Source organism: Burkholderia sp. Leaf177, assembly GCF_001424345.1.
Classification (GTDB): Bacteria; Pseudomonadota; Gammaproteobacteria; order Burkholderiales; family Burkholderiaceae; genus Caballeronia.
Genome location: NZ_LMPF01000003.1, coordinates 1 through 56,798, shown reverse-complemented (window position 1 = coordinate 56,798; position 56,798 = coordinate 1). Strand labels below are relative to the sequence as shown.

Sequence of the window (56,798 nt, the reverse complement as noted above, 5' to 3'; positions counted from 1 at the left end):
GGTATGAAAGGCTTCCTGGCGCACGTGGATATCGCCGAATGCGAGGTCGCAGAACTGACGCGCGGCTTCGTCGTGATTGCCGGGAATGTAGACCACTTGCGTGCCTTTACGGGCTTTGCGCAAAATCTTCTGGATCACGTCGTTGTGCGCCTGCGGCCAGAACCAGCCTTTACGAAGCTGCCATCCGTCGATAATGTCGCCGACCAAATACAAGTATTCCGAATCATTGTGGCGAAGAAAATCGAGCAGGTAATTCGCCTGGCAGCCGCCGGAACCGAGATGGATATCGGAGAGCCAGATGGTGCGGTATTTATGATCGGCGGGACCGTCGTCTGGACGTGAAGTGTTTTGTGGCGCGAGGTTTGGAGTGATCGTTTCGGGCGATAACGGTGGTGAGTGTGTCGCTGCGTCGGTGCGAAACGCGATGGCTTCTGCATCGCGGAGGGTGACAGCTAACAGTTCACTCAGGTTGCTCGCAGACGATTTGGTGGCCATGGGCACGCGCAACGGGTTGCAGTGAGGCCATTGCGCCATGCCCGCGTGACCGTGCCATGACAGTCACAAAAACTTCTTATCGATCTGGTGTCCGATGCATCGCTGTCACGGCGCTTTTTGCAGCTAAAGCGAAGCCCGGCATTCGTGGCGATCCGGCGTAACCCGAAGGCCTTGCGGATCGAAAATTTGCCGTTGCTGCGCATTTTGTCGCGTTCGTGGCAGATCTGTCAAAACTGTGCATAAGGCGCCCTGTTTGAACCGCGCTTTCCCTATACTCACCGGGTCAAAGCGGATTCCTAAATAAATGGACAACGTAACAGTACGTCCCGTCGAGCGCGTATCGACGTGCAAGATCTGCAACGCACAGGCGTTCCTTTACGGCGTCACCGACTTTCATAAGAGCTGCGAAGAAGCGCGAGGGCGCTATCTGCCGCTCATAGGCGTGCCAATCTATTATCACCAGTGCAGCGAATGCAACCTTGTTTTCACGCGGGCATTCGACGACTGGAGCAAGGCCGAGTTCGTACAGCACATCTATAACGACGACTACGTGCTGATCGACCCTGATTATGTCGATGCACGGCCGGCCAACAACGCAGACTTCATTCTTGATTTCGTCAGGAAGGGCAAAGACCTGAAATGCCTGGATTACGGCGGCGGGAATGGAAAACTCGCGGAGCTATTACGGGAAGGCGGGCTGGATGCGTATAGCTGGGATCCGATGGACACAACCGGAACGCAGCAGCCCTCCGATTCCTTCGACTTCATCAGTGCATTCGAAGTGCTCGAACACACGCCGGATCCGGTTGCGACCACTCGGGAAGCTTTAGGATTGCTAGGCCCGCGTGGCGTTTTGTTGTTCTCGACGTTGACCATCGATCATGTGCCGCCGCGCGCTATGGACCACTGGTACATAGCGCCGCGCAATGGCCACATCACGATCTATACGCGACGCGCACTCGACACATTATTCGCGCAGGAAGGTTTCCGTTTGCATCACTTCAACGACAACCTGCACATGGCGTTGAACGATGATCCGGACTGGCTGAGTTGAGTGAACGTAAACGGGGCTGAGCCGCTGCTCAATTAGGAACTACAGGCGACGCAGCGACCACACGCGTCCCGGCCATCCGGTCATGCAGGAATTGTCGCGATGGATCGAGCCATACAGCCGCGGCCCACAGCACGATCCAACCGGCGCAAAGTCCAAGCGTTACAGGCACGGTCAATCCAAGGAACGGATGCAACGCCAGCGGCGGCAAGAACCAGAGCCACGCGAGCACATATCGCGCAATGGCACGCGCAATTGAGACAGGCGCGCCGCGTGCATCGACCACTTTCAGGCGCCAGGTTTTCATCGGCAACGTTTGGCCGCCGTGCGTCCAGAAGTAGACGAAATAAACCGCGAGCACGATCCCGATCCACGTCATCAACACGTTGTGATGCGTAAGTCCGTTACGTTGCTGAGTGAGCGTGCTGAAAATATATCCAGCAATAAACACGATCCCGAACAGGATCACGCCTTCATAGACCATTGCAGCCAGGCGACGCCGCAATTTTGGCGCGACTAGCGGAGCAGGGGAGAGCGACTCTATGGAAGCACTCGCCATATTTCAGGATCCGTTGAAAATCGACGGCGCTTGCTGAGGCGAAACAGGAATCGGCGTGGCAGGGACGAAGCTCGCTGCATTCGGAATAGCCGGCGACGCAGGCGCGGGCACCCCGATTTGCGCTTCGGTCGCCTCGGACGCATGCGTGTGGTCCCGATTGGTGATCAGCCGATTGATGTCCTTGACTTCGGTTTTTCCGGAAGGCGGCGCGCTGACAACGGTCGGCCGGCGCGGTTTCTCGGTAGCCGCGAGCTTTTTCTTTTGTTCTTCGGGGAGCTTTTGATATGCGTCCCAGGCACGTTCGCGCTTTTCGACCGGCACCGACTTGGAAACCTGATAATTTTCCCGCGCAACCTTGCGTTGGTCCGGCGTCATGCGCACCCATTCGGCCATGCGTTCGTGCAGGCGGTTTTGGCCCTCGGGCGATAGCTTGTTATACCGCGATGCGATTTTCATCCACTTGAGCTTTCGTTCCTCGCTGAACTGATCCCATTGCTTGGCAAAAGGTGCGAGCGCGGTTCGCTGGGCTTCGGTAAGGCGGGCCCAGGCAAGTGGACTATCGGGGGAAAGCGAAGAAAGCGGGGACAGCACCTCGCCCGCGCTTGCCCCGGAGGGGGCAGCAGCGAGTGGGATGGCGGAAGCGGCCGAATAGAACCGCGGATAGGTGGCGGCAAACGCGACGAGTCCCGCAATTGCGCATCCAAAGACAATCGCGAGGCCGCGCTTGTAACTCACCCGATAACTCCTGCAGACTTAATGATTGCGCGTCAGGTACGCGTTGAAACCGTGGTCGAGATACGCGTCGAGCGGCAGGTTGTCGCTCAGCATAGCGGCGTCGATATCGGCGAGTTCAGCGGTGCGTTGCTGATCTTCCCAATAAGCGATGCCCGCCAGCCCGATCACGAGCGCGAGCAACGGCCACGCAAGCGTCAGGCGCGAAAAGCGGCCGCGTTTGCCGGACGAGCCAGATGCAGGACTGCCGAGGCTCGGCGCCATGCCCGCGCCGGCGAGCGCAGGCGCGAAAACCGGCGCTGCGACTTTCTCCGGTTTTTTGCGTGCGAGCGCCGTCCGGCGCGCTGCCGCGAGCTTGTCCAGCGACGCGGCAGGTAGCGTTGTAATACTTTCGTCGAGCGCGCGGCGTACCTTCAGCGCGAATTCGGCTTCTTTCTGATCGAGAGCGTTGCTCATAGCGTGATTCCTTTCGCCTTCAGCGCGTGTGCCAGCGCATGCGTGGCCCGCGAGCAATGCGTTTTTACGCTGCCCTCAGAGCAGCCCATTGCAGCGGCGGTTTCGGCGACATCCATATCCTCCCAGTAACGCATGAGAAACGCTTCCCGTTGACGTGCTGGTAGTTTCTGGATTTCCGCGTCGATCAGATTGAGCACCTGTTCGCGCTCGAGCCGGCTTTCGCTGCTCTCCGCACCGACCGTGCCATCCTGCGATTCGAAGGTTTCGAGGGGGTCGAATTCATCGTCGTCGGCATTTCCAAACGATGAAAACAGGCTTACCCACGTATTTCTGACCTTCTGGCGCCTGAAATAGTCGTGCGTTGCATTTTGCAGGATACGCTGAAACAAAAGCGGCAATTCGGCCGGAGGGCGGTCGCCGTATTTTTCGGCGAGCTTGATCATCGCATCCTGAACGATGTCGAGCGCCGCGTCGTCGTCACGTACGGTGTACACCGTCTGCTTGAACGCGCGTCTTTCGACGCCCGCCAGAAAATCGGCGAGTTCCTTGTCTGATGCCATCCGTGAGGCCCGGCGCAACGAGCGTGCGTCGATAAGGGTTGGTGAGAGGTTAAAAACCTGCGGATGCTAACAAACTTTTGAGTGAACAGCGAGGAAATGCGGCCGGGGCGAACCCCGAAACGCCGGTTTTTTAACGGTATTTCGGCGCTTTCCGAGCCGTCTGTCGTGCAATTCAGCGCGTTCCCGTTGCGATTGCAGAAATTTTTGCTTGACTGTCTTTATTGCCTCGGGCTATCGTTTCCGACTCGCATCATCAGTGAACTGTCTCTTTGAGGCGAGCCCAAGAAGCCCGCTTCCCATTAAGACGCGCCGCTTGAACCCGAGCCACAAGCACGGCAGAGAGCACCCAATCAATTTTTTGCCGAAAATTCGAAAGGTGAATGTATGAATATGCCCAGCGCGGAATTCTCCACGTCGGATACGACTCCCCCACTCGAAGCTGAATCCATTGGCGGCACCGTGCTCATGCGCGCGCTGGCCGATGAGAACGTCGAATTCATTTGGGGCTATCCCGGCGGCTCGGTACTTTATATCTACGACGAGTTGTACAAGCAGGACCAGATCCAGCACATTCTCGTGCGCCACGAACAGGCCGCGGTGCATGCCGCCGACGCGTATGCACGCTCGACGGGAAATGTCGGCGTGTGCCTCGTGACCTCCGGCCCCGGCGTCACCAATGCGGTAACGGGCATAGCCACGGCTTACATGGATTCCATTCCGCTGGTCGTCATCAGCGGTCAGGTTCCGACTGCGGCAATCGGCCAGGATGCGTTCCAGGAATGCGATACGGTCGGCATCACCCGTCCATGCGTGAAGCACAACTTCCTCGTGAAGGACGTGCGCGAACTCGCTGCGACCATCAAGAAGGCGTTCTACATCGCGCGCACAGGCCGTCCCGGCCCGGTGCTGATCGATATTCCGAAAGACGTTTCGAAGACCCCGTGCAAATACGAGCCGGTGAAATCCGTCTCGCTGCGTTCATACAATCCGGTTACCAAAGGTCATTCGGGCCAAATCCGCAAGGCCGTGCAGCTTCTGCTGTCGGCAAAGCGTCCGTATATCTATACCGGCGGCGGCATCATCCTGGCGAATGCGGCGCGTGAACTTAACCAGTTCGCCGATCTGCTCGGTTATCCGGTTACGAACACGCTGATGGGCCTGGGCGGGTATCGCGCGGACAAGAAGCAGTTCCTCGGCATGCTCGGCATGCACGGCACGTACGAAGCCAACATGGCCATGCAGCATTGCGACGTGCTGATTGCCATCGGTGCGCGTTTCGATGACCGTGTGATCGGCGATCCGGAACATTTTGCGTCGCATGCGAAGAAGATCATTCACATCGATATTGATCCGTCGTCCATCTCCAAGCGCGTGAAAGTCGATATCCCCATTGTCGGCGACGTGAGGGAAGTGCTGAAGGACCTGATCGAGCAATTGCAAACGGCCGATCATGGCCCGGATACCCCGGCGCTTGCCGACTGGTGGAAGGATATCGAGGCATGGCGTTCGAAGGACTGTCTCAAGTTCGACCGCAAGAGCGAAATCATCAAGCCGCAGTACGTGGTCGAAAAGGCCTGGGAACTCACCGGCGGCGAGGCATTCGTTTGCTCGGACGTGGGCCAGCATCAGATGTGGGCCGCGCAGTTCTACAAGTTCAACGAGCCGCGCCGCTGGATCAACTCGGGCGGACTCGGCACCATGGGCTTTGGTTTGCCGGCGGCCATGGGCGTGAAGATGGCGCATCCGGACGACGAAGTGCTGTGCATCACGGGCGAAGGCTCGATCCAGATGTGCATCCAGGAATTGTCGACGTGCAAGCAGTACAACACGCCGGTCAAGATCATCTCGTTGAACAACCGCTATCTCGGCATGGTTCGGCAGTGGCAGCAGATCGAATACAAGAAGCGTTATTCCAGTTCGTATATGGATGCGCTGCCTGATTTCGTGAAGCTCGCCGAAGCGTACGGCCATGTGGGCATGCGCATCGAACATACGCGCGATGTCGAACCGGCGCTGAAGGAAGCGCTGCGGCTGAAGGATCGCACGGTATTCCTCGACTTCCAGACAGATCCCACCGAAAACGTCTTTCCGATGGTCCAGGCAGGCAAGGGCATCACGGAAATGCTGCTCGGATCGGAAGATCTATAACGGCTGTTTCTCGTGCGGATTCGCGCGCGCCCGTCTTCACAAAAGACGTCTGGCCGTGCACGAGTTTCGCGAAAACACGCTTTCCAACTGGATTAATCGGGAACGCAAACATCATGAGACACATCATTTCCGTGTTGCTGGAAAACGAACCGGGCGCGTTATCGCGTGTCGTCGGCCTCTTTTCCGCACGCGGCTACAACATTGAAACCTTGACGGTGGCGCCGACCGAAGACAGCTCGCTGTCACGGCTCACCATTGTCTCCATTGGCTCGGACGACGTGATCGAACAGATCACGAAGCACCTGAACCGCCTGATCGAGGTGGTGAAAGTGGTCGACCTGACAGAGGGCGCCCACATCGAGCGCGAGCTGATGCTGATCAAGGTAAGGGCGGTCGGTAAGGAGCGGGAAGAGATGAAGCGGATGGCGGATATTTTCCGCGGCCGGATCATCGACGTCACCGAAAAAAGCTACACGATGGAACTGACGGGCGCGAGCGACAAACTCGACGCCTTTATTCAGGGGCTTGATGCGACGGCGATTCTCGAAACCGTGCGCACCGGAAGTTCCGGCATTGGCCGGGGCGAGCGCATTCTGAAGGTTTGAGACTCGCCGCAACGAACTCGCAGTTACCAGTACCCCTTAAACGAATCAACGAATCTATTCAAGGCAAAGGAACCGACATGAAAGTTTTCTACGACAAAGACGCCGATCTCTCCCTCATCAAGGGCAAGCAGGTCACGATCATCGGCTACGGCTCGCAAGGACATGCACACGCGCTGAACCTGAAGGACAGCGGCGTCAACGTGACGGTCGGCCTGCGCAAGAACGGCGCATCGTGGAGCAAGGCCGAGAAGGCCGGACTGAAGGTCAAGGAAGTGGCCGAAGCCGTGAAGGGCGCGGACGTGGTCATGATGCTGCTGCCGGACGAGCAGATTGCCGAAGTCTACAAGAACGAAGTGCACGATAACGCCAAGGACGGCGCGGCATTGGCTTTCGCTCACGGCTTCAACGTGCATTACGGCCAGGTCATCCCGCGTGCCGACCTCGACGTGATCATGATCGCCCCGAAGGCGCCGGGTCACACGGTGCGCGGCACGTACGCCCAAGGCGGCGGCGTTCCCCACCTGATCGCAGTGGCGCAAGACAAGTCGGGCTCGGCGCGTGACGTGGCATTGTCGTATGCAGCGGCGAACGGCGGCGGCCGTGCCGGCATTATCGAAACGAATTTCCGCGAAGAAACCGAAACCGACCTGTTCGGCGAACAAGCTGTCCTGTGCGGCGGTACGGTCGACCTGATCAAGGCCGGCTTCGAAACGCTGGTGGAAGCGGGCTACGCGCCGGAAATGGCTTACTTCGAATGCCTGCACGAACTGAAACTGATCGTGGACCTGATCTATGAAGGCGGTATCGCCAACATGAATTATTCGATCTCGAACAACGCCGAATACGGCGAATACGTGACGGGTCCGAAGATCGTGACGGCCGAAACGAAGAAGGCGATGAAGCAGGTTCTCACGGATATCCAGACGGGTGAATACGCAAAGAGCTTCATTATCGAAAACCGTGCTGGCGCACCGACGCTGCAATCGCGCCGCCGTCTGACGGCTGAACACCAGATCGAAACGGTTGGCGCCAAGCTGCGCGCAATGATGCCGTGGATTGCCGCAAACAAGCTGGTCGATCAGTCGAAGAACTAAATAAAGCTTGAACGACCGGCGTTGTTTGCCGGTCTTAGTAATGACCGAAAGCCGTCCGGAGTCGCTTGGCGCCGGACGGCTTTTGCTATCCTACGGTTTTACTAAAATATAGAACTCGTTCATGAACTATCCACATCCGATCATCGCGCGTGAAGGCTGGCCGTTTATTGCGATTGCGGCTGTCGTTGCCGTGTTGATCCAGGCCATTGGCGGTTTCGGTTTCGCCTGGCCGTTCTGGTTGCTGACGATCTTCGTCGTGCAATTTTTCCGCGATCCCGCGCGTCCAATTCCGGTTCAGGCCAACGCTGTGCTGTGTCCTGCCGACGGCCGTGTTGTCGCAGTGGAAACGGCGCACGACCCGTATGCAAACCGCGAGGCGCTCAAGATCAGCGTGTTCATGAACGTGTTCAACGTCCACTCGCAGCGCTCGCCTGTCGATGGCGCCATCAGCAAAGTCGAGTATTTTCCCGGTTCATATTTGAATGCTGCCGTCGACAAAGCATCGACCGAGAATGAACGCAATGCCATCGTGATCCAGACCGCGGCAGGACATACGGTGACGTCGGTGCAGATTGCCGGCCTGATCGCGCGGCGCATTTTGTGCTATGTCCACGTGGGCGAACCGCTCAATCGTGGCCAGCGTTATGGTTTTATTCGCTTTGGATCGCGTGTCGACGTGTATTTGCCGGTCGGAAGCCGTCCGCGCGTGGCGATCGGCGAGAAAGTGTCGGCTTCGTCCACCATTCTTGCCGAGTTCGCAGAGTAAGCATAAATAAGCGGTAAAACCAGGCTGCACAACGGAGGACTCGATGGCGGCACTCAAACCGCGCCGGACACGTAGCACGACAACACCCCCGCGGGCATTTCGCCGCAACAAGGCGGCGCAGGATCTCGGCGTGCTGGAAACGAGGCGGGCGAAGCGGCAACAATTTCTGAGAAAGCGCGGCATCTATCTGCTGCCTAATGCGTTCACCACCGCCGCGCTGTTCTGCGGCTTTTTCGCTGTCGTTCAGGCCATGAACGTGCGCTTCGAGATTGCGGCCATCGCTATTTTCGTGGCGATGGTGCTCGACGGCATGGACGGTCGCGTTGCACGCATGACGCATACGCAGAGCGCGTTTGGCGAGCAGTTCGACAGTCTTTCGGACATGGTTTCGTTCGGCGTCGCGCCTGCGTTGGTGATGTACGAATGGATCCTGAAGGATCTCGGCCGATGGGGCTGGCTCGCGGCGTTCGTCTATTGTTCGGGCGCGGCGTTGCGGTTGGCGCGTTTTAATACAAACGTAGGCGTAGTCGATAAACGCTATTTCCAGGGTCTGCCGAGCCCGGCGGCGGCGGCGTTGATCGCAGGTTTTGTGTGGCTCGCGACAGATAACCGCGTGCCGCTCAAGCTGGTCTGGCTTCCCTGGGTCGCATTCGCGCTCACCATCTACGCTGGCGTGACGATGGTTTCTAACGCGCCGTTCTACAGCGGCAAGGCGCTCGACGTACGATTCCGCGTGCCGTTCGCCGGCGTGCTGCTGGTTGTGGTGGCGTTTGTGCTTGTATCGTCGGATCCGCCGTTGATGCTGTTCGGACTTTTCGTTCTCTACGGTTTTTCAGGCTACGCCTGGTGGGGATACATGAGTCTGAGAGGACGGCCGAATCCGGCCCGGTCATCGGAAAAAGCGCATTGAAGAGCGCATGAATGTGAAGCGCGCATCGGTTTTTCAGCCAATGCGCGTTTTTTTTCGTCCGCGCCCGGTCAAAGAGCGTCAATCGCCTCGATCGGAAAGCCTAATTGCACGCTCTCAAAAATGTAGTTATAGTTTGCGAATGAATTTTTTCGCCCATCCCCTCTCGTTGTCCCTAGCTGGTGCGCCGCTACGCGCGCTACCGCTACTATCGCGCCTGCCGCGCTAAGCTTCCCGCCTCCCGTCTGCTCGTTCGTGGTTTTCGACGCCAGCGGTGGCGCGAACACCCGAATTCCGTATCGCCTTTCTCCACCGTTTTATTCAATCCAAAATTCCCCACTGGAGCCCGAACATGGCAGACAAACTCATCATTTTCGACACGACGCTTCGCGATGGCGAGCAATCCCCCGGCGCGTCGATGACGAAAGACGAGAAGATCCGGATCGCAAAAGCGCTCGAACGGATGAAAGTCGATGTGATCGAAGCCGGTTTCGCCGCCAGTTCGAACGGCGACTTCGACGCAATCCACACCATTGCCGGCCTGATCAAGGACAGCACGATCTGCTCGCTGGCCCGTGCGAACGACAAGGACATTCAGCGCGCCGCCGATGCCCTCAAGCCCGCCGATCACTTCCGCATCCATACGTTTATTGCGACGTCCGCGCTGCATATGGAAAAGAAGCTGCGCATGAGCGCCGACCAGGTCTACGAGCAGGCGCGTCTTGCAACGCGTTTCGCGCGCAAGTTCACGGACGACGTGGAATTCTCGCCCGAAGACGGCAGCCGCTCGGATCTCGATTTCCTGTGCCGCGTGCTCGAAGCGGTGATCGATGAAGGCGCGACCATCATCAATATTCCCGATACCGTCGGCTATGCCGTGCCGGAAGGCTACGGCAATCTCATCAAGACCATTCGCGAACGTGTGCCGAATTCGGACAAAGCGGTCTGGTCCGTGCATTGCCACGACGACCTCGGCATGGCCGTCGCCAATTCGCTGGCTGGCGTGCATATTGGCGGGGCGCGTCAGATCGAGTGCACCATCAACGGCCTCGGCGAGCGCGCGGGGAACACGGCGCTCGAAGAAGTCGTGATGGCAATGAAGACACGCAAGGATTATTACGGGCTGGAACTGGGTATCGATACAACGCATATCGTCCCGACGTCCAAGCTCGTGTCGCAGATCACGGGTTTTGTCGTGCAGCCGAACAAGGCCGTGGTCGGCGCGAACGCGTTTGCGCATGCATCGGGCATTCACCAGGACGGCGTTCTGAAAGCGCGCGATACCTACGAAATCATGCGTGCCGAAGACGTGGGCTGGGCGACCAACAAGATCGTGCTCGGCAAGTTGTCGGGCCGTAACGCGTTCAAGCAGCGCCTCGAAGATCTGGGCGTGACGCTGGAATCGGAGACCGATGTAAACGCGGCGTTTGTGCGCTTCAAGGAACTCGCCGACCGCAAGTCGGAGATCTTCGATGAAGACATTATGGCGATCGTCTCCGAAGAATCGGCGGAAGCCCAGGCTAAGGAAACGTTCCGCTTCGTGTCGCTGGCGCAGCACTCCGAGACGGGCGAGCAGCCGAACGCACGCGTGGTGTTTGCAGTCGATGGAATCGAAGTGCGCGGCGAAGCACGCGGCAACGGGCCAGTCGATGCCACCTTGCACGCGATCGAATCGAAGGTCACGAGCGGCGCTGAACTCGTGCTGTATTCGGTGAATGCAATCACCACCGGCACGCAAGCGCAGGGCGAAGTGACCGTGCGTTTGTCGAAGAGCGGCCGGATTGTGAACGGCGTGGGCACGGACCCGGACATCGTGGCGGCATCGGCGAAAGCGTATCTTGCCGCGCTCAACAAGCTCCATTCGAAAGTCGAGAAGCTCAATCCGCAGCTTTCGTGATTTTATCGATCGACAGCAAGGCGTTTGATCCAGTCGCCTTGCTGATTAAACGGCTCTCGTCACAAGCGAGGGCCGTTTTTGTTGCGCGGTGATCAGCGCAACGCTCGCTTGAAGAACGCCATCCGTGACGGATACGCAGGCCGTACCCGCGCGACGTTATCCAACTGCCGGCACTCGACGTGAATCCCGCGATCGGGTGCGTCCGCGATGAACTTATCGATGAGTTCACGCACGTCGGGATCGATAAAATCCGCCCGGGCTGCGTCGATAATCAAAGTCGCGTTGTCGGGAATCTGCTTCAGGTGATGCTTGAGCGCGACCTTGCCCACGAACGACACGTCCTTGCGAAACGAGAGCAGAAAGTGATCGTCGTGTTGCGCGATGGTGATCGGCCGCTGCAAGTTTGCGTGGATCGCAAGCGCGATGCTGCACGCGATCCCGAGCACGATCCCGATCAGCAAATCGGTCGTCAACACGCCGACGATCGTCACGATAAACGGCGCAAACCGCGCGAATCCCTGCTTCGCGACAGACTTGAAAAGCGACGGTTTTGCGAGCTTCAGTCCCGTAAAAATCAGAATCGCCGCGAGACACGCGAGCGGAATGAGATTGATCACCGCCGTCAGCGCAAACACGCTCGCAAGCAACAGCACGCCGTGAATGACGGCTGACCATCGGCTTTGCGCGCCCGCGTGGACGTTGGCCGAGCTGCGCACGATTACGGACGTTATCGGCAAAGCGCCAATCGCGCCCGCCATCATGTTGCCGATTCCCTGCGCCTTCAATTCGCGATCCGGATGCGCCGCGCGTTTTTTCGGATCGATTTGCTCGACGGCTTCCAGGCTCAGTAAGGTCTCCAGGCTCGCCACGATGGCAAGCGTCATTGCGAGGCGCCAGACATCGGGATTGATGAGTTGTTCGAAGTTTGGCCAGTCGAGGGCAGCGTTCAATGCAGCGAAGGAAGCCAGCGATGGCAGCGAAACACGGTGCTCCGCTGGCGGTGCAAAACCTGGCGCGGCGTAATCGAGCGCCAGCGTGATTGCAATGCCGAGCAACACCACGGCAAGCGGCGCGGGCATTGCGCGGACCAGCGCAAAGCGGCGCATGGCCTTGCTTTCCCAACTTGCCAGGATCGCGATCGACACAATCGCAACCGCGCACGCGGCAAGGGACATCGCGCCAAAAGGCGTGGCGATCGTGCCGGGCGCAGCGGGCGTGATATGGGTGCCATCGTTGGCAAAACCGGCGGCGAGCGGTACTTGCTTGATGATGAGCAACAAGCCGATCGCGGCGAGCATTCCCTTGATCACCGACGATGGCACGTACGCAGCAAAACGCCCGGCTTTCAGCATGCCGAACCCGAACTGGATCGCGCCCGCGAGCATCACGGCCATGAGAAAGGTGGAAAAGCTGCCGAGCTTGGCGATGCCATCGACCACGATCACGACAAGTCCCGCCGCCGGTCCGCTCACGCTCAAATGCGAGCCGCTCAAAAGCGCCACCACGAGCCCGCCGATAATGCCCGACAGCAAACCTGCAAACGGCTCGACGCCAGATGCATTGGCAATACCGAGGCACAACGGCATCGCGACGAGGAAGACAACGGTGCCCGCGAACATGTCGCGAGGGAAATTGGCAAACGTTTGGCGTAGGTTCATAGGCTTTTGTGGGCGCGAGTTGGACCATGCGATGTCCCGCGGGACGTCGCACAGAAGTTGATGTTTAAAGCGGAGAGTTTCGGCCGCCGGCCGGCGGGTATTTAAGTGCCGGCGGTTTCGGTCACGAAGTGCACGGCGCTAGGGGCAGGTTCTGCGTCTGTATCAGATGAATCGCCGGACGAAAGCACCTTGATACGGCCATCGCGCAGGCCGAAGATCCAGCCGTGGACGCGCGGCGGGCGCTCGGCGTCGCGAACGGTCGACACGCGCCGGATCGCGCGGACTTGCTCCATCACGCTCAGCTCGGCGAGCCGGTCGATGCGTCCGTCGCCGGGTTCAATGGCATCGAGTTCATCGCCATGTTTCCGGGCCAGCGCGCATAACGGCGCAATGCGTCGGTTGACGTGCGGCAGCGCTGGCGACATGGGCAGCAAGGACGCGCGCACGCCGCCACATCCGTAATGCCCGCACACGATGACATCGTCCACTTTCAGCACGTTCACCGCGTATTCGAGGACGCTCATGGTGTTGTCGTCGTCCGGCGAAAAAAGATTCGCGATATTGCGATGGACGAACAAATCGCCGGGCTTGGAATGCGTGATGGTCTCGGCCGGCACGCGGCTGTCCGAACAGCCGAGCCACAGCACGGTCGGGCTTTGTCCCTGCGCGAGGGTTTCGAAAAAGGCGGGATCGCTGGCGGCGGTTTCTGCCGCCCATCCAACGTTTTCGACGAGCATGCGTTTGGGTCTAGTCATGGCGAATGTTCCAGTCAGCTCCAAAAGCGTAATGGTAGGCGATGTACAGCAAAGCAACTTCCGGTCTGCTGACACGTTGTAGTCGTAAGCTTACGAATTACTTTCTACGAAAAGGTTCCGGACGTCCAGGCATAAAAAAATGCCGCGTTTGACGGCGGCATTTTTTTCGGACGAGAAATAAATCGCCCGTTGGGCGCGAGAGGCGCCTACTGGCTGCTTCAGAAGAAGTTGCGGCGATCCGGATCGTGCAGCGGGTCCGGCGTTTTTTGCGTCAGGCGCACGATGCCCTGGTCATCGAAATAGAAACTGAACATCATGTACCAGTAACCGGCTTCCATATATCGATAAGTCCAGACCTCACGCTTCATCAACGGGAAGTAGGACGTTTCGACCGGCCGCCCGAAGTTCAGTAACACGTCCTTGCGCGTCCACGTACCGATTTGCGCTTTATAGAACTCGTTTTCATCGAGAACCTGACGCACGCTCACGATTTTCCCGGATGCATCGATGTCAGCCGCCGTGGTGACTTCACCCAGCGGCTGGGTCGGCCACATCAGGCGCTTGCCGCCGTTCGGCAAGTCGTAGACCTCTTTCGGCGGCCCGAGCCGCGCGGTCACCGTCGATGAATCCGCGCCCGCCTGATAGTTCTGCCACGGCTGCGCACACGCCGTCAGCAACAAGGCCAGAGCCATTGCGGCCGGTTTTCGTATCGATTTGATCAACATTGAAGCCTCCTTCGTGTGCGTGTCCACAAGTCATCGTGGGTTTTTGCTGTGGTGCTTATTTTGACATGGGGCAGGGCGGGGAATCGCAAGCGTCGCCCGCGAGTCGCTTGTTCAGAAAACGCGCAGCCACGCGCGCGTATTCCATTTCAGCGCGCATTTCGTGGATGTTGCACGCGGCGTGCCCCGCAGCCTATGATCCGCGGTTCGGTTTTCATCTTGGATGGACGGTATGGGATTGCGTAATTTCATGGCGAAATGCGGCAGAGCGGCGGTTGTCGGCATTGTTTGCGGCATGTCCGCTGCGCCGGCTTTGGCGGCGGATCTCGCGCCAATCCGCATTGCGATGATCGAAGGGATGTCGGGACCGTTCGCCAACGCGGGTGCGTCGGTCGAGCGCAATCTGCGCTTCGGGGTAGAACGCGTGAATGCCAACGGCGGTGTGGTTTTGCCCGACGGACGGCATCCGCTTCAGCTGGTCGTGCTCGACGGAAAGGGCAGCAGCGAGGCGAGCCTCGTGCAATTGCGCGCGGCTATCGACCAGGGAATTGGTTTTGTCACGCAGGGCAATAGTTCGGCGGTAGCGGCGGCGCTCGTCGATGCCATCAACAAGCAGAACGCCCGTGATCCTGAACATCGTGTGGTCTTCCTGAATTATTCCGCCGACGATCCGGCGCTCACCAATGAAAACTGCAGCTTCTGGCATTTTCGTTTCGATGCTCACGCCGGCATGCGCATGAATGCACTAGCCGATGTAATCCAGCGCGAGAAATCGGTGAAAAAGGTTTATTTGTTCAACCAGGACTACAGCTTCGGCCACGATGTCAGCCGCGAGGCGCAACGTGCGCTGAAGGAGCGCCGGCCGGACATCGCGATCGTCGCCGACGAGTTCATTCCGGCCGGACGCGTGAAGGTTTTCGCGCCGTACATCGCGAAGATCCGCTCGAGCGGCGCGGATGCCGTCATCACCGGCAACTGGGGCAACGACCTGACGCTGCTGGTGAAGGCGGCGCGGGAGCAGGGGCTCGATACGCACTTTTATACGTTCTACGGCAACAGCCTGGGAGCGCCTGCCGCGCTTGGCGACGCTGGCGTGAAGCACGTGGTTGCGGTCGCGGACTGGCATCCGAACGCGGGCGGCGCCACATCCGACGCGTATTACTCGGCGTTTCGGGCCCGTTTCCCCGCTCCCGCCGACGACTACCTTTTTCTGCGTATGCCGCTGATGATCGAAATGCTCGGCAACGCGATGCAAAAGGCGAAGAGCGCCGACCCGACGGCCGTCGCGCGCGCGCTGGAAGGCCTGAAGCTCGACACGGGCTTCCAGACGACGGAAATGCGCGCTACGGATCATCAGTTGATCCAGCCCCTATACGTAATCGAAATGGACAAATCGGGCATGCCGGGTGTGCGTTTCGACAACGAAGGCTCGGGCTTCGGTTTTCGCACCTTGCTCAAGATCCCGGCGCAAGACACTGCGATGCCGACAACGTGCCAGATGAAACGTCCCGCGTCGTGAAACGCAGCCCGTGAAGCTTGGGCCCAGGCCTATTGCGCGATGGCGTCCGCCGGCTGCAAGCGTGTCGACGGACAAGATCGGTATGCTATAATCCGCGACTTGCCGTACGTAAGGCTGGGCTTTAAACCCTGCTCTCACACGTCCGGCAAGGTAATCCAAGGCTGGATTCTCGGCCGAGGAAAGATGCAGAAAACCCACGGCACGGCCCTTCTTCCGTGACCGCCTGTCCGTATCAAAGGAAAATCAAATGTCGACCGTAGTTGCTCACGCAAAAAAGTCCGACGTCGTCGCAGAATATGCGCGCGCCGCAAATGACACTGGATCGCCTGAAGTGCAAGTTGCACTGCTCACGACCCGTATCAACGAACTGACCGTTCACTTCAAGGCCCACACGAAGGATCACCACAGCCGCCGCGGTCTGCTGCGCATGGTGAGCCGTCGCCGCAAGCTGCTCGATTACCTCAAGGGCAAAGACGCTGACCGTTATCGCTCGCTGATCGAAAAGCTGGGTCTGCGCAAGTAAGCGGCTAGCGTTCTCAACGAAATGCCTGTGTCAGTCTGCTGATACAGGCATTTTGTTTTTGAACGGCGCGCGGTGTATGGGCGCAATGCAGGAAATCAGCAGGAAAACAGCGGGAAATATCGAAGGCTTGCATTAAAGCCAACCCGGATCGGAAACCGATTCGACTACACGGCCGGGCCTCGCGGCAGAGCTTTGTGTCATTCCAGCGCGTCATGCGCATCGCGTGTCGTGTTGCGTTGGAATGACATACACCCCTCTTTTGCGTGGTTCCGGTCATCGCTTGGCTTCGCGGTTTTCATCGGCGTGTGCGCGGGTTCCGGTTGGTCCGGGATGCACGACAACACGCTGAAAGGCCGCGGGGCATAACGAAGAAGGAGTGAGAATGTTTAAGAAAATCGTCAAGGAATTCAAGTGGGGACAACACAACGTTCGCCTGGAAACAGGTGAAATCGCGCGCCAGGCAAGCGGCGCCGTGATCGTCGATGTGGAAGATACCGTGGTGCTCGCGACGGTTGTCGGCGCGAAAACGGCAAAGCCGGGCCAGGACTTCTTCCCGCTGACCGTCGATTATCTGGAAAAGACCTATGCAGCCGGCAAGATTCCGGGTGGTTTTTTCCGTCGCGAAGGCCGTCCGTCGGAAGGCGAAACGCTGATCTCGCGTTTGATCGACCGTCCGTTGCGTCCGCTTTTCCCGGAAGGCTTCTATAACGAAGTCCAGGTCGTGATTCACGTGCTGTCGCTGAACCCGGACGTACCCGCCGACATTCCCGCGCTGATCGGCGCGTCGGCGGCTCTGGCCATCTCCGGCCTGCCGTTCAACGGCCCGGTGGGCGCTGCCCGCGTCGCGTACATCAACAACGAATTCGTGCTGAACCCGACGCGTCCGCAAATGAAGGAATCGGCGCTCGACCTGATCGTCGCCGGTACGGAACGCGCAGTTTTGATGGTGGAATCGGAAGCGCAGCAGTTGACCGAAGAAGTCATGCTGGCCGCCGTGGTGTTCGGTCACGACCAGATGCAAGTGGCTATCGATGCAATCCATGAGCTGGTTGCCGAAGGCGGCAAGCCGGAATGGGATTGGGCGCCGGCTGCAAAGAACGAACCGCTGATCGCGCGCGTGGCCGAGTTGGCACAGGCCGATCTGCTGTCGGTTTATCAGATTCGCGACAAATCGGCACGCAGCGCAAAGCTGAAGGAAGTCTATGCATCGACGACCGCAAAGCTGACCGAAGAAGCCGCTGCTCGTGGCGAAACGCCGGCGGACAAGGCGACCATTGGCAACGTGCTGTTCGATATCGAAGCGAAGATCGTCCGTACGCAGATTTTGAACGGCGAACCGCGTATCGATGGCCGTGACACGCGCACCGTGCGTCCTATTGAAATTCGTACGGGCGTGCTGCCGCGTACGCACGGCTCGGCATTGTTCACGCGCGGCGAGACGCAGGCGCTGGTCGTGGCCACGCTCGGCACGAAGGGCGACGAGCAGAACATCGACGCGCTCGAAGGCGAGTATCGCGAACGCTTCATGCTCCACTACAACATGCCTCCGTTCGCGACCGGTGAAACGGGTCGCGTCGGTTCGCCGAAGCGCCGCGAAATCGGTCACGGCCGTCTCGCCAAGCGCGCGCTGGCCGCGTGCCTGCCGAGCGCCGACGAATTCGGCTACTCCATCCGGGTTGTATCGGAAATCACGGAATCGAACGGTTCTTCTTCAATGGCATCGGTCTGCGGCGGCTGTCTCGCGCTGATGGACGCGGGCGTACCCATGAAGGCGCACGTTGCGGGTATCGCGATGGGCCTGATCCTGGAAGGCAACAAGTTCGCGGTGCTGACGGACATTCTGGGCGACGAAGATCACCTCGGCGACATGGACTTCAAGGTGGCGGGCACGGCGCAAGGCGTGACGGCACTGCAGATGGACATCAAGATCCAGGGCATCACCAAGGAAATCATGCAGGTCGCGCTCGCGCAGGCGAAGGAAGGCCGCATGCACATCCTCGGCAAGATGACCACCGCGGTTCCGGGCACGAACACGAACCTGTCGGACTACGCGCCGCGCATGATCACCATGAAGATCAATCCGGAGAAGATCCGCGACGTGATCGGCAAGGGCGGCTCGGTGATCCGTGCGTTGACCGAAGAAACCAACACGACCATTGATATCTCCGATGACGGCGTGGTGACCATCGCGAGCACGAGCAGCGAAGGCATGGCGGAAGCGAAGAAGCGCATCGAGAACATCACGGCCGAAGTGGAAGTCGGCCAGATCTACGAAGGTCCGGTACTGAAATTGCTCGACTTCGGCGCGATCATCAACATCCTGCCGGGTAAGGATGGTCTGCTGCATATCTCGGAGATCGTCAACGAGCGCATCAAGGACATCAACGACTATCTGAAGGAAGGCCAGATCGTAAAGGTCAAGGTCATCCAGACAGACGAAAAGGGTCGTGTGCGTTTGTCGGCGAAGGCTTTGCTGGCTGAAGGCGGCGAGCCGATTCAACCAATCCAGCCGACGCAACCGCAGTAATGCGGTAAGTTGGAATGGCCGGCGCAACAAACTTGCGTGCCGGCCGTTTTTGAATGCGACGGTTCGATTGTGATTCCGTGTTATTGCGGGTTCTTGACGGAGCCTGCAATGCCATGAGGTTACATCGCTGTTTCACGAAGTCCGACACGAAGGAATACGCAGATGAAAGCGATCGAAATCACCGAATTTGGCGCGCCCGACGTGTTGAAGCTTGGCGAGCGCCCAATGCCGGAACCGAAGGCTGGCGAGGTGCTGATCAAGGTTGCGGCCTCGGGCGTGAATCGTCCGGACGTGTTTCAGCGCAAGGGCGGTTATGCGCCGCCGCCGGGTGCGTCGGATCTGCCGGGGCTGGAAGTGGCGGGTGAGATCGTGCGCGGTGACTTCGACCCGAAACACAATCCGTTTGGCCTGAAGGCGGGCGACCGCGTCTGCGCGCTGCTTGCGGGCGGCGGTTACGCCGAGTACGCGTGCGCACCGCTCGAACAGTGCCTGCCGGTGCCGGCGGGTTTGACGGATATCGAAGCGGCGTCATTGCCGGAAACGTTTTTTACCGTGTGGAGCAACGTATTCGAGCGCGCCCATTTGGGTAAGGGCGAAAACGGCGCAGAAGAGACGTTGCTGATTCAGGGGGGGTCGAGCGGTATCGGCGTGACTGCAATCCAGATTGCGAAGGCGCTGGGCCATCGCGTGTTCGTGACGGCCGGCTCCGACGAAAAATGTCAGGCTTGCGAAAAGCTCGGCGCCGAACGAGCGGTCAACTACAAGACTGAAGATTTCGTCGATGTCGTGAAGTCGCTGACAAATGATCGGGGCGTCGACGTGATCCTCGACATGGTCGCGGGCGATTATCTTCCCCGCGAACTGAAAGCGCTGGCCGACGGCGGCCGCGTGGTGGTCATCGCGACGTTGGGCGGTTCGAAAGCCGAGATCAATCTGAACGAAGTGCTGCGCCGTCGTCTCCACATTACCGGCTCGACCTTGCGGCCGCGCGCGGTTGCGTTCAAGGGGAAGGTCGCGGTCCAGTTGAAAGAACGGGTGTGGCCGGAGATCGAGGCAGGGCGCATCAAGCCGGTAATCCATCAGGTTTTCCCAGCCGATCAGGCCGCGGCAGCCCATGAATTAATGGAAGGCAGTACGCACATCGGAAAAATCATGCTCGATTGGAGTCAGGTTGCCTGAGACGTGAAAGCGTGCCGAATGCGGAAAATAGGCTGTCGGCGAGATTTCGGTGTTTGACCGTTTTCTGCGACCCACAGTAAAATCGCATGTTGTACTGGAACGGCGTGCTGAAAGTTCCGCTTCGGTTCATGTTTCTGTTCCTTTTCCATTTCATAATCGGCAGCCTCGCTGCTAAGACGAGACAATGCCGAACGAACAAGCCAAACGCGCAAAGCTGGTAGTGGGAAACTGGAAGATGCACGGTCGGCTGGTCGAGAACGCGGCGTTGCTGCAGGCTGTCGCCGCGGGTGCGGCTGCCTTACAGAACGGCGTCCGAACGGGCTTGTGCGTGCCGACGCCGTACTTGGCGCAAGCGCAGGCGTTACTGGCCGGATCGGTGGTTGCGTGGGGTGTGCAGGACGTTTCCGCCCACACGCAAGGCGCTTACACTGGTGAAGTCGCGGCGGGCATGGCGGCTGATTTGGATGCAACATACGCGATCGTCGGGCATTCGGAGCGGCGTGCTTACCATCATGAGCATTCGGATCTCGTGGCTGTGAAGGCTCAGCGCGCACTCGAAGCTGGGCTGGTGCCCATCGTTTGTGTGGGTGAAACGCTGGAACAGCGCGAAAACGGTTCGACGGAGCAGGTCGTTGGAACGCAGCTCGAGGCTGTACTGCTGGTCCTGAGCGAGAGCCAGGCGGCAAAAATTGTCGTGGCTTACGAACCGGTCTGGGCGATCGGGTCGGGTAAAAGCGCAACAACGGAACAGGCGCAACAGGTTCACGCATTCTTGCGAGGGCAACTTGCTGCAAAGGGCGCGAGCGTGGCGACCGTGCCGGTGCTTTATGGCGGCAGCGTGAAGCCTGAGAATGCAGAAGAATTATTCGCTCAGAAGGATATTGACGGCGGATTGATTGGCGGCGCGTCGCTAAAGGCGAAGGACTTCCTTGCGATTTGCCAGGCAGCACAAAACGTTTCGGTTTAATTGCCGAGTTTAAGCTTTCGAAAATGTAAGCATTAATAGCGTGACGCAACAGTGTTACGTGAACATTAAAGAGTCGGGTGAACGGAATGCTGTATTTAAAGACTTTGATTATCGTCGTCCAGTTGTTGTCGGCGTTTGGCGTTATCGGGCTGGTATTGCTGCAGCACGGCAAGGGCGCTGATATGGGTGCGGCTTTTGGTAGTGGCGCGTCCGGAAGTCTGTTCGGCGCGACGGGTTCCGCGAACTTTTTATCTCGTACGACCGCTGTCCTCGCGGCGGTGTTTTTCATCTCCACGCTGACGCTGACTTACTTGGGAAGCTACAAGCCTGCAGCCTCGGCAGGCGTGCTGGGCGGGGCTGCAGTCTCTGCACCCGCTGCAAATGCGACCACTGGCGCATCGGTTCCTGCTGCGGGTTCGGCACCGGTTGCTTCGTCGGCTCCGGGCTCTGATGTTCCGAAATAAATTTTCGCTTTCCGCACCTTTTGTGCGTTGAACAAACTGCTTAACCCAGTTATAATTTTGTTCTCGAAGCGATTACCGGCAATTAGAAGTTGATTTACCGGATTGCAAGACAGTGCCGACGTGGTGAAATTGGTAGACACGCTATCTTGAGGGGGTAGTGGCGAAAGCTGTGCGAGTTCGAGTCTCGCCGTCGGCACCAAAAAGTTATCCAATGCCAGCCGCATGCATTGCTTCGGCTGGCATTGTCACTTCTGGCGGGTGTATATGTAAGGGTTCTTACGTATCGGCCGTCTTTAGTTGAAAATCGGTTGGGTAGTCGTTCCAGCCGGTACACCAGATCAAACCGATTTGAGGATAGTCGTGAATCTCTCAGCCTATTATCCCGTCTTGCTGTTCCTCGTCGTGGGCACCGGTTTGGGTATCGCTCTCGTCAGCATCGGTAAGATCCTCGGTCCCAACAAGCCTGACACAGAAAAAAACGCGCCCTACGAGTGCGGCTTCGAGGCTTTCGAAGACGCGCGGATGAAGTTCGATGTGCGCTATTATCTCGTCGCTATTCTGTTCATTATTTTCGATCTCGAAACCGCGTTCCTGTTTCCGTGGGGCGTCGCCCTCCGCGACATCGGCTGGCCGGGTTTCTTGTCCATGATGGTTTTTCTGCTCGAATTTCTGCTGGGTTTCGCCTACATCTGGAGAAAGGGTGGGCTGGACTGGGAGTAAAGGGCAGGCGGCGAGTTGAGAATTTCGGATCACCGGATTGCTGGGTAGCTATGGCTGGCTGCTCATCTGGAGTGAAAGCAAATGAGTATCGAAGGGGTCTTGAAGGAAGGGTTTGTCACCACCACGGCTGACAAGCTGATCAACTGGACGCGCACCGGGTCGCTGTGGCCCATGACGTTCGGTCTCGCGTGTTGCGCGGTCGAGATGATGCATGCGGGTGCTGCCCGCTACGACCTGGATCGTTTCGGCGTGGTGTTTCGTCCGAGTCCGCGACAGTCGGACGTGATGATCGTCGCCGGCACGCTGTGCAACAAGATGGCGCCTGCGCTTCGCAAGGTGTACGACCAGATGGCCGAGCCGCGCTGGGTCATTTCCATGGGTTCGTGCGCCAATGGCGGCGGCTATTACCACTATTCATATTCCGTCGTGCGCGGCTGTGACCGGATTGTTCCGGTCGACGTCTACGTGCCCGGATGCCCGCCGACGGCCGAGGCGCTCGTGTATGGCGTGATCCAGCTGCAGGCGAAGATTCGCCGCACCAGCACGATCGCCCGCCAGTAACTAACATAAGCGCGGTCTGTACAAGGTCGTGACGCCATCATCAGCATTGCCGGTCAGCGTCACAGTAGTCCAATTAAGCGTCACCAAGGCCTGAGCCTCCCCAATATGGCAAGCAAACTCGAGACCCTGAAAGCGAACCTCGAGGCGGCGTTCGGCGACCGCCTGCATAGCATCACTGAGTCGCTTGGGCAATTGACTGTCGTCGTCAAGGCGGCGAATTACCTCGATGTCGCGCTGAAGCTGCGTGACGATCGCGCGCTCGGTTTCGAGCAGCTCGTCGACCTGTGCGGTGTCGACTACTCAACGTACGGCGACGGCGCCTACGAAGGTCCGCGTTTCGCGGCTGTCCTCCATCTTCTTTCGGTCGCCAATAACTGGCGTCTGCGCGTGCGCGTGTTCGCACCGGACGACGAAGTGCCTATCGTCGCGTCGGTGGTGGACGTGTGGTCGTCGGCGAACTGGTACGAGCGCGAAGCCTTCGACCTTTTCGGTATCGTTTTCGAAGGTCATCCGGACCTTCGCCGCATTCTCACCGACTATGGTTTTATCGGCCATCCGTTCCGCAAGGACTTCCCGGTGTCGGGCTATGTCGAAATGCGTTACGACCCGGAAGAAAAGCGCGTCGTGTACCAGCCCGTGACGATCGAGCCGCGCGAAATCACGCCGCGAGTGATCCGCGAGGACCGCTATGGCGGTCTGAAACACTAAGAGAACGCCATGGCAGAGATCAAGAACTACACGCTCAATTTCGGCCCGCAACATCCGGCTGCGCACGGTGTGCTGCGCCTGGTGCTGGAGCTTGACGGCGAAGTGATTCAACGCGCCGATCCGCATATCGGCCTCTTGCATCGCGCGACTGAAAAGCTTGCCGAATCGAAGACCTTCATTCAATCCGTGCCGTACATGGACCGTCTCGACTATGTGTCGATGATGGTGAACGAGCACGGCTACGTGATGGCTATCGAAAAGCTGCTCGGCATCGACGTGCCGGTGCGCGCGAAATACATTCGCGTGCTGTTCGACGAAATCACGCGCGTGTTGAACCACCTGATGTGGATCGGTTCGCACGCGCTCGACGTCGGCGCAATGGCGGTATTTCTGTATGCGTTCCGCGAACGCGAAGACCTGATGGACGTGTACGAAGCGGTATCCGGCGCACGGATGCACGCGGCGTATTACCGTCCGGGCGGCGTGTATCGCGATTTGCCTGACGCAATGCCGCAATACAAGGCATCGAAAATTCGCAATGCGAAGGCGTTGTCGCGCATGAACGAGACGCGCCAGGGTTCGCTGCTCGATTTCATCGACGACTTCTTCACGCGTTTTCCGAAGTGCGTGGACGAGTACGAAACGCTGCTGACCGATAACCGGATCTGGAAGCAGCGGCTTGTGGGTATCGGCGTGGTCAGTCCTGAGCGCGCGCTGCAGCTCGGCATGACCGGCGCAATGCTCCGTGGTTCCGGCATTGAATGGGATCTGCGCAAGAAGCAGCCGTACGAAGTGTACGACCAGCTGGATTTCGATATCCCTGTTGGCGTGAACGGCGACTGCTACGACCGCTATCTCGTGCGTGTTGAAGAAATGCGTCAGTCCACGCGCATCGCGAAACAATGTATTGAGTGGCTTCGTAAGAATCCGGGGCCTGTGATGATCGACAATCACAAGATTGCGCCCCCTTCGCGCGTGGGCATGAAAACCAACATGGAAGAGCTGATTCACCACTTCAAGCTCTTCACGGAAGGGTTCCATGTTCCCGAAGGCGAGACGTATGCGGCGGTCGAGCATCCGAAGGGCGAGTTTGGGATTTATCTGATTTCAGATGGCGCGAACAAGCCGTATCGATTGAAGATTCGTGCGCCGGGTTATGCGCATCTTGCTTCGCTCGACGAAATGGCGCGCGGGCACATGATTGCGGATGCGGTGACGATCATCGGAACGCAGGATATTGTGTTTGGCGAGATCGACCGCTGACATGCCGTCGCGGACATCGAGCGCATCACGTTGCATCATGCCGGCTCGCTCGCGCTCTAGCGCTGAACGGGCTAGCGAACCAACAACAGCAGGACGCCAGGTCTGCCGCAAAAGAAGGGCGCGGCGGGTTTTCGTTCGGTAGGAACTGAAAGAGTCGTGTCTGAAATGATCTCAGCTGAAGGCCTGAAAGAAATCGATCGTGCGATCGCGAAATATCCCGTGGAGCAGAAACAGTCCGCGGTGATGGCGGCGTTGACTATCGCTCAGGAAGAGCATGGCTGGCTGTCGCCGGAAATCATGCAGTTCGTGGCCGACTACCTGAGCATGCCCTCCGTGGCCGTGCAGGAAGTGGCGACGTTCTACACCATGTACGAGACCGCGCCGGTCGGCAAACACAAGATCACGCTCTGCACGAACCTGCCGTGCCAGCTGGGTCCGGATGGCGGATCGGAAAGCGCCGCGGAATATCTGAAGCAAAAGCTCGGCATCGACTTTGGCGAAACCACCGCTGACGGCAAGTTCACCTTGAAAGAAGGTGAATGTTTTGGCGCGTGCGGCGATGCACCCGTGTTGCTCGTGAACAATCATCGTATGTGCAGTTTCATGAGTCGCGAGCGGATCGACACGCTCCTCGAGGAACTATCGAAATGACGTCTCTTCACGACCGCCACATCCAGCCCCTGATTCTCGCCGGCCTGAACGGCGAAAACTGGCATCTCGAAGACTATGTGGCGCGCGGCGGTTATGCCCAGCTGCGCCGTATTCTCGAAGAAAAAATTCCGCAAGAACAGGTCATTGCCGACGTCAAGGCGTCGGGTCTGCGTGGCCGCGGCGGTGCAGGTTTTCCGACCGGTCTGAAGTGGAGCTTCATGCCGCGTCAGTTTCCGGGGCAAAAATATCTCGTCTGTAATTCGGACGAAGGCGAACCGGGCACGTTCAAGGATCGCGACATCCTTCGGTGGAATCCGCATTCGCTGATCGAAGGTATGGCCATTGGCGCGTACGCCATGGGCATCACGGTCGGCTACAACTATATTCACGGCGAGATTTTCGAGGTCTACAAGATCTTCGAACAGGCGCTTGAAGAAGCGCGTGCGGCCGGATATCTCGGTGCGAACATTCTGGGTTCGGGCTTCTCGTTCGAACTGCATGCGCACCATGGTTATGGCGCGTACATCTGCGGCGAAGAAACGGCGTTGCTCGAGTCGCTGGAAGGCAAGAAAGGCCAGCCGCGCTTCAAGCCGCCGTTCCCGGCGAGCTTTGGCGTGTACGGCAAGCCGACCACCATCAACAACACCGAGACGTTCGCGGCTGTGCCGTTCCTGCTGGCTATCGGCCCGCAGAAATATCTTGAGATTGGCAAGCCGAACAACGGCGGCACGAAGATTTTCTCGGTCGCGGGCGACGTGAACCGGCCGGGCAATTTTGAAGTCCCGCTAGGTACATCGTTTCAGACTTTGCTCGAACTGGCCGGCGGCGTGCGCGGCAAGTCCGTGAAAGCGGTGATCCCGGGTGGATCGTCCGCGCCAGTCGTGCCGGGCGAGCTTATGCTGGCCACCGACATGGACTACGACTCGATCGCCAAGGCAGGTTCCATGCTGGGTTCGGGCGCGGTCATCGTGATGAACGAGACGCGGTGTATGGTGCGCTCGCTCTTGCGCCTGTCGTATTTCTACTACGAAGAATCGTGCGGACAGTGCACGCCTTGCCGTGAGGGCACGGGTTGGCTGTATCGCGTGGTGCATCGGATCGAGCATGGACTCGGGCGCAAGGAAGACCTGGATCTGCTGAACTCGGTCGCCGAAAACATCATGGGTCGCACCATTTGTGCACTCGGCGACGCGGCGGCCATGCCGGTGCGCGGCATGCTGAAGCATTTCTGGGACGAATTCGAATATCACGTCGAGCATAAACATTGTCTCGTCGACGGACATGCGCATCACGCGCATACGTCCGAAGCGCTTACCGCGTGATCAGTGATCAGGCCAAGGACCATTCCCCATCATGGTTGAATTAGAAATCGACGGCAAAAGTGTAGAAGTGCCTGAAGGCAGCATGGTGATCCAGGCTGCGCATAAGGTCGATACATACATTCCTCACTTTTGCTATCACAAGAAGCTGTCGATCGCGGCGAACTGCCGGATGTGCCTGGTCGAAGTCGAGAAGATGCCGAAGGCGGTTCCCGCCTGTGCCACGCCGGTGTCGGCGGGCATGATCGTGCGTACGAAATCGGACAAGGCCATCAAGGCGCAGCAGTCCGTGATGGAATTCCTGCTGATCAATCATCCACTTGATTGCCCCATCTGCGATCAGGGCGGTGAGTGCCAGCTGCAAGATCTGGCAGTGGGTTACGGCAAGTCGCAATCGCGATACAACGAAGAAAAGCGCGTCGTGTTCCATAAGAACGTCGGACCGCTGATCTCCATGGAAGAGATGACACGTTGCATCCACTGCACGCGTTGCGTCCGCTTTGGCCAGGAAGTCGCCGGCGTGATGGAACTCGGCATGCTGGGTCGTGGCGAGCACTCGGAAATCACGTCGTTCGTTGGCAAGACTGTCGACTCCGAACTGTCGGGCAACATGATCGATCTGTGCCCGGTCGGCGCGTTGACGAGCAAGCCGTTCCGCTACAGCGCCCGTACGTGGGAACTGTCGCGGCGCAAGTCGATCAGCCCGCACGATTCCGTCGGCGCGAATCTGGTTGTGCAAGTGAAGAACAACCGCGTGATGCGCGTTCTGCCGATGGAAAACGAAGCCATCAATGAATGCTGGATCTCGGATAAAGATCGTTTCTCGTACGAATCGCTCAATAGCGACGACCGTCTCACGCAGCCCATGTTGAAGCAGGGCGGCAAGTGGATCGAGACCGACTGGCAAACGGCGCTGGAATACGTGGCGAAGGGCATCAAGGGCATTACGGCGGATCATGGCGCGAATCAGATCGCTGCTTTGGCTACGCCGCACAGCACCGTCGAAGAACTGTATTTGCTCAAGCAGTTTGCTGAAGGCGTGGGTACGCCGAACGTGGATTTCCGTCTGCGTCAAAGCGATTTTTCCGCGCCGGTTTCGGACAGCGCGCCGTGGCTCGGTGTGAAGATCGCGGATCTTTCGAATATCGATACAGCGTTTATCGTCGGCTCGTTCCTGCGTCGCGATCATCCGTTGTTCGCGGCACGTCTGCGGCAGGCGGCGAAGAGTGGCGCGATGCTCACTTTCCTGAACGCAACCGACGACGACTCGCTGATTCCCGCCGCACATCGTGTGGTGGCGGCGCCGTCCGAATGGCTCGCGCACCTCGGCAGCATTGCTGCAGCCGTATCCGAAGCGCGTGGTGTCGCTGCGCCGGAAGCGTTCGCTGGAATCGAGGCATCGGCGGCGGCCAAGGATATTGCCGCATCGCTTTCGGCAGGCGAAAAACGTGTGCTGTTGATCGGCAACAGCGCGGTCCAGCATCCGCAGTTCGCGCAGATCCTGGCTGTTTGCCAATGGATCGCGAACGAAACGGGCGCGACGCTGGGTTATCTGACGGAAGCCGCGAACACGGTCGGCGCGCATCTCGTGGACGCGTTGCCGGGCGAAGGCGGCCTGAACGCACGCGAAGCTTTCGAGCAACCGCGCAAGGGCTACGTGCTGTTCAACGTCGAACCTGCATTCGATACCGCCAATCCCGCTCAGGCGCTCGCTGCTTTGAAGCAGGCGGAAATGGTCGTCGCGTTGTCGGCGTTCAAGCACGGCATGGATTACGCCGACGTATTGTTGCCGATCGCTCCGTTCACGGAGACATCGGGTACGTTCGTCAACGCTGAAGGCACGGCGCAGACGTTCAACGGCGTGGTGCGTCCGCTGGGCGAAACGCGTCCGGGCTGGAAAGTTCTGCGCGTGCTCGGCAGCATCCTGGGCCTGAAGGGTTTCGAATTCGATACCGCCGAAGAAGTCCGCGACGCGGCTTTGGGCAAGGGCGATCTGACATCGCGCCTGTCGAACAAGACCCATGTGGCGATCAAGGCGGTGACGAAGGCTGCATCGAATGAAGGCAGTTTCGAGCGCCTTGCCGACACCCCGATCTATCATGCCGACGCACTTTCGCGCCGCGCCGAATCGCTGCATCTGACGGCTGCCGCGCGCGATGCAAACGTGGTCGGGCTGCCAACTTCGTTGTTCGAAAAGCTCGGTCTGAAAGACGGCGATGCCGTGCGCGTCGCCCAAGGCAGTCTCTCGGTAACCCTGCCGGCAGTTCGCGACGCGAATCTGGCGGAAAGCGTGGTCCGGGTGTCGACGGGAACGTCGGCCGGTGCAGCGCTCGGGGCTCTGTTCGGTGAACTGGTAGTGGAGAAGGCGTAAATGGGCTTGTTCGATACGATCAACGCAGGCGGGACTCAGATCCTCGGTGTCGCCTGGCCCACGGTGTGGGCAGTCATCCGCATTCTCGTGGTTTCGGTGGTGATCCTGCTGTGCGTCGCGTACCTGATTTTGTGGGAACGCAAGCTCATCGGCTGGATGCACGTGCGTCTCGGCCCGAATCGCGTCGGCCCGCTCGGCTTGTTGCAGCCGATCGCCGACGTGCTGAAGCTGTTGCTGAAGGAAGTGATTCAGCCGACGCAAGCCAGCCGCTGGATCTACCTGATCGCGCCAATCATGACCGTGGTGCCGGCTTTCGCGGTATGGGCTGTGATTCCGTTCCAGGCAAAAGCGGTTCTCGGTGATATCAACGCGGGTCTGCTTTACGTGATGGCGATTTCGTCCATCGGCGTGTATGGCGTGATCCTGGCCGGCTGGGCATCGAACTCGAAGTACGCATTCCTCGGCGCGATGCGCGCTGCGGCGCAGATGGTGTCGTACGAAATCTCGATGGGCTTCGCGCTCGTCGTCGTACTGATGGTGACCGGCAGCCTGAACATGTCGGCTATTGTGGTCTCGCAGGAACACGGCATCTTCGCGAACTGGGGTATCAACTTCCTTTCGTGGAACTGGTTGCCGCTTTTGCCCATGTTCGTCGTGTACTTCATCTCGGGCATCGCCGAAACGAACCGTCACCCGTTCGACGTGGTGGAAGGCGAATCGGAAATCGTCGCGGGTCACATGATCGATTACTCGGGTATGGCGTTCGCGCTGTTCTTCCTCGCCGAGTACATCAACATGATCGTGATCTCGGCCATTGCATCGACGTTGTTCCTCGGCGGCTGGAGCGCACCGTTTGGTTTCCTGTCCTTCATCCCGGGCATTTTCTGGTTCGTGCTGAAGATCTTCTTCCTGCTGTCCGTATTCATCTGGGCTCGCGCAACGTTCCCGCGTTATCGCTACGACCAGATCATGCGTCTTGGCTGGAAAATCTTTCTGCCGGTGTCGGTGGTGTGGGTGGTCGTGGTCGGGTTCTGGATCATGTCGCCGCTGAACATCTGGAAATAATGGGCGGATGAAAAAACCATGAACGCATTACAGAATTTCTTCAAAACGTTTTTCCTGACCGAGTTGCTGAAGGGTCTTGCGCTGACAGGCGGTTATCTGTTCCAGCGCAAGGTCACCGTTCAGTTCCCGGAAGAGAAGACGCCGATTTCCCCGCGTTTTCGTGGCTTGCACGCATTGCGCCGATACGAAAACGGCGAAGAGCGCTGCATCGCATGCAAGCTGTGCGAAGCCGTGTGCCCGGCGCTCGCGATCACCATTGAATCGGAAACGCGCGCCGACAATACGCGCCGCACGACGCGTTATGACATCGACTTGACCAAGTGCATCTTCTGTGGCTTTTGCGAAGAAAGCTGTCCGGTGGATTCGATCGTCGAGACACACATTCTCGAGTACCACGGCGAGAAGCGCGGCGACCTGTATTTCACGAAAGACATGCTGCTGGCAGTGGGCGACCGTTATGAAACGGAGATTGCTGCTGCAAAGGCGGCTGACGCGCCTTATCGGTAAAGCGGAGCGGGGCGCTTCTCTTCACCGCGCCTTTTGCTGTTCCTGCATTTGAATTGACCTGCTGTTCCGGCCCGCGCGCCAAGGTTGTAGGTTGCGTCCTTCAAACGATGCGACACGGCGCGCTTGTGTCAAAACACAAAGCCTAACGATGAACCGGTAATCATGGAATTCACGACCGTACTGTTTTACATCTTCGCGCTGCTGCTGGTTGTTTCGGCGCTGAAGGTGATCACTTCGCGCAATCCAGTGTCATCCGCGCTGTTCCTCGTGCTCGCGTTCTTCAACGCGGCCGCGATCTGGATGCTGCTCGAAGCCGAATTCCTCGCCATCTTGCTGGTTCTCGTCTATGTCGGCGCGGTCATGGTGCTGTTCCTGTTCGTGGTGATGATGCTGGACATCAACCTCGACGTGCTGCATCGCGACTTCAAACGATTCGTGCCGATTGCGAGCATCGTGGGCGCGATCATCATCATCGAAACGGCGCTGATCCTGTGGCACGGCTACGGCGCGACGGTCACGCCGGTACGCGACGCCATGCTCGTCAACGGCGTGGGTTCCGGGGTTGGTCCGAACGAGGTGATGTCGAATTCGCACCTGATCGGCAAGGTCATCTACACCGACTACATCTTCGCGTTTGAAATCGCCGGCCTGATCCTGCTGGTCGCGATCATCGCGGCAATCTCGCTGACCATTCGCGAGAAGAAGGACAACAAGCGCCAGACCGTCGGCGATCAGGTCAAGGTGCGCGCGAAAGATCGCGTGCGGATTGTGAAGATGAAGTCCGAGCAGGAAGCGCCGGATGCTACGACCAACCCGCCTGTTACCGGCAATGCCGGCGCCGGCACGGTCGACAACAAAGGCTGAGGAGATAACCAACCATGTTGAGTCTTGCCCATTACCTCGTGCTCGGCGCGATTCTGTTCGCGATCAGCATTGTCGGCATCTTCCTGAACCGACGTAACGTGATCATCATCCTGATGGCTATCGAATTGATGCTGTTGGCGGTCAATACGAATTTTGTCGCGTTCTCGCACTATCTCGGCGACATCCACGGCCAGATTTTCGTGTTCTTCGTATTGACGGTGGCGGCGGCCGAGGCGGCCATCGGTCTCGCGATTCTGGTCACGTTGTTCCGTAGCCTCGACACGATCAACGTCGAAGATCTCGATCAGCTCAAAGGTTAAATTCAGGCAAGACAGATATGTCCACGACACTCAATGAAAACCTTCTGCTTGCGATTCCGCTGGCGCCGCTTGCCGGTTCGCTGATCGCGGGGTTGTTCGGCTGGAAGATCGGGCGACGCGCGTCGCACAGCATCACCATTCTCGGTGTGGCGATATCGCTGGTGCTTTCGTGTTTCGTCTTCCTTGACGTCATGAACGGCGCGAGTTTCAACGCGACCATTTATGAATGGATGACGGTCGGTCCGCTCAAGATGGAGATCGGCTTCCTGGTCGACTCGCTGACCGCGATGATGATGGTGATCGTCACCTTCGTCTCGCTGATGGTGCACATTTATACGATCGGCTACATGGCCGACGAAGAAACGGGCTACGAGCGTTTCTTCTCGTACATTTCGCTCTTCACGTTCTCCATGCTGATGCTCGTGATGAGCAACAACTTCCTGCAGCTGTTCTTCGGCTGGGAAGCGGTGGGCCTCGTGTCGTACCTGCTGATCGGTTTCTACTTCACGCGCCCGACCGCCATCTACGCGAACATGAAGGCGTTCCTGGTCAACCGCGTGGGCGACTTCGGCTTCCTGCTCGGCATTGGCTTGTTGCTGGCGTTCGCCGGGTCGCTGAATTACGGCGATGTCTTCGCGCACCGCACGCAACTTGCCGGCATGACGTTCCCGGGCACCGACTGGGGTTTGCTGACGGTTGCGTGTATCTGCTTGTTCATTGGCGCGATGGGTAAGTCGGCGCAATTCCCGCTGCACGTCTGGCTGCCGGATTCCATGGAAGGCCCGACGCCGATCTCCGCACTGATCCACGCGGCAACCATGGTGACGGCCGGTATCTTCATGGTCACGCGCATGTCGCCGCTGTTCGAATTGTCGGATTCGGCATTGTCGTTCGTGACGGTGATCGGCGCGATCACGGCGTTGTTCATGGGCTTTTTGGGTGTGGTCCAGAACGACATCAAGCGCGTGGTCGCTTACTCCACGCTCTCGCAGCTCGGTTACATGACGGTGGCGCTTGGCGTGTCCGCTTATCCGGTCGCTGTTTTCCATCTCGCCACGCACGCATTCTTCAAGGCGCTGCTGTTCCTTGGCGCGGGTTCGGTGATCATCGGCATGCATCACGACCAGGACATGCGCAACATGGGCGGCCTGCGTAAATACATGCCGATCACGTGGATCACGTCGCTGCTCGGTTCGCTGGCTTTGATCGGTACGCCGTTCTTCTCGGGCTTCTATTCGAAAGATTCGATCATCGATGCCGTGAAGCTTTCGCATCTGCCGGGTTCAGGTTTCGCGTACTTCGCGGTGGTCGCAAGCGTGTTCGTTACTGCGCTCTATTCGTTCCGTATGTACTTCATGGTTTTCCACGGCAAGGAGCGCTTCCGCGGTCCGAAGCATCCGGAAAGCCCGATGGGTATCGAAGAAGCGGCGCACGCGCACGATTCACATGGTCACGATTCGCATGGCCACGACGACCACGGCCATGGTCACGGTCCGCATATCCCGCACGAAACGCCTTGGGTCATCACGCTGCCGCTGGTGCTGCTCGCGATTCCCTCGGTGATCATCGGTGCGCTGGCAATCGGTCCCATGCTGTTCGGCGACTTTTTCGCGCATGGCGTGGCGTTCGACAAGGTCATCTTCATTGGCGAGAACCATCCGGCGTTGCACGAAATGGCCGAAGAATTCCACGGCTGGTTCGCAATGGGTCTGCATTCCGTCGCGGGCCTTCCGGTCTGGCTGGCGTTTGCTGGCGTGGTGGTGTCGTGGTTCCTGTATCTCAAGCGTACGGATCTGCCGGGCGTGATCAAGCAACGCTTCCTGCCGATCTACAACTTGCTGGATAACAAGTACTACCTCGACAAGATCAACGAAGTCGTATTTGCAAAGGGCGCGGTCGCCATTGGCCGCGGACTCTGGAAAGAAGGCGATATCGCGGTCATCGACGGCATTGTCAACGGTCTTGCGAAGTTCGTCGGCTGGTTTGCCGGGGTGATTCGCTTCCTCCAATCCGGTTACATCTATCACTACGCGTTCGCCATGATCATTGGCATGTTGGGGCTCTTGACCCTGTTTGTAACGCTCGGCGGCAAATAAGGCGGGGACACCTATCTATGCACTCTTTTCCAATTCTTAGTCTCGCGATCTGGTTACCGATCATTGTCGGTGTTCTCGTACTGGCGGTAGGCAATGACAACAATCCGGCACCTTCGCGCTGGATTGCGCTGATCGGCTCGATTCTTGGGCTGATCGTCACGATCCCTTTGATCACCGGCTTCGACAATTCGTCGGCTGCGCTGCAATTCGAAGAAAACGTCAGCTGGATCGAACGCTTCAACATCTCGTATCACCTGGGTGTCGACGGTCTTTCAATGTGGTTTGTCGTCCTGACCGCGCTGATCACCGTGATCACGGTGATCGCGGCGTGGGAAGTCATCACGGTGCGCGTGGCGCAATATCTGGCCGCGTTCCTGATCTTGTCGGGCCTCATGATCGGCGTGTTCTCGACCGCCGACGGCATGCTGTTCTACGTGTTCTTCGAAGCCACGCTGATCCCGATGTACATCATCATCGGCGTGTGGGGCGGGGCGAATCGCGTCTATGCCGCGTTCAAGTTCTTCCTGTACACGCTGATGGGCTCGCTGCTGATGCTGATCGCGTTGTTGTACCTGTACACGCAGTCGCATACGTTCGATATCGCCACGTGGCACGCATTGAAGATCGGCTTCACACCGCAGATATTGTTGTTCATTGCGTTCTTCATGGCGTTTGCCGTGAAGGTGCCGATGTGGCCGGTTCACACGTGGTTGCCTGACGCCCACGTGGAAGCGCCGACGGGCGGCTCGGTCGTGCTGGCGGCCATCATGCTGAAGCTGGGCGCGTACGGTTTCATCCGTTTCTCGCTGCCGATCGCGCCCGATGCCAGCCATTTCCTGGCGCCGGTAGTGATTACGTTGTCGCTGATTGCGGTGATCTACATCGGCTTCGTGGCGCTGGTCCAGGAAGACATGAAGAAACTGGTCGCGTATTCGTCGATTGCGCACATGGGCTTCGTCACGCTGGGTTTCTTCATCTTCAATACGCTCGGCATGGAAGGCGCGATCATCCAGATGATTTCGCACGGCTTTGTCTCGGGCGCAATGTTCCTGTGTATCGGCGTGCTGTACGACCGCATGCACTCGCGCAAGATTTCGGACTACGGCGGCGTGGTCAACGTCATGCCGAAGTTCGCGGCGTTTGCCATGTTGTTCGCGATGGCCAATTGCGGCTTGCCGGGCACCTCGGGTTTCGTCGGTGAATTCATGGTGATTCTGGCTGCCGTGAAGTTCAACTTCTGGATCGGTTTCCTCGCAACGTTCACGCTGGTTCTCGGCGCGGCCTACACGCTGTGGATGTACAAGCGCGTGCACTTCGGCGCGGTTGCCAACGAACACGTTGCGAAGCTGAAGGACATCAACAGGCGCGAATTCTTCATGCTCGCCGTGCTTGCTGTATTTACGCTGTACATGGGCCTGTACCCGAAGCCTTTCACCGATGTGATGCACGCATCAGTGGAAAATCTCCTCTCCCACGTCGCGCAGTCGAAACTGCCGCTGGCCCAGTAACGCGTGCGGAGGAATAAAAGATCATGCAAAACGCCCCAATGAGTGCCTTGTTACCCGATGGACTGTTGATGTTGATGGTCGTCGTAGTGTGGTTGAACGACACCATCTACGGCGTGAAGAGCCGTCAGACGTCCTATTACATCTCGGTCATTTCGACGATCGTGGTCGGCGTATGGTTCGCCGTCCAGGCACTCGATCCCACGCCGCATTACTTCTTCACGCGCATGTACGTGGTGGATCCGTTCGCCAGCGCAATGAAAGCGGTGGTGACGTTAGGCTTCGCGGTATCGGTCATCTATTCGCGCAAATATCTCGAAGATCGCGATCTGTTCCGCGGCGATTTCTTCCTGCTCGGCCTGTTTTCGCTGCTCGGCCAGTGCGTGATGATTTCGGGCAACAACTTCCTGACGCTGTATCTTGGCCTGGAGCTGATGTCACTGTCGCTGTACGCGGTGATCGCGTTGCGCAAGGACTCGCCGCAAGCCAACGAATCCGCGATGAAGTATTACGTTCTCGGTGCGCTGGCGTCTGGTTTCCTGCTCTACGGCATTTCCATGCTCTACGGCGCGACCGGTTCGCTCGAACTGAACGAAGTCGCGAAGGCGATTGCAACGGGCCGTATCAACGACGCAGTGCTGCTGTTCGGCGTGATCTTCGTGGTGGCAGGGATTGCGTTCAAGATGGGCGCGGTGCCTTTCCACATGTGGGTGCCTGACGTCTATCAAGGCGCACCGACTGCCATGACGCTGATTACCGGCGGCGGCCCGAAGGCCGCGGCGTTCGCGTGGGGTTTGCGTTTTCTGGTAATGGCGCTGTTGCCGTTAGCAGTCGACTGGCAGGAAATGCTGGTTATCCTCGCCGCGTTGTCGCTGATCGTGGGTAACGTCACCGGTATCGTGCAGAAGAACATCAAGCGGATGCTGGCGTACTCGGCAATCTCGAACATGGGCTTCGTGCTGCTCGGCATGCTCGCGGGCGTGGTCGAGGGCAAAGCGGATGGCGCGGCCGGCGCGTATAGCTCGGCAATGTTCTACAGCATCATCTACCTGATTACGACGCTCGGTACATTCGGCGTGATAATGTTGCTGGCACGCAAGGACTTCGAAGCCGAAACGCTTGATGACTTCAAGGGTCTGAATCAGCGCAGCCCGGTGTTCGCGTTCGTGATGATGATCATGATGTTCTCGCTCGCCGGCATTCCGCCGATGGTCGGGTTCTACGCGAAGCTCGCCGTGCTCGAAGCCACCATGAACGCTGGCCTGACGTGGCTTGCGGTGCTGGCGGTCTTGTCGTCGCTGGTTGGCGCGTTCTACTACCTGCGCATCGTGAAGCTGATGTATTTCGATGCACCCACAGACGCATCGCCGATTGTCGCCGACAACCTCAAGCGTGCATTGCTCGTGTTCAACGGACTTGCCGTGCTCGTGCTGGGCATCGTTCCAGGCCCGTTGATGAACGCTTGCCTGACCGCAATCACGCACACCTTGCCGTTCCAGTTGTAATGTCGGCTGCGGGTTGGTTTATCGTTTTGTTGGCGCTGGTCGGCGCCAACCTTCCGTTTGCAAATCAGCGCATCTTTGCCGTCGCGCCCATCAAGGCGACGAAAAAGAGCGCGTGGATTCGCATCGCGGAATTGATCGTGCTTTATTTTGTCGTGGGTGCGCTCGGCTTTATGCTTGAGGCGCGCGCCGGAAACCGGTTCGAGCAAGGCTGGCAGTTTTACGCCGTGACGTTCAGCCTTTTTCTCGTGCTCGCGTTCCCCGGTTTCGCTTATCAATATCTCGTCAAGCGCCGTTGACGGCCAACGCCGTTGCGGCTTGATCCACGCGTTTGCCGCTCGGTTTGCTGCTCAACGTGTTTCCTTCAAGGCGCAAGATGGCTGACAGTTCTTCCCTCGACCCTACGCATTTCCCGGATTCCGATGCTGGCCTGATCGAGAAGACGGTCGAAAGCAAATTGCTTCATCAGGGCAAATTCCTCACGCTGAAACTGGATACGGTCGAGCTGCCCGACGGAAAGCACGCAACGCGCGAGTTCGTCGAGCATCCCGGCGCAGTGATGATCCTGCCGCTTTTCGATGATGGCCGCGTGCTGCTGGAGCGGCAATATCGATATCCGATTAGAAAAGTGTTGCTCGAATATCCCGCTGGCAAGCTCGATCCAAACGAAAGCGAGCTTGCGTGCGCGAAGCGCGAGTTGCACGAAGAAACTGGCTACACGGCACGCGAATGGTTTTTCCTGACGCGGATTCATCCGGTGATTTCGTATTCGACCGAATTTATCGATCTATATCTCGCTCGTGGACTGACAGCGGGCGAAAACAAGCTGGACGAGGGCGAGTTCCTTGAAACGTTCATTGCGGATCGGTCGCAGATCTTCGAATGGATCAAAAGCGGCCATATCAGCGACGTGAAGACGATCATCGGCAGTTTCTGGCTCGAGAAAGTGATGTCGGGCGAATGGAAACTCGGCGGTCCGGTCAGCGAATGAACGGTTCGAAACCAAACAAAAGCGGCCTGCGGGCCGTTTTTTATTTAGACGCGTCGCCAGAAACCACACGTCCAAGCGCGTGTATTACCGCCGGGCTAAAATCAGTCGTACGTTTCCCCGATTCATCAAACAATCGTAGATGCAATTTTACGAACGACCGTTCACAAAACGCGCGTTTGCGATTAAACTTTCCGGCAAGCCCTGATTAGCATGAAGGTTCTCGATTTGAAGTGCTCGCACGACCATCGGTTCGAAGGCTGGTTTGCTTCGGCCGATGAGTTCGAATCCCAGTTGTCGCGCAATCTCGTTGCGTGTCCGGTGTGTTCAACGACGGAAGTCAGCCGCATGCCATCGGCGCCGCGGCTGAATTTATCGACAACGCGCTCCGATCGTACCGAGCAGCCAAGCGACGGCAACAGCGCGATCCAGGTGATCCCGCAGCCGCAAGCGGTTCCTGCAATCCAGGCGCGCGCGCTGCGAGTCATGCGGGAATTTCTTGCGAAGACCGAGAACGTGGGCGACCGTTTTGCCGAAGAGGCGCGGCGCATGCATTACGACGAAGCGCCCGCACGCAATATTCGCGGCGTCGCGACGCCCGAAGATGCGCATGCATTGATGGAAGAAGGCATCGACGTGATGCCGTTACCCGTGCCGGCCGCACTGAAAGAGCCGCTGCAATAAGCCGACGTCCGTTGGTTTAGCGCGCGTTTCCTCATGGCCGACCGGGCCATGACAGGAGACGAGAGCGCATGGACCTGAATTATTCCCCCGCAAACGACGCATTTCGCGCCGATATCCGCGCCTGGCTCGACGCCAACTTGCCGCAAGCGTTGCGCAACAAGGTACTCGATCACAAACGTTTGAGCCGCGACGACTACGCGAGCTGGCACAAGCTGCTCGGCACACGTGGCTGGTCGGTGGTCGCCTGGCCGAAAGAATATGGCGGCCCGGGCTGGGACGCTTCGCAACGTCACATCTGGGACGAGGAATGCGCGCGTATCGGTGCGCCGGGCGTGCTGCCGTTCGGTGTATCGATGGTCGCGCCCGTGCTCATGAAATACGGCAGCGACGCGCAAAAAGCACATTACTTGCCGCGTATTCTCGATGGCACCGACTGGTGGTGCCAGGGATATTCCGAACCTGGTTCGGGCTCTGACCTGGCATCGCTGAGAACGCGCGCCGAACGTCAGGGCGATCATTACCTGGTCAACGGCCAGAAGACCTGGACCACACTCGGCCAGTTCGCCGACATGATGTTCTGCCTCGTGCGCACGGACAGCGGCGCAAAGAAGCAGGAAGGCATCTCGTTTTTGCTTATCGATATGAAGACGCCTGGCATCAGCGTGCGTCCCATCATCACGCTCGATGAAGATCACGAGGTCAACGAAGTGTTCTTCGAAGACGTAAAAGTGCCGGTCGAGAATCTCGTTGGTGAAGAGAATCGCGGCTGGACTTACGCGAAGTATCTGCTCGGACACGAGCGCACGGGCATTGCGCGCGTTGGGCAATCTAAGCGTGAACTGGTATTCCTCAAACGCCTCGCCGCCGATCAAAAGAAGGGCGCAGCGTCGTTGCTGCAGGATCCCGTGTTTGCAGGAAAGATCGCGGCGCTCGAAATCGAGATCATGGCGCTCGAGGTGACGGTCCAGCGCGTGGTCGCAAGCGAAGCGAACGGCCGCGGACCGGGACCGGAGGCATCGATGCTGAAAATCAAGGGCACCGAAGTCCAGCAAGCGTTGACCGAACTGATGGTCGAAGCCATCGGACCGCAAGCTGCTGCGTTCGATCCGGAATATCTGGAAGGCGAACGCAAGCATAGTCTCGCTGGCGACGACGACGCGGCGCCGCTCGCCGCGTATTACTTCAACTTCCGCAAGACATCGATCTATGGCGGTTCGAACGAAATTCAAAAAAACATCATTGCGCAGATGATTCTGGGCTTGTGAGGAGCGGCACATGGACTTCAATTTCACCGATGAACAACAGCAGTTCCGTGATGCCTTGCGCCGCTATCTCGACAAGGAATATACGTTCGACGCGCGCCAGAAAATCGTGGCATCGAAGGAAGGTGTCGATGCAAACCATTGGACCGCGTTCACTGAATTAGGCCTGACGGCATTGCCCGCGCCGGAAGCGCAGGGCGGTTTCGATGGCGGTCCGGTCGATATGCTCGTGGTCATGCAGGAACTCGGGCGCGCGCTGGTCGTCGAGCCGTATTGGGCGACGGCAGTGGGTATCGAAGCGTTGCGGCTTGTGGGCGATCAAACCGCTTTTGGTTTGCTCGAGCGCGCAGCCGCAGGTGAAATCAAACTTGCCGTGGCATTCCATGAACCGCGTGCACGATACGATCTTTTTTCCATCGACACCATCGCGCAATCCCGCGGCGATCAATTTTCATTGAGCGGCGAGAAATCGCTGGTTCAGCACGGCGCGCAAGCCGATCTGTGGATCGTGCCCGCGCGGCTGAACGGCGAGGTTGCGCTGTTCGCGATCGCGCGTGACGCCGCCAATGTGGAAATCATCGAATATCGGACGATCGATGGGCAACGCGCCGCGACCTTGAAATTTGCGGCCACGCCGGCCACACGTCTAGGCGATGCACAAACCGGCGCCGCGACGCTCGAACATATCGCCGATTACGCCACGTTCCTGCTTTGCGCCGAAGCCGTCGGCGTGCTTGATGCGCTGAACCACGCAACCGTGGAATACACGAAGGAGCGCAAGCAGTTCGGCACGCCAATCGCGCGTTTCCAGGCGTTGCAGCATCGCATGGTGGAGATGCTGATTCACGCCGAACAAGCACGTTCGATCACGTATCTTGCCGCCGCGCGTTACACGAGCGATGACGGCGACGAACGCCGTCGCGCCGTCTCCGCTGCGAAGGCACGCGTAGGTCAGGCGGCGCGATTCGTCGGCCAACAAGCCGTGCAGCTTCACGGCGGCATGGGCGTCACGAACGAAGTCGCGGCGGCGCACTGGTTCAAGCGCTTGTCGATCATCGAGACTACGTTGGGCGACGTCGATCATCATCTGGCGCGGTTTGCATCACTGCCGGGATTCGCCGAAACTGACGTCTAAATAATCGACGCATCATAAAAGGAGAACAGGGATGACATTCAGCTATGAGGATTTCAACGTTGGGGACGTGGCCGAGCTCAGCGCTCACACGTTTTCGAAAGAGGAGATCATCGAATTCGCCGGACGTTATGATCCGCAGCCATTTCACTTGAGCGAAGCGGGCGGCGAAGCGTCGCCGTTCGGCGGTTTGGTCGCGAGCGGATGGAACACCTGTTCTGCGATGATGGGCATTCTCGTGCGCGACATGCTGGCCGATTCGACATCGATGGGCTCGCCCGGACTCGATAACATCCGCTGGCTCAAGCCGGTTCGCGTGAATGACACCGTTCGGCTGACGGTGCGCGTGCTGAGCAAACGTGTGTCGGAGAGCAAGCCGGATCGTGGCATTGTCGGCACGCGTTGGGAGGCATACAACCAGAACGGCGAACTGGTTTTGACAGTCGATTCCGCCGCGATATTCGGACTTCGCCATCCGGGAAACACGCAATGACGCTCGCCTCTTCAGCGAATGTGAAGGCCGCGGAAGGCGGCGAGGAGTATGTGAGCGCGTGGCTGGAAATAGATCAGTCGCGGGTGAACCGGTTCGCGGATGCGACTGACGATCATCAATGGATTCACGTCGATGTCGAACGCGCAAAGAAAGAATCGCCGTTCGGCGGACCGATTGCACACGGGTTTTTGACGCTGGCACTCGTGCCGAAATGGCTTGAGGAGTGCGTTCCTCTCCAGCAAAAACTCGGCGTGAATTACGGCACGAACAAGGTTCGGTTCATGTCACCGGTTTTGGTGGGCTCGAAACTAAGAGCACGCTTTCTTGCTGAAAAAGTAACCGACGTTGAGCAGGGCGGTGTGCAGGTCATCTGGCGCGTGACCGTGCAGAAAGAAGGCGTTGAAAAGCCGGTTTGTGTCGCCGAGTTCATTACCCGGCATTATTTCTAAGCCGTGCGGTTCGGGTGACTTCTTCATAGACATCGAAGAAGTCACCGCATTCATTCAACGCTTATGCGTACCGGGCCAATTCAAGTTTTGCGATAGCATTTCGATGCACTTCGTCGGGGCCATCGGCGAGTCTTAAAGTCCGCGCGTGCGCATACGCGTAGGCCAGCGGGAAATCGTCCGACACGCCTCCAGCGCCGTGGGCCTGAATTGCCCAATCAATGACCTGACACGCAATGTTCGGCGCGACGACCTTGATCATCGCGATCTCGCCGCGCGCGCCCTTGTTGCCGACAGTGTCCATCATGTAAGCAGCTTTCAGCGTCAGCAAGCGCGCCTGTTCGATCATGATTCGCGCTTCAGCAATGCGTTCCTGCGTCACGCCGTGCGCGGCAATCGGTTTGCCGAACGCGACGCGTTGCGATGTTCGTTTGCACATCAGTTCAAGCGCGCGTTCGGCTAGTCCGATTAACCGCATGCAATGATGAATGCGTCCCGGTCCGAGACGTCCTTGCGCAATTTCGAAACCGCGCCCTTCGCCCAGCAATACATTCGATGCCGGCACGCGCACGTTCTCGAGCGTGATATCCATGTGGCCGTGCGGGGCGTCGTCGTAACCGAACACCGAAAGCGGCCGATGCACCGTGATACCGGATGAATCCGCAGGAACGAGAATCATCGATTGTTGCTGATGTTTCGGGGCCTCGGGATCGGTCTTGCCCATCACGATATACACCTTGCAACGCGGATCGCCCGCGCCCGACGACCACCATTTGTGCCCGTTGATCACGTAGCTATCGCCATCGCGCACGATGCTGCATTGAATGTTTGTTGCATCCGACGAAGCCACGTCAGGCTCCGTCATCAGGAACGCCGAACGAATTTCGCCTTGCAGCAGCGGTTCCAGCCATTGCTGCTTTTGCTGGTCGCTGCCATAACGTTCGATGGTTTCCATGTTGCCCGTATCCGGCGCGCCGCAATTAAAGACTTCGGGCGCCCACGGAACGCGTCCCATGATCTCGCAAAGCGGCGCGTATTCCAGATTGCTCAAACCCGCGCCACGCCCCGATTCGGGAAGGAAGAGGTTCCACAGGCCGGCATCGCGCGCGTTCTGCTTGAGCGTTTCGATCAGATCAAGCGGAATCCACGCGTCGCCTTTTGCACGGTTCGCCGCGATCTCCTGATTGAATGCGCGTTCGTTCGGATAGATATGTTCATCGAAGAAAGCGGTCAGCTTGTGGCGCAACTCCTGCACCTTCGGCGTGTAGTCGAAGTTCATCTCGTCTCCTGATTTCTAATGGCTCTTATCCGGTCACTTTCTGCGCGTATTTCCACGCGAGTTCGGCCATTGGCCGAGCGCGTTTGCCTGCGTCGATAGCTTGCGCACTCGCCGCCGTGCCTTCGCTCACACGCTTCATGATTCCCTGCAGAATCGCGCCGATCCGGAACATGTTGTAGGCGAGATAAAAATTCCAGTCGCCCTGGATTTTCAGGCCGGTGCGTTCGAGATATCGCGCGACGTAGGTTTGTTCGTCGGGAATGCCGAGCGCCGCCCAGTCGAGCCCGCCGATGCCGCGAAATTGCGTCGGATCGACGTGCCATGCCATGCAGTGATACGCGAAGTCGGCGAGCGGATCGCCGAGCGTTGAAAGTTCCCAGTCGAGCACGGCGAGCACGCGCGGCTCCGTTGGGTGGAAGATCAAATTGTCGAGCCGGAAGTCGCCGTGAACGATCGATACGCTTTCGCCGCCGCGCGGGATGTGCTGCGGCAGCCATTCGATCAGCTTGTTCATCGCTTCAATGGGTTCGGTTTCCGATGCAACGTATTGCTTGCTCCATCGGCCGATCTGGCGCTCGAAATAATTGCCGGGCTTGCCGTAGGTTTCGAGACCCGCTCGCGCGATATCCACCGAATGCAACGCCGCGATCACGCGATTCGTCTCATCGTAAATGGCGCCGCGCTCGGCGGGTGTCATGCCCGGCAGCGCCTGATCCCACAACACGCGTCCCTCGATGAACTCCATCACGTAGAACGCGCGGCCGATCACGCTCTCGTCATCGCACAGCGCGAACATTTTCGCGACGGGCACGTCCGTGTCTGCAAGCGCGTCCATCACGCGATATTCGCGATCGATCGCATGCGCCGACGGCAACAGCTTCGCCGCCGGACCCGGCTTGGATCGCATCACATAGCTGCGTGCAGGCGTGATCAGTTTGAAGGTGGGATTGGACTGGCCGCCGGCAAATTGCTCGACGCTCACAGGTCCGGCGAAATCGTCGATATGTGTTTCGAGCCACGCCGATAACGCCGGCACATCGAACTGTTGCCGCTCGTTGACGGGCCGCGTTCCTTCGAACGCCGAGAAATCCTGCTGTTCCGGCGAGGGCGCGTCGTTTGCAGTCATCGTTGTCTCCTGCGGTTTTGGGTGTATCTCGTGGGCAGCGGCGTCGCGCCTCGAAGCGCTGTTATTGCTGCACGCTGGTTTACTTCAGAACCGACGTGTACCGCACGAATTGTTCGTAGAGCAATTCCATGGTCGTGTTGCGGACGCTTGCGTGAAGCGGCGAGGGCGGCGAGTGATTCAGCGCGCGGATGACCCAGTCGCCGGGTTTGTCGCCGACGTCGAGCGCGTTGATGCAACCCGTCGTCTGCGATAAATGCCCGAAAAACATCCGTCCGCCGCCCGTGATTGCGTGCGATAACAACGCGCGGTTGACGCCGCCGTGCAGCACGAGCAACGCCGTATCCCACGATGCATCGTCGCGCAGACGCTGCAGCGGCGGCACCACGCGATCCATCAATTCGCCGATAGTCTCGCCGCCGAGAAAAGCTGTTGTCTCGGGCACGATGCCATCGAACACGCTGAGAAACGCGCGCTCGAAATCTTCCGGCGGCAGGTTGCTCAACCGACCGCCGCGAATTTCTTCCCACTCGGGCCAGACATCGATTTCGATTTCCTGTGCCGTTTCAGCCAGCACGCGCTGTGCCGTCTCGCGTGTTCTGGGCAGACCGCTGACAATGACTTTATCGAAGCGAATCTGCTGAGCCTCGAACGCGCGTCCGGCCGCAGTGGCTTCGTCGCGCCCGCGCTCGTTGAGCGGCACGTTGATTGGATCGATGGCGCGGCCGGTTGCATCGAAATACGTGACGTCGCCGTGACGCATCAAAAAGATGCGGCGGCGTTTGGGAAGTTCGTAGGCTGTCGTCATGATTTGTAGAGCGGTGGCCGCTTTTCGAGGAACGCGTTGATGCCTTCATGCGCGTTACCGTTGTAAAGCGCGTCGACAAAACCATCGCGTTCGGCATCGAGTTGTTCGGCGAGCGATTGCGTTTCCGCCGATGCAATCAGCGTCTTGATTTGCGCCAGCGCTTTCGGCGCCATGCGACCGAGTTCATCGGCCCAGGCGATGGCGGTATCGAGCGCGGCGCCGGGTTTTGTCACGCGATTGACTACGCCGACATCGTGCAAACGCGTGGCGCCAACCGGTTTCGCTTCCAGCAGGATTTCGGTGGCGAGCGCGCGTGGCAAAGCGCGCGTCAGAAACCACGAACCGCCGCCATCGGGCGTGAGGCCAACGCGCGCGTACGACATGACGAACTTGGCGTCATCGGCGGCAACCAGCAGGTCGCACGCCAAAGCCAATGAAAAGCCGGCGCCCGCGGCCGCGCCTTCCACGGCAGCAATCACCGGTTTGGTGGACGAGCGCAGCGCCACGATCCATTCGCCCAGCATGTCGATGCTCGCCGCCTGCACCGATGGATCCTTCGCGCGGTTTTCAAGCAGACGGTTGAGATTGCCGCCGGCGCAAAAGAAGTTGTCGGCGCCGGTCAGGACGATTGCACGCACGGACGTATCGCGCTCGGCTGTGTTCATTGCCTCGATCCCGGCTGCGTACATGTCCGGGTGCAATGCGTTGCGCGCGCCCGGGTTGGACAGCTTCAGCACGAGTGTGGTGTCGCTTTCGGCCGGGCGCGCAGAGAGTAATTCGGCGCTCATTGTGCGGCCTCGTCGAAGGTAAGCGACAGGCCGAGTTGCGCGCGACGCGTCAACCAGGGCGACGGCCGATATCGCGGATCGCCCAGCACGCTTTGGATATTGCGCAGGATGGTCAGGATGGTCGTCGCGCCGAGTGCATCGCCGAGCGCGAGCGGACCGCGCGGATAACCGAGGCCGAGCGTCACGGCGAGATCGATATCGGCGGGCGTCGCGATGCGTTGCTGCGCGATATCGCAACCAATATTCACGATGGTCGCCACCACGCGCTGCGCTACGAACCCGGTGGAATCGCGGATCACGGTGACGGGAACGCCATCGAAAGCGAAGAGGGCGTGCGCGGCGTCGCGGAACTCGGCCGTGGTCGCGGGCGTTGTCATGATGGTGCGGCGGGCGGCGTCGGCGAGCGGGAAGAGTGTGTCGATGGCAACCGTGCGCGTTGCATCCAGCTTCTCCGCAAAGCACGCCGTGGTTGCATCGTAGCCGAACGGCGTGACGATGATCAGCGAATCCGGCGCGGGCGTCCCGCCGGTATCGATGGTCACGTTCGTTTCCATCTTCGCGATCAGCCGGAACACGTCCTCGCGTGCATGGACCGACGCGCGGCTCACCCAGACGCGACGCGGCAACGCGGTTGGCGCGGGTGCTTCTTCGGGCGCCTGCTGCTTGCCATCGACATACTTATAGAAACCTTCGCCAACCTTGCGCCCGATCAAACCGCCCGCGAGCCGCGTACCGGTTATTGGTGAAGGCGTGAACCTGGGTTCTTCATAAAACTGGTGATAGATCGATTCCATCACCGGATGCGACACGTCAAGCGCGGTCAGATCGAGCAACTCGAACGGCCCGAGCCTGAAGCCGGCTTGCTCGCGCATGATCCGGTCGATATCCACGAAACTCGCCACGCCTTCACTCGCAACCCGCAGGCCTTCGGTATTCATGCCGCGCCCAGCGTGATTCACGATAAACCCAGGCATGTCCTTCGCGCGCACCGGCGTGTGGCCCATCTGACTGCCGAGCGCCATGAGCGCGTCGCCGGCTGCGGGGTCGCCTCGCAAGCCGTCGATTACCTCGACCACTTTCATTAGCGGCACGGGATTGAAGAAGTGCAGGCCGACCACGCGCTCGGGTTTTGTGCATCCGGCGGCGATCGCGGTAATGGACAGCGAGGACGTGTTCGACGCGAGGATGCAGTCGTCGCGAACAATGTCTTCCAGCTCGCGGAACAACTCGCGCTTGACGTCGAGCTTCTCCACGATCGCTTCGATCACGACATCGCAATCCGCGAGATCGGTGATCGCGTCGGCCGCATGAATCCGCGCTAAAGCGTCGTGCGCTTCGGCTTCGGTGAGCTTGCCTTTTGCTGCGAGTTTGTTCAGGGTATCGGCGAGGAACTCGCGCGCGGCCGTGATGGCTTGGTGGTTGGCATCGTAGAGACGCACGGTCAGACCGCCCGTCGCGGCGATCTGCGCAATACCACGCCCCATTGCGCCGCTGCCCACCACGCCTAACGTTCGAATTTCTGTGTCGCGAAAACTCATGATGTGTCTCACTCCTTATTTTGCTAGATTAGCACGGTCGTGCTGTTAGTGAGGTGGCCCACATGGCCGTCGATTGTCTGGCTTACTTAAAAATCAAAGACGTTACTGGAGATCTTGTAATGCTCAAGTTGTATGGTTTTCCGCTGTCCAATTACGTGAACAAGGTGAAATTCGTGCTGCTCGAACATGGCATCGCGTTCGAGGAAGTGCGCGCCAATTTCGGTCAGGATGAAGCGACGCTCGCGTTGTCGCCGCTTGGCAAGGTTCCGTATATCGAGACCGAAGACGGGTCGTTGTGCGAGTCGCAAGTGATCATCGAGTATCTGGCGAGCGCGTACCCGGACAAGCCCATCTTTTCCGCCGATCCGTTCAAGGCCGCCAAGGAGCGCGAGATGATTGTGTTCATCGAATTGCACCTGGAACTGGTTGCGCGCGATCTGTACAAACAGGCGTTTTTTGGCGGCACTGTCACCGATTACACAAAAGCGCGCGCAGACAAAAGGCTTCGTCACGGCATCGCGGGACTCAAGCGGATTGCGAAGTTCGAGCCTTATGCGCTCGGCACGACCTTCAGTATCGCCGATGTCAGTGCGTTCGTGAATTTGCCGCTCATCGGGCTGACGACGAAGGCAGTTTATGGCGCGGATTTCCTGCTGGAAGCGGGGATCGACTGGAAGGCGCACAACAAGCGCGTGGGGGAACGGCCGGCCGCACAGAAAGTGACTACCGACCGGCTCGCGTTCATGGACGCGCAGAAAAAAGAACTGCCGAAGATTTAGGACTTACAGACTGGCGAGACGCTCGAGCGCCGTGCGCAGCGTCTCTTCTTTCTTCGCGAAGCAAAAGCGCACGACGCCCGATTCGTGGCTCTCGTGATAGAACGCGGATACTGGAATGGCCGCCACGCCGATCTCGCTCGTCAGCCATTGCGAGAACTCGGCTTCGGGCAGGTCGCTGATAGCCGAATAGTCTACGCATTGGAAATACGTGCCGTCGCAGGGCAGCAATTTGAAGCGCGAGTTTGCGAGGCCCGCGCGGAAAAAGTCGCGCTTTTGCTGATAGAACGCGGGCAGATCCATATATGGCGACGGGTCCTTCAAATATTCCGCGATGCCGACTTGCATCGGCGTATTCACGGTGAACACGTTGAACTGATGGACCTTGCGGAATTCGGCGGTGAGGGCGGCGGGAGCGGCGACATACCCAACCTTCCAGCCCGTCACATGAAACGTCTTGCCGAAACTCGACACCACGAAGCTGCGTGCAGCCAGATCCGGATAACGCGATACGCTTTCGTGCGGCGCGCCGTCGAAGACCATGTGCTCGTAGACTTCGTCGGAGAGGATCAGCACGTTGGTGCCGCGCATGATCTCGTCGAGCTTTTGCATGTCGGCGGCGCGCCAGACGCGGCCGGTCGGGTTATGCGGCGTGTTGATGATCAGGAGGCGCGTTTTCGGCGTTATCGCGGCGGCGATTTTGTCGAAGGGGAGCGCGTAGTCGGGTGCCTCCAACGATACAAACACCGGCTTGCCGCCCGCCAGTTCGATGGCCGGAACGTAGCAGTCGTACATGGGCTCGATCACGATGACTTCATCGCCGGGATGCACGCAGCACAAAATAGCCGTGAGAATCGCCTGCGTCGCGCCGGCCGTAACCGTGATTTCGCGCTCGACATCGTATTTGCGTCCGTACAGCCGTTCAATCTTCTCGCTGATCGCGTGACGCAGCGGCGCGGCGCCGGCCATCGGTGGATACTGGTTGTGACCGTCGCGCATGGCGTTCGCAACCGCGTCCACGATGCGCGGATCGCACGCGAAATCCGGAAATCCCTGGCCCAGATTGACCGCGCCTTTTTGCGCCGCGAGCGCGCTCATGACCGTGAAGATCGTCGTGCCCACACTCGGCAGGCGCGAAGTAATGGCGGGAACGGCGGCGGAATGCGGAAGGTCGTGCGAGGCGTTCATAGTGTGGTCGATCGGCTGCGCTGGAAGAATGTGTCGTATTTTAAACGTCGATTGCGTTCGTTTCCGCATTGGCCTCGATGTGCGCTTCAATGTGCGCCTCGAAGCTCGTCACGAACGGCGCCGGCTGAGCGATGCGAAAGCCGAAGTCACGCGCCGTGCGTTTAGCTAGTTTGAGCAACGCACGATCCTTCGAGACCAGCCAGTCCGCCTGGGTTGCGTGCGCCAGTTCGAGGAATTTCTGGTCGTCGCGATCCTTGCATTTCGGCAATGGCGGCGCGTCCTCGGGCGGCGGTGCGATCTCGACCAACCGGGAAAGTTGCGCGAGCGTTGCCAGCGCTTTTGCCTTGTCCACGGCAAAACGGACGAACTGCGGATAGTCCAGCACATACGTCAGTTCTTTCAGGCAACGTGCGTCGATCAACGCTTCCAGCGTGCCGGCTTCGAGCGCGGCGCGAATGGGGCGGGAATTGGGGTCATCGAAGACGAGAATGTCGATCCACACATTCGAATCGAGCACGGCGCGCCACGCGGGGGATTTTTTCATTCGATACAATCAAGGGTTTCCGTCTTCATCGTTGGCAAGCAAGCCGGCGAGCCCCTATGATAATCGTTCTCTCGCCGGCCAAATCGCTCGACTACGAGACCCCGCCTCACATCAAGAATTACACGTTGCCTGAATTCACCGCAGATTCCGCCGAGCTCATCAAGGCGCTGCGCAAACTCTCGCCACAGGAAATCGGCAGCCTCATGCATATCTCCGATCCGCTCGCGCGCCTCAATTTCCAGCGTTATGCCGACTGGTCGCCAACGTTCAACTCGGAGAATTCGAAGCAGGCCATGCTCGCATTCAACGGCGATGTCTACGAAGGATTCGACGCGAAATCGCTTCACGCAGCCGATCTCGACTACGCTCAGAATCACGTTCGCGTGCTATCCGGACTTTATGGATTGCTGCGGCCGCTTGACTTGTTGCAGCCGTATCGGCTGGAGATGGGCACGAAGTTCACCAACGCACGCGGCAAGGACCTTTACGCGTTCTGGGGCGACCGGATTACGACGGCGCTCAACGCGCAGATGAAAAAGCAGCGCGGCGCGAAAGTGCTGGTCAATTGCGCGTCCGGCGAATATTTCAAATCAGTCCAGCCGAAGCGGCTCGATGCGCCTATCGTCACGCCGGTGTTCCAGGACTGGAAGAACGGCCAGTACAAGATCATCAGTTTTCACGCCAAACGCGCGCGCGGGTTGATCGCGCGGTTCGCTGTCCAGCATAGAATCGACGAACCCGAAGGCCTGAAAGATTTCGGCAGCAAAGGGTATGCCTTCGACAAAAAGGCATCGACTGAAACAACGTATGTGTATCGGCGGCGCGTCGGGGCATGAAGCAACGGCACCGCTGCAAGACAGGACAAATCGAGGAAGCGTCATGAGCATCTCAATCACGAGTCAATTCGATGCGGGTGCGATCGACGTTGTTTCCGTCGACAATCCCGCCGATATCCGCGTGCGCATCCGCCCCGACAGCCACGCCGATTTCGCGCAATGGTTTTATTTTCGCGTGGGCAACGTCCGTGACGTAGCGCTCACAATGACTTTTGAGAACGCCGCCGATTGCGCGTTCGCCGATGGCTGGCGCGACTATCGGGCGGTCGCGAGCTACGACAGGATCAACTGGTTTCGCGTGCCGACGCGCTACGACGGCCGGGTAATGACTATCGAACACACGCCCGATTTCGACGCCATCTATTACGCGTATTTCGAGCCGTACAGCGAAGAGCGGCACGCGGGTTTTATCGGCGCGGTGCAGCAGATGCCGCACGCCACGCTGACCGAAATTGGCCGCACCGTGCAAGGACGGCCAATGTCGCTTCTGACGCTGGGCTTGCTCGAAGACGACGAAGACGACGAAGCTGAAAACGAAGGAAACCTCGAAGCCAAGAAAAACGTCTGGATCATCGCGCGTCAGCATCCGGGCGAGACCATGGCTGAATGGTTCGTGGAAGGCCTGATCAAACGGCTTGCGGGGTGGGGCGATTGGGCGGGCGATCCGGTCGCGCGCCTGGTCTTCGATCACGCCGTGTTTCACATCGTCCCCAACATGAATCCCGATGGCAGCGTGCTCGGCAACTTGCGCACGAACGCGGCAGGCGCCAATCTGAATCGTGAATGGATGGAGCCGGACGCCGCGCGCAGCCCGGAAGTGCTCGCGGTGCGCAATGCCATGCATGCTATCGGCTGCGATCTCTTCTTCGATATCCACGGCGACGAAGCGCTGCCTTACGTGTTCGTGGCGGGTTCGGAAATGTTGCCGGGCTTCACCGAAAAGCGGGCCGAGGAACAGAAGGCGTTTATCGAATGCTTCAAGCAGGCAAGTCCCGACTTCCAGGACGTGTACGGCTATGAAGCCAGCAAGTATCAGACGGATGCATTGAAGCTCGCGTCGAAATACGTTGGCAATGAGTTCGGATGTTTGTCGCTGACGCTCGAAATGCCGTTCAAGGACAACGCGAATCTGCCGGACGAACGGGTGGGATGGAACGGAGAACGAAGTGCGGCGCTGGGTGCTTCGATGCTGCAGGCCATCTTGCGGCACGTGCAGGCGTTCTGATTCGCGCGCGGATTGAGGCTCAGCGACTGAAAAGGGCGAAATTGTGAATAACGATCTCGCCCCTCGTTTTTTCTGGCGTTAGTGGCTCTTTTTTGCGGACTTGGACGAAGACGACTTCTTCGTAGTGGACGCCGACGCCTTGCCCTTGACCGCTTTCCCGCCCTTGCCTTTGGCGGCGCTGTGCTTGCCGCGAGCGCTGTGGCCTGATCGGGGTTCGGCGCGTGGTCTCTCGGCAGGTACCGGATCATTCCAGCCGAACGCCAGCATCTGGCTGCCTACATAACCGCACCGGAACTTAAGGGTTGAAGGCGTCGTATCGCCTTCCTTCGTCACGCCAAGCCCTTCGACCGTCACGACGTTATCGACCTTGATACGCTGCTTGTGGTCATCAAACGAGTCGTTCCACGGGACAATGCTGCCATGCGCGGTATCGAACGAGCTCGCTGGAAATTCGACATGATCAAATGCCGTCGATGTACTCGCGACAAAGCTGCCGTGCGCTGCGCAGTCGGCCACTAAAGGATTGGCGTTGAAGTCGGTCACGAAGTGATTGACGAGCTCGTTGCGATCGTCGAGCGTATCGGCGATCGCGGCGGCGTTGCAAAGGGCTGACGTGATTGTCGCCACGGATGCGATCGCTACCAGCCGGCCGACCAGCCGAAGCAGTCGACGCGGTACTTGAATACTATCCATCGGGTTGGGCACTAAAAAGACATCAGGCACGTAAGATGCCTGACAGTGAACAGTAGTTCCATCTTATATTAAATTCTTTGGCAATCCGGCGCAGTCAGACTGCGATCAGACTCGCGGACCACGATCCAGCCGATACCGCCGGACGTCAAAGGTCGTTATCCATGCGGGTCGGTAGACCGTGATGAGGATCGTGAAGAGACCGGTGAAGAGCGCCTCGCCGACAACGAGCAGCGTGGCGGCAAGCGAAAACCCCGCGGGTATGAACAGCCGTCCATCGGCGAGGATGATCTGTAGCAGCAGTCCGGAAGCACACGCCACCGCGACCGCAACCGCGGACGTCAGGAAACCATGGCCGAGGATGAATACGAACAAGCTCCGCGGAATCCAAGCCTGAATGGCTTTTTGCATCAGCGAAGATACGGCGACCGGGAGCGCACCGAACAAAAGAAATGTCACCGATACACCCGGCCACGCCGCGTCCAATACGACGGCAGCTAATCCCGTTGCCACTGCCATGCCGGCCATGGCAAGTTGCCAGTCAAACAGCGTGACCATCAGCGTTGCGCCAAGAAGATGAATGGCTGGACCGTCTTCGAACCATGTATTACAGGCCCAGAGGACAGTGACGGCCACCACGATCCCGAACCATACATGCTGAAGCGTTCCGTCCTGCAGCCGCCGGAAAGGATTTTTCCAGATGCCGAGCGCGAGCACACCCGCAGTGACTATCCAGCCACCTATAGCAAGCCACAGCGGGAGAGGTGTGTAGAAGAAACCCATAAATCTCATATTACTCGTTTGCGCCCGAAAACGCGTGCATTGACTGTGCCAGCGTGGTTTCGCCGGCGCAACGCGTCAACTTACGCGTTGCGCCCGCGCTGCGTTTCGTGGTTATGCAGTGTCTTCAGTCGCCAAAACGTGGCAAGGGTTGAGCAGCCATCGGCATCAGGTGCTCATCCTCCTCCGGCCGCGGGGAATAAATCGCTAACGCCGGCGCTCGCAACGGCACCACACCTGCGTCGCCGATAGACGGCCGTGGTGAAGCATCGGCTTCGCGCCTCAAAACCTCCAGATGCCGGTTTTGCCAGCCGTTATAGATTGCTACCGCTGCCGCGCGATTTGGCGCGCCGAGTTGCTGGAAAATGCTGCCGAGATGGATTTTTACGGTGCCCTCACTGATCCCCAAGGTCTTTGCGATGATCTTGTTCGTGCTTCCCATGTGCAGGCAGCGCATGATTTGTTGCTGACGCAGCGACAGCGTGTTGAATCGCTTCAACCCTTTCCGGAACGCTTTTGGTTCAGAGTCGCGTCGCGCCGAGGGACCCGGTTCCAACGCTGGATCGAGTGCATTCACCGGAACGTAATGGCCGCCGAGTAGCACCATTTCCAACGCACGAATGATCAAGGTCGGATCAAGATGGCGGGGCACGACGCCTCGCGCGCCCGCACCCAGGAACAGACGAACTTGAGCCGTCGATGCCTCGTCAACGACGATCGCTGCAGGCGTTCTTGGAAAGGCCTCCAGCAACTTGCGCAGATCTGCCATGCGCATGGCCTTGTGCCAGTCGATCACTATCAAGTCTGGCTCGAACCGCAGGATTGCGCTGGCAGCCTGCCGCCAATCTTTTGCCTCGTTGAAGCGGGCGCGCCGGTCTATATGCCGCAAAAGCGCTTTTAAACCTTCGCGACGCTCTGCTTCTGAATTAACTATCGTGAATTTCATGTCTGCCCCTAGTCATATGATTTTAAATGCGATGCCGTTTTTAGAAGAACGGGCGATATGCGATCAAAACCCATGATGACTAATTGCGGTGAAAAATGCGCCCTGACCAAACGGCATAGGGGATTCTCATGAATTCGCAAGCTATGCAGTTGGGCTATGGATATGTCTCATTTAGATCTGGTTATATACAGATGTTTCTGATTTTTTATGGGGTTACGAATAATAGTAAGATGTTTTCGATCGTTCGAACGGCTTTTAGAAGCCAGGAATTGAGAGCACTAGCGTTTTGAGATAGCGAATTTTTATTTCGCCAAAGTTTGTGATGTGGCGAATTCGCAAAAAAGCCGCTGCAACGTGCGTTGGAGCGGCTATTTGGTTGAATTAATAATCGTGAGTTTTATCGATTGTGTCGTTTTCTTAATTGAAATAACAATCCGTTATTCATGCTTTCATAAAATCAATGAAAGTGAGGCTGCGCAGGTTCAGCGTCTTCCGGCATTTCTGCATGCACGATCTCACCCAATGGATCAGCGTACAGCGGGACGCCGCAGTCTTCACAGTATTCGGGCTCGAAGCGCCCGGAGTGCCGACGGACATCCGTCACGCCCGATCGCTTCAGCAACGCGGCGATCTCTTCAACAGGTCCGTCCGCGCCCTCAAGCTCGGCGGTGTCTTCCGCTGCGCCCGGTTCACCGTTCTCCCGCCCGTAGAGCGGCCAGACAACGCCGTAGATCACCTCATTACTTCCACGGCGGGTAAATCCGATTCGATATTCGTCGATCCGTTGCTCGCCAAAGCCTGCTATGACAGCGCGCAACTCGTCTGGCGCAGTACCTAGCGTATCGAATAGATATCGAACAGCGGTGCGAACCGAGTGTGGTCGAACCTGTTCGTCGGCGTCGCGGCACGCTGAGTAGTAGGCGTCGGGCAAAAGGCATTCGAATTCGCACCCGGGCAAGATGGCCGCGAAGGTCGCTCCACCTTGAGTTGCCCAATGTTCGAGACATTGACCACGTTCCACCCGTACGCCGTCCTTTTCCTCTTGCCAGCGAAACAACGCCGAGCCGGTTGGAACGACAGCCATCGCGAGCAGGAATCTCGGATCGGCGAGAATTGGCGATGTTTCGGGCAGGTCGGCCAGGTTCAGTCGAGCGGGCGCCTGGCCGAGTACGGTCTGAATCAGTTGCTGTGCAACGCGCGACGTTTCTACGTGATGGCGCGGCAACTGATCGATGCTATAGAGAAAAGGCAAAACTGCGACCTTGGCTCCGTCTGCGAGTACGTGGGCCTGCAGCTGTGTACGCAACGCATCGACAATATCCGCCTTTAACGGACCCGACGGGATTGAATATCGCGTCCACGCGAGCACAGGGGCCGCGATCAGAAGGGCGTCATGTGGTACGCCTTCAATTTCCACGGCGAATGATTCGCTGTGCGTTTCGGCCATATCGGCAAGCGCGCCGTATGCATCGGGAAACTTTAGTTGCAAATGGTCGAGCGCGGCGTCGAGCGCCGTTTGATTCCCATTGCGGACAATTTTTGACAGAAGCGTATCGAGGCGCGCTTCCCAAAACCGGTCTTCGATACGGCTGCCCGATGCGAACAGCGAGAGCGAGAGCCCGACAAGCTTGTCGGCGTCAGGGGGAAGTCGTTTGGCGATTCGCGAGCGCATAGGAGGCATTCATCAGGTGCAAAGAACCTTTGATTGTAGTCGCTATATGTGGGCTTGCGCCGTAATGCAGCCCGCGCTTTATTAGGCTGAACAGCCGACGCTGATCAAGTTATCACCACCTCGATGAAATTCTTTTGCTGAACCCCTTGCGCGGTGTTGAAACGGGCACTAGAATTCCGTTCCTTCGCTTCACAACGAAGCGAAGGGAAGTGAGAAAGTGCAGTAGTCGACCAGGAGCTCGAACGCTGCTTTATCGCCCTTCTGCACGCGTTCGACCAGTANTCGATGAAATTCTTTTGCTGAACCCCTTGCGCGGTGTTGAAACGGGCACTAGAATTCCGTTCCTTCGCTTCACAACGAAGCGAAGGGAAGTGAGAAAGTGCAGTAGTAGTGGCGCGCAAGAGGATGCCGCAGAGCCAAGCAGGACGGGCCTTGCAGCAGAATCGGAAGTCAGAGGTTGAGTAAAAAACCTGTTGACGAAAAGCGAAACGTTCTACATAATCTCGTTTCTGTGCTGCAAACGCAGCGACGCGAAGGCGGTGGTGTTCTGAGGGTTGGGATGCT

At 58.5% G+C, this 56,798-nt stretch carries 56 protein-coding genes and 1 tRNA gene (1 of these 57 running past the window's edge); 38 read left to right on the top strand and 19 right to left on the bottom strand.

Going from position 1 to position 56,798, the window contains the following annotated elements; translation table 11 throughout:
* Positions 1–426: the 5' portion of a UDP-2,3-diacylglucosamine diphosphatase gene (locus tag ASG35_RS05855; protein WP_442854812.1), read on the bottom strand. The gene continues 459 nt to the left of window position 1, outside the view; the window shows 426 of its 885 coding nt (coding positions 1–426); it begins with the start codon at positions 424–426; its stop codon lies off the left edge, out of view.
* 373 nt (positions 427–799) lie between these two features.
* Between ASG35_RS05855 and ASG35_RS05850 the strand changes: the two genes are divergently transcribed.
* Positions 800–1,549, top strand: a complete 750-nt coding sequence (locus tag ASG35_RS05850; protein WP_056354042.1) for a class I SAM-dependent methyltransferase — start codon at positions 800–802, stop codon at positions 1,547–1,549.
* Positions 1,550–1,577: 28 nt separating this feature from the next.
* On the opposite strand, the gene ASG35_RS05845 is transcribed toward ASG35_RS05850, so the two are convergent.
* The 4 genes from ASG35_RS05845 to ASG35_RS05830 are packed head-to-tail and all read right to left on the bottom strand — an operon-like array spanning position 1,578 to position 3,853.
* Positions 1,578–2,105, bottom strand: a complete 528-nt coding sequence (locus ASG35_RS05845; protein WP_056354039.1) for an RDD family protein — start codon at positions 2,103–2,105, stop codon at positions 1,578–1,580.
* A gap of 3 nt (positions 2,106–2,108) precedes the next feature.
* On the bottom strand, positions 2,109–2,840 hold the full coding sequence (locus ASG35_RS05840) for a DUF3106 domain-containing protein (RefSeq protein WP_056354036.1): 732 nt from the start codon (positions 2,838–2,840) through the stop codon (positions 2,109–2,111).
* An 18-nt stretch (positions 2,841–2,858) separates the two neighbouring features.
* Complete coding sequence (locus ASG35_RS05835; RefSeq protein ID WP_056354033.1) at positions 2,859–3,293, bottom strand: DUF3619 family protein; 435 nt, start codon at positions 3,291–3,293, stop codon at positions 2,859–2,861.
* A complete protein-coding gene (locus ASG35_RS05830) occupies positions 3,290–3,853 on the bottom strand; it encodes an RNA polymerase sigma factor (RefSeq protein ID WP_056354030.1) in 564 nt (187 codons plus the stop codon). The genes ASG35_RS05835 and ASG35_RS05830 overlap by 4 nt, the downstream gene beginning before the upstream one ends.
* Before the next feature lie 384 nt (positions 3,854–4,237).
* Here ASG35_RS05830 and ASG35_RS05825 point away from each other — a divergent pair, with 384 nt between their 5' ends.
* The 6 genes from ASG35_RS05825 to ASG35_RS05795 all read left to right on the top strand — a co-directional run bounded on the left by ASG35_RS05825 (position 4,238) and on the right by ASG35_RS05795 (position 11,270).
* Complete coding sequence (locus tag ASG35_RS05825) at positions 4,238–6,001, top strand: acetolactate synthase 3 catalytic subunit (protein ID WP_056354026.1); 1,764 nt, start codon at positions 4,238–4,240, stop codon at positions 5,999–6,001.
* A gap of 113 nt (positions 6,002–6,114) precedes the next feature.
* Entirely contained in the window at positions 6,115–6,606 is a 492-nt protein-coding gene (gene ilvN / locus ASG35_RS05820) for an acetolactate synthase small subunit (RefSeq protein WP_047844600.1), read from the top strand.
* Positions 6,607–6,683: 77 nt separating this feature from the next.
* Positions 6,684–7,700, top strand: a complete 1,017-nt coding sequence (gene ilvC / locus ASG35_RS05815) for a ketol-acid reductoisomerase (RefSeq protein WP_056354023.1) — start codon at positions 6,684–6,686, stop codon at positions 7,698–7,700.
* 121 nt (positions 7,701–7,821) lie between these two features.
* Entirely contained in the window at positions 7,822–8,466 is a 645-nt protein-coding gene (locus tag ASG35_RS05810; RefSeq protein WP_056354018.1) for a phosphatidylserine decarboxylase, read from the top strand.
* 43 nt (positions 8,467–8,509) lie between these two features.
* Positions 8,510–9,376: a CDP-diacylglycerol--serine O-phosphatidyltransferase gene (gene pssA, locus ASG35_RS05805; RefSeq protein WP_056354015.1), complete on the top strand. Its 867-nt coding sequence runs from the start codon at positions 8,510–8,512 to the stop codon at positions 9,374–9,376.
* A gap of 349 nt (positions 9,377–9,725) precedes the next feature.
* The gene (locus ASG35_RS05795) at positions 9,726–11,270 is read left to right on the top strand and encodes a 2-isopropylmalate synthase (RefSeq protein ID WP_056354010.1); all 1,545 of its coding nucleotides are present in this window, start codon (positions 9,726–9,728) and stop codon (positions 11,268–11,270) included.
* Positions 11,271–11,362: 92 nt separating this feature from the next.
* Here ASG35_RS05795 and ASG35_RS05790 read toward each other — a convergent pair whose 3' ends face one another.
* The 3 genes from ASG35_RS05790 to ASG35_RS05780 form a co-directional block, all read right to left on the bottom strand.
* Entirely contained in the window at positions 11,363–12,928 is a 1,566-nt protein-coding gene (locus ASG35_RS05790; protein WP_056354006.1) for a SulP family inorganic anion transporter, read from the bottom strand.
* A gap of 101 nt (positions 12,929–13,029) precedes the next feature.
* Positions 13,030–13,683 (bottom strand): carbonic anhydrase, encoded by a 654-nt coding sequence (locus tag ASG35_RS05785; protein WP_056354002.1) that lies wholly within the window; start codon positions 13,681–13,683, stop codon positions 13,030–13,032.
* Between the two features lie 218 nt (positions 13,684–13,901).
* Positions 13,902–14,408: a hypothetical protein gene (locus tag ASG35_RS05780; RefSeq protein ID WP_056354539.1), complete on the bottom strand. Its 507-nt coding sequence runs from the start codon at positions 14,406–14,408 to the stop codon at positions 13,902–13,904.
* 292 nt (positions 14,409–14,700) lie between these two features.
* Here ASG35_RS05780 and ASG35_RS05775 point away from each other — a divergent pair, with 292 nt between their 5' ends.
* The 28 genes from ASG35_RS05775 to ASG35_RS05635 all read left to right on the top strand — a co-directional run bounded on the left by ASG35_RS05775 (position 14,701) and on the right by ASG35_RS05635 (position 42,044).
* Positions 14,701–15,924, top strand: a complete 1,224-nt coding sequence (locus ASG35_RS05775) for a branched-chain amino acid ABC transporter substrate-binding protein (protein ID WP_235527474.1) — start codon at positions 14,701–14,703, stop codon at positions 15,922–15,924.
* Between the two features lie 247 nt (positions 15,925–16,171).
* Positions 16,172–16,447: a 30S ribosomal protein S15 gene (gene rpsO / locus ASG35_RS05765; protein WP_056353993.1), complete on the top strand. Its 276-nt coding sequence runs from the start codon at positions 16,172–16,174 to the stop codon at positions 16,445–16,447.
* 376 nt (positions 16,448–16,823) lie between these two features.
* The gene (gene pnp, locus ASG35_RS05760; RefSeq protein WP_200945692.1) at positions 16,824–18,974 is read left to right on the top strand and encodes a polyribonucleotide nucleotidyltransferase; all 2,151 of its coding nucleotides are present in this window, start codon (positions 16,824–16,826) and stop codon (positions 18,972–18,974) included.
* 162 nt (positions 18,975–19,136) lie between these two features.
* The gene (locus ASG35_RS05755; protein WP_056353987.1) at positions 19,137–20,153 is read left to right on the top strand and encodes an NAD(P)H-quinone oxidoreductase; all 1,017 of its coding nucleotides are present in this window, start codon (positions 19,137–19,139) and stop codon (positions 20,151–20,153) included.
* 184 nt (positions 20,154–20,337) lie between these two features.
* Entirely contained in the window at positions 20,338–21,120 is a 783-nt protein-coding gene (tpiA, locus tag ASG35_RS05750; protein WP_056353985.1) for a triose-phosphate isomerase, read from the top strand.
* 86 nt (positions 21,121–21,206) lie between these two features.
* Positions 21,207–21,584: a preprotein translocase subunit SecG gene (gene secG, locus ASG35_RS05745; RefSeq protein ID WP_056353983.1), complete on the top strand. Its 378-nt coding sequence runs from the start codon at positions 21,207–21,209 to the stop codon at positions 21,582–21,584.
* Positions 21,585–21,698: 114 nt separating this feature from the next.
* Positions 21,699–21,783, top strand: a tRNA-Leu gene (locus tag ASG35_RS05740).
* Positions 21,784–21,944: 161 nt separating this feature from the next.
* Positions 21,945–22,304, top strand: coding sequence for an NADH-quinone oxidoreductase subunit A (locus ASG35_RS05735; protein WP_056353980.1), 360 nt, complete (start codon positions 21,945–21,947; stop codon positions 22,302–22,304).
* An 81-nt stretch (positions 22,305–22,385) separates the two neighbouring features.
* Positions 22,386–22,865, top strand: coding sequence for a NuoB/complex I 20 kDa subunit family protein (locus ASG35_RS05730; protein WP_027819582.1), 480 nt, complete (start codon positions 22,386–22,388; stop codon positions 22,863–22,865).
* 105 nt (positions 22,866–22,970) lie between these two features.
* Positions 22,971–23,573, top strand: a complete 603-nt coding sequence (locus ASG35_RS05725) for an NADH-quinone oxidoreductase subunit C (protein ID WP_056353977.1) — start codon at positions 22,971–22,973, stop codon at positions 23,571–23,573.
* 9 nt (positions 23,574–23,582) lie between these two features.
* Entirely contained in the window at positions 23,583–24,836 is a 1,254-nt protein-coding gene (locus tag ASG35_RS05720; protein ID WP_056353974.1) for an NADH-quinone oxidoreductase subunit D, read from the top strand.
* Between the two features lie 165 nt (positions 24,837–25,001).
* Positions 25,002–25,487, top strand: a complete 486-nt coding sequence (gene nuoE / locus ASG35_RS05715; RefSeq protein WP_056353971.1) for an NADH-quinone oxidoreductase subunit NuoE — start codon at positions 25,002–25,004, stop codon at positions 25,485–25,487.
* A complete protein-coding gene (nuoF, locus tag ASG35_RS05710) occupies positions 25,484–26,809 on the top strand; it encodes an NADH-quinone oxidoreductase subunit NuoF (protein WP_056353968.1) in 1,326 nt (441 codons plus the stop codon). The genes nuoE and nuoF overlap by 4 nt, the downstream gene beginning before the upstream one ends.
* Before the next feature lie 31 nt (positions 26,810–26,840).
* The gene (nuoG, locus tag ASG35_RS05705; RefSeq protein WP_056353964.1) at positions 26,841–29,177 is read left to right on the top strand and encodes an NADH-quinone oxidoreductase subunit NuoG; all 2,337 of its coding nucleotides are present in this window, start codon (positions 26,841–26,843) and stop codon (positions 29,175–29,177) included.
* The gene (nuoH, locus tag ASG35_RS05700; protein ID WP_056353961.1) at positions 29,178–30,242 is read left to right on the top strand and encodes an NADH-quinone oxidoreductase subunit NuoH; all 1,065 of its coding nucleotides are present in this window, start codon (positions 29,178–29,180) and stop codon (positions 30,240–30,242) included.
* Between the two features lie 18 nt (positions 30,243–30,260).
* Complete coding sequence (nuoI, locus tag ASG35_RS05695; RefSeq protein WP_050381450.1) at positions 30,261–30,749, top strand: NADH-quinone oxidoreductase subunit NuoI; 489 nt, start codon at positions 30,261–30,263, stop codon at positions 30,747–30,749.
* A 162-nt stretch (positions 30,750–30,911) separates the two neighbouring features.
* Positions 30,912–31,613, top strand: coding sequence for an NADH-quinone oxidoreductase subunit J (locus ASG35_RS05690; RefSeq protein WP_056353958.1), 702 nt, complete (start codon positions 30,912–30,914; stop codon positions 31,611–31,613).
* A gap of 14 nt (positions 31,614–31,627) precedes the next feature.
* Positions 31,628–31,933: an NADH-quinone oxidoreductase subunit NuoK gene (gene nuoK / locus ASG35_RS05685; protein WP_031360677.1), complete on the top strand. Its 306-nt coding sequence runs from the start codon at positions 31,628–31,630 to the stop codon at positions 31,931–31,933.
* Positions 31,934–31,950: 17 nt separating this feature from the next.
* The gene (gene nuoL, locus ASG35_RS05680) at positions 31,951–34,029 is read left to right on the top strand and encodes an NADH-quinone oxidoreductase subunit L (protein ID WP_056353955.1); all 2,079 of its coding nucleotides are present in this window, start codon (positions 31,951–31,953) and stop codon (positions 34,027–34,029) included.
* Positions 34,030–34,046: 17 nt separating this feature from the next.
* Positions 34,047–35,537 (top strand): NADH-quinone oxidoreductase subunit M, encoded by a 1,491-nt coding sequence (locus tag ASG35_RS05675; protein ID WP_056353954.1) that lies wholly within the window; start codon positions 34,047–34,049, stop codon positions 35,535–35,537.
* A gap of 23 nt (positions 35,538–35,560) precedes the next feature.
* The gene (nuoN, locus tag ASG35_RS05670; protein WP_056353951.1) at positions 35,561–37,039 is read left to right on the top strand and encodes an NADH-quinone oxidoreductase subunit NuoN; all 1,479 of its coding nucleotides are present in this window, start codon (positions 35,561–35,563) and stop codon (positions 37,037–37,039) included.
* Positions 37,039–37,335: a DUF2818 family protein gene (locus tag ASG35_RS05665; protein WP_056353948.1), complete on the top strand. Its 297-nt coding sequence runs from the start codon at positions 37,039–37,041 to the stop codon at positions 37,333–37,335. The genes nuoN and ASG35_RS05665 overlap by 1 nt, the downstream gene beginning before the upstream one ends.
* A gap of 77 nt (positions 37,336–37,412) precedes the next feature.
* Positions 37,413–38,027 (top strand): NUDIX domain-containing protein, encoded by a 615-nt coding sequence (locus ASG35_RS05660; protein ID WP_056354536.1) that lies wholly within the window; start codon positions 37,413–37,415, stop codon positions 38,025–38,027.
* 210 nt (positions 38,028–38,237) lie between these two features.
* Entirely contained in the window at positions 38,238–38,708 is a 471-nt protein-coding gene (locus tag ASG35_RS05655; RefSeq protein WP_056353945.1) for a DUF1178 family protein, read from the top strand.
* Between the two features lie 68 nt (positions 38,709–38,776).
* Positions 38,777–39,973 (top strand): acyl-CoA dehydrogenase family protein, encoded by a 1,197-nt coding sequence (locus ASG35_RS05650; RefSeq protein WP_056353941.1) that lies wholly within the window; start codon positions 38,777–38,779, stop codon positions 39,971–39,973.
* 10 nt (positions 39,974–39,983) lie between these two features.
* Entirely contained in the window at positions 39,984–41,105 is a 1,122-nt protein-coding gene (locus ASG35_RS05645) for an acyl-CoA dehydrogenase family protein (protein ID WP_056353938.1), read from the top strand.
* A gap of 31 nt (positions 41,106–41,136) precedes the next feature.
* Complete coding sequence (locus ASG35_RS05640) at positions 41,137–41,595, top strand: MaoC family dehydratase (RefSeq protein ID WP_056353934.1); 459 nt, start codon at positions 41,137–41,139, stop codon at positions 41,593–41,595.
* Positions 41,592–42,044: a MaoC family dehydratase gene (locus tag ASG35_RS05635; protein WP_056353931.1), complete on the top strand. Its 453-nt coding sequence runs from the start codon at positions 41,592–41,594 to the stop codon at positions 42,042–42,044. Before ASG35_RS05640 ends, ASG35_RS05635 begins: the two co-directional genes overlap by 4 nt.
* Before the next feature lie 61 nt (positions 42,045–42,105).
* Here ASG35_RS05635 and ASG35_RS05630 read toward each other — a convergent pair whose 3' ends face one another.
* The 5 genes from ASG35_RS05630 to ASG35_RS05610 all read right to left on the bottom strand — a co-directional run bounded on the left by ASG35_RS05630 (position 42,106) and on the right by ASG35_RS05610 (position 47,577).
* Entirely contained in the window at positions 42,106–43,320 is a 1,215-nt protein-coding gene (locus ASG35_RS05630) for an acyl-CoA dehydrogenase family protein (RefSeq protein ID WP_056353928.1), read from the bottom strand.
* Positions 43,321–43,345: 25 nt separating this feature from the next.
* Positions 43,346–44,446 (bottom strand): phosphotransferase, encoded by a 1,101-nt coding sequence (locus ASG35_RS05625; RefSeq protein ID WP_056353925.1) that lies wholly within the window; start codon positions 44,444–44,446, stop codon positions 43,346–43,348.
* A gap of 79 nt (positions 44,447–44,525) precedes the next feature.
* Positions 44,526–45,251, bottom strand: a complete 726-nt coding sequence (locus tag ASG35_RS05620; protein ID WP_056353922.1) for a histidine phosphatase family protein — start codon at positions 45,249–45,251, stop codon at positions 44,526–44,528.
* Positions 45,248–46,039 carry an oxepin-CoA hydrolase, alternative type gene (locus ASG35_RS05615; RefSeq protein WP_056353920.1) on the bottom strand — a complete coding sequence of 264 codons (792 nt, stop codon included), beginning with the start codon at positions 46,037–46,039 and terminating at the stop codon, positions 45,248–45,250. Before ASG35_RS05615 ends, ASG35_RS05620 begins: the two co-directional genes overlap by 4 nt.
* Complete coding sequence (locus ASG35_RS05610) at positions 46,036–47,577, bottom strand: 3-hydroxyacyl-CoA dehydrogenase (RefSeq protein ID WP_056353917.1); 1,542 nt, start codon at positions 47,575–47,577, stop codon at positions 46,036–46,038. The genes ASG35_RS05615 and ASG35_RS05610 overlap by 4 nt, the downstream gene beginning before the upstream one ends.
* Positions 47,578–47,696: 119 nt before the next feature.
* Here ASG35_RS05610 and ASG35_RS05605 point away from each other — a divergent pair, with 119 nt between their 5' ends.
* The gene (locus tag ASG35_RS05605) at positions 47,697–48,356 is read left to right on the top strand and encodes a glutathione S-transferase family protein (protein WP_056353914.1); all 660 of its coding nucleotides are present in this window, start codon (positions 47,697–47,699) and stop codon (positions 48,354–48,356) included.
* A 3-nt stretch (positions 48,357–48,359) separates the two neighbouring features.
* Here ASG35_RS05605 and ASG35_RS05600 read toward each other — a convergent pair whose 3' ends face one another.
* Together ASG35_RS05600 and ASG35_RS05595 are read right to left on the bottom strand one after the other, a co-directional pair.
* Positions 48,360–49,541 (bottom strand): pyridoxal phosphate-dependent aminotransferase, encoded by a 1,182-nt coding sequence (locus ASG35_RS05600; RefSeq protein WP_056353911.1) that lies wholly within the window; start codon positions 49,539–49,541, stop codon positions 48,360–48,362.
* Positions 49,542–49,581: 40 nt separating this feature from the next.
* Positions 49,582–50,085, bottom strand: a complete 504-nt coding sequence (locus tag ASG35_RS05595) for a putative toxin-antitoxin system toxin component, PIN family (protein ID WP_056353909.1) — start codon at positions 50,083–50,085, stop codon at positions 49,582–49,584.
* Between the two features lie 56 nt (positions 50,086–50,141).
* Between ASG35_RS05595 and yaaA the strand changes: the two genes are divergently transcribed.
* A complete protein-coding gene (yaaA, locus tag ASG35_RS05590; protein WP_056353906.1) occupies positions 50,142–50,921 on the top strand; it encodes a peroxide stress protein YaaA in 780 nt (259 codons plus the stop codon).
* Between the two features lie 43 nt (positions 50,922–50,964).
* Positions 50,965–52,146, top strand: coding sequence for a M14 family metallopeptidase (locus tag ASG35_RS05585; protein WP_056354533.1), 1,182 nt, complete (start codon positions 50,965–50,967; stop codon positions 52,144–52,146).
* A gap of 78 nt (positions 52,147–52,224) precedes the next feature.
* On the opposite strand, the gene ASG35_RS05580 is transcribed toward ASG35_RS05585, so the two are convergent.
* From ASG35_RS05580 to ASG35_RS05565, 4 genes are all read right to left on the bottom strand, one after another.
* Entirely contained in the window at positions 52,225–52,839 is a 615-nt protein-coding gene (locus tag ASG35_RS05580; protein ID WP_056353903.1) for a BspC domain-containing protein, read from the bottom strand.
* Between the two features lie 105 nt (positions 52,840–52,944).
* Positions 52,945–53,619 carry an energy-coupling factor ABC transporter permease gene (locus ASG35_RS05575; RefSeq protein ID WP_056353900.1) on the bottom strand — a complete coding sequence of 225 codons (675 nt, stop codon included), beginning with the start codon at positions 53,617–53,619 and terminating at the stop codon, positions 52,945–52,947.
* A 124-nt stretch (positions 53,620–53,743) separates the two neighbouring features.
* Positions 53,744–54,562: a response regulator transcription factor gene (locus tag ASG35_RS05570; RefSeq protein WP_056353897.1), complete on the bottom strand. Its 819-nt coding sequence runs from the start codon at positions 54,560–54,562 to the stop codon at positions 53,744–53,746.
* A gap of 457 nt (positions 54,563–55,019) precedes the next feature.
* The gene (locus tag ASG35_RS05565; protein WP_056353893.1) at positions 55,020–56,234 is read right to left on the bottom strand and encodes a DUF2863 family protein; all 1,215 of its coding nucleotides are present in this window, start codon (positions 56,232–56,234) and stop codon (positions 55,020–55,022) included.
* Between the last annotated feature and the right edge of the window lie 564 nt (positions 56,235–56,798).

Excerpts from the sequence above, each read along its gene's own strand:
- pssA (WP_056354015.1), top strand. The coding sequence starts at position 8,510 with ATGGCGGCACTCAAACCGCGCCGGACACGTAGCACGACAACACCCCCG.
- ASG35_RS05600 (WP_056353911.1), bottom strand. The coding sequence starts at position 49,541 with ATGAACGCCTCGCACGACCTTCCGCATTCCGCCGCCGTTCCCGCCATT.
- nuoK (WP_031360677.1), top strand. The coding sequence starts at position 31,628 with ATGTTGAGTCTTGCCCATTACCTCGTGCTCGGCGCGATTCTGTTCGCG.
- ASG35_RS05845 (WP_056354039.1), bottom strand. The coding sequence starts at position 2,105 with ATGGCGAGTGCTTCCATAGAGTCGCTCTCCCCTGCTCCGCTAGTCGCG.
- ASG35_RS05610 (WP_056353917.1), bottom strand. The coding sequence starts at position 47,577 with ATGAGTTTTCGCGACACAGAAATTCGAACGTTAGGCGTGGTGGGCAGC.
- ilvN (WP_047844600.1), top strand. The coding sequence starts at position 6,115 with ATGAGACACATCATTTCCGTGTTGCTGGAAAACGAACCGGGCGCGTTA.
- ASG35_RS05730 (WP_027819582.1), top strand. The coding sequence starts at position 22,386 with ATGAGTATCGAAGGGGTCTTGAAGGAAGGGTTTGTCACCACCACGGCT.
- ASG35_RS05795 (WP_056354010.1), top strand. The coding sequence starts at position 9,726 with ATGGCAGACAAACTCATCATTTTCGACACGACGCTTCGCGATGGCGAG.
- ASG35_RS05755 (WP_056353987.1), top strand. The coding sequence starts at position 19,137 with ATGAAAGCGATCGAAATCACCGAATTTGGCGCGCCCGACGTGTTGAAG.
- nuoF (WP_056353968.1), top strand. The coding sequence starts at position 25,484 with ATGACGTCTCTTCACGACCGCCACATCCAGCCCCTGATTCTCGCCGGC.
- tpiA (WP_056353985.1), top strand. The coding sequence starts at position 20,338 with ATGCCGAACGAACAAGCCAAACGCGCAAAGCTGGTAGTGGGAAACTGG.
- ASG35_RS05565 (WP_056353893.1), bottom strand. The coding sequence starts at position 56,234 with ATGCGCTCGCGAATCGCCAAACGACTTCCCCCTGACGCCGACAAGCTT.
- ASG35_RS05605 (WP_056353914.1), top strand. The coding sequence starts at position 47,697 with ATGCTCAAGTTGTATGGTTTTCCGCTGTCCAATTACGTGAACAAGGTG.
- ASG35_RS05570 (WP_056353897.1), bottom strand. The coding sequence starts at position 54,562 with ATGAAATTCACGATAGTTAATTCAGAAGCAGAGCGTCGCGAAGGTTTA.
- ASG35_RS05660 (WP_056354536.1), top strand. The coding sequence starts at position 37,413 with ATGGCTGACAGTTCTTCCCTCGACCCTACGCATTTCCCGGATTCCGAT.
- ASG35_RS05575 (WP_056353900.1), bottom strand. The coding sequence starts at position 53,619 with ATGGGTTTCTTCTACACACCTCTCCCGCTGTGGCTTGCTATAGGTGGC.
- ASG35_RS05850 (WP_056354042.1), top strand. The coding sequence starts at position 800 with ATGGACAACGTAACAGTACGTCCCGTCGAGCGCGTATCGACGTGCAAG.
- ASG35_RS05640 (WP_056353934.1), top strand. The coding sequence starts at position 41,137 with ATGACATTCAGCTATGAGGATTTCAACGTTGGGGACGTGGCCGAGCTC.
- nuoH (WP_056353961.1), top strand. The coding sequence starts at position 29,178 with ATGGGCTTGTTCGATACGATCAACGCAGGCGGGACTCAGATCCTCGGT.
- ASG35_RS05650 (WP_056353941.1), top strand. The coding sequence starts at position 38,777 with ATGGACCTGAATTATTCCCCCGCAAACGACGCATTTCGCGCCGATATC.
- nuoL (WP_056353955.1), top strand. The coding sequence starts at position 31,951 with ATGTCCACGACACTCAATGAAAACCTTCTGCTTGCGATTCCGCTGGCG.
- ilvC (WP_056354023.1), top strand. The coding sequence starts at position 6,684 with ATGAAAGTTTTCTACGACAAAGACGCCGATCTCTCCCTCATCAAGGGC.
- nuoI (WP_050381450.1), top strand. The coding sequence starts at position 30,261 with ATGAACGCATTACAGAATTTCTTCAAAACGTTTTTCCTGACCGAGTTG.
- ASG35_RS05675 (WP_056353954.1), top strand. The coding sequence starts at position 34,047 with ATGCACTCTTTTCCAATTCTTAGTCTCGCGATCTGGTTACCGATCATT.
- ASG35_RS05655 (WP_056353945.1), top strand. The coding sequence starts at position 38,238 with ATGAAGGTTCTCGATTTGAAGTGCTCGCACGACCATCGGTTCGAAGGC.
- ASG35_RS05825 (WP_056354026.1), top strand. The coding sequence starts at position 4,238 with ATGAATATGCCCAGCGCGGAATTCTCCACGTCGGATACGACTCCCCCA.
- ASG35_RS05665 (WP_056353948.1), top strand. The coding sequence starts at position 37,039 with ATGTCGGCTGCGGGTTGGTTTATCGTTTTGTTGGCGCTGGTCGGCGCC.
- ASG35_RS05585 (WP_056354533.1), top strand. The coding sequence starts at position 50,965 with ATGAGCATCTCAATCACGAGTCAATTCGATGCGGGTGCGATCGACGTT.
- ASG35_RS05790 (WP_056354006.1), bottom strand. The coding sequence starts at position 12,928 with ATGAACCTACGCCAAACGTTTGCCAATTTCCCTCGCGACATGTTCGCG.
- ASG35_RS05720 (WP_056353974.1), top strand. The coding sequence starts at position 23,583 with ATGGCAGAGATCAAGAACTACACGCTCAATTTCGGCCCGCAACATCCG.
- ASG35_RS05630 (WP_056353928.1), bottom strand. The coding sequence starts at position 43,320 with ATGAACTTCGACTACACGCCGAAGGTGCAGGAGTTGCGCCACAAGCTG.
- ASG35_RS05620 (WP_056353922.1), bottom strand. The coding sequence starts at position 45,251 with ATGACGACAGCCTACGAACTTCCCAAACGCCGCCGCATCTTTTTGATG.
- nuoE (WP_056353971.1), top strand. The coding sequence starts at position 25,002 with ATGATCTCAGCTGAAGGCCTGAAAGAAATCGATCGTGCGATCGCGAAA.
- ASG35_RS05595 (WP_056353909.1), bottom strand. The coding sequence starts at position 50,085 with ATGAAAAAATCCCCCGCGTGGCGCGCCGTGCTCGATTCGAATGTGTGG.
- nuoG (WP_056353964.1), top strand. The coding sequence starts at position 26,841 with ATGGTTGAATTAGAAATCGACGGCAAAAGTGTAGAAGTGCCTGAAGGC.
- ASG35_RS05690 (WP_056353958.1), top strand. The coding sequence starts at position 30,912 with ATGGAATTCACGACCGTACTGTTTTACATCTTCGCGCTGCTGCTGGTT.
- ASG35_RS05615 (WP_056353920.1), bottom strand. The coding sequence starts at position 46,039 with ATGAGCGCCGAATTACTCTCTGCGCGCCCGGCCGAAAGCGACACCACA.
- ASG35_RS05810 (WP_056354018.1), top strand. The coding sequence starts at position 7,822 with ATGAACTATCCACATCCGATCATCGCGCGTGAAGGCTGGCCGTTTATT.
- rpsO (WP_056353993.1), top strand. The coding sequence starts at position 16,172 with ATGTCGACCGTAGTTGCTCACGCAAAAAAGTCCGACGTCGTCGCAGAA.
- ASG35_RS05835 (WP_056354033.1), bottom strand. The coding sequence starts at position 3,293 with ATGAGCAACGCTCTCGATCAGAAAGAAGCCGAATTCGCGCTGAAGGTA.
- ASG35_RS05775 (WP_235527474.1), top strand. The coding sequence starts at position 14,701 with ATGTCCGCTGCGCCGGCTTTGGCGGCGGATCTCGCGCCAATCCGCATT.
- ASG35_RS05785 (WP_056354002.1), bottom strand. The coding sequence starts at position 13,683 with ATGACTAGACCCAAACGCATGCTCGTCGAAAACGTTGGATGGGCGGCA.
- ASG35_RS05830 (WP_056354030.1), bottom strand. The coding sequence starts at position 3,853 with ATGGCATCAGACAAGGAACTCGCCGATTTTCTGGCGGGCGTCGAAAGA.
- ASG35_RS05580 (WP_056353903.1), bottom strand. The coding sequence starts at position 52,839 with ATGGATAGTATTCAAGTACCGCGTCGACTGCTTCGGCTGGTCGGCCGG.
- ASG35_RS05725 (WP_056353977.1), top strand. The coding sequence starts at position 22,971 with ATGGCAAGCAAACTCGAGACCCTGAAAGCGAACCTCGAGGCGGCGTTC.
- ASG35_RS05625 (WP_056353925.1), bottom strand. The coding sequence starts at position 44,446 with ATGACTGCAAACGACGCGCCCTCGCCGGAACAGCAGGATTTCTCGGCG.
- ASG35_RS05635 (WP_056353931.1), top strand. The coding sequence starts at position 41,592 with ATGACGCTCGCCTCTTCAGCGAATGTGAAGGCCGCGGAAGGCGGCGAG.
- nuoN (WP_056353951.1), top strand. The coding sequence starts at position 35,561 with ATGCAAAACGCCCCAATGAGTGCCTTGTTACCCGATGGACTGTTGATG.
- yaaA (WP_056353906.1), top strand. The coding sequence starts at position 50,142 with ATGATAATCGTTCTCTCGCCGGCCAAATCGCTCGACTACGAGACCCCG.
- ASG35_RS05645 (WP_056353938.1), top strand. The coding sequence starts at position 39,984 with ATGGACTTCAATTTCACCGATGAACAACAGCAGTTCCGTGATGCCTTG.
- ASG35_RS05780 (WP_056354539.1), bottom strand. The coding sequence starts at position 14,408 with ATGTTGATCAAATCGATACGAAAACCGGCCGCAATGGCTCTGGCCTTG.
- secG (WP_056353983.1), top strand. The coding sequence starts at position 21,207 with ATGCTGTATTTAAAGACTTTGATTATCGTCGTCCAGTTGTTGTCGGCG.